This is a genomic window from Methylobacterium sp. SD274 (assembly GCF_017355285.1).
Classification (GTDB): Bacteria; Pseudomonadota; Alphaproteobacteria; order Rhizobiales; family Beijerinckiaceae; genus Methylobacterium.
The window spans coordinates 1-53,343 of sequence record NZ_JADIJP010000032.1 but is presented as its reverse complement, the minus strand read 5'-3'; the positions used below and the strand labels follow the sequence as shown (position 1 = coordinate 53,343).

General features: G+C 67.5%; 48 protein-coding genes. 18 read left to right on the top strand and 30 right to left on the bottom strand.

The features are described 5' to 3' along the window. Positions 1-344 precede the first annotated feature (344 nt). Entirely contained in the window at positions 345-1,562 is a 1,218-nt protein-coding gene (locus IPV08_RS21050) for an MFS transporter (RefSeq protein WP_056454367.1), read from the bottom strand. A gap of 105 nt (positions 1,563-1,667) precedes the next feature. Between IPV08_RS21050 and IPV08_RS21045 the strand changes: the two genes are divergently transcribed. Next, positions 1,668-2,120 (top strand): helix-turn-helix domain-containing protein, encoded by a 453-nt coding sequence (locus IPV08_RS21045; RefSeq protein WP_056434726.1) that lies wholly within the window; start codon positions 1,668-1,670, stop codon positions 2,118-2,120. Between the two features lie 471 nt (positions 2,121-2,591). Here the strand turns inward: IPV08_RS21045 and phoB are convergent, their stop codons facing one another. From phoB to pstS, 6 genes are all read right to left on the bottom strand, one after another. After that, positions 2,592-3,293, bottom strand: coding sequence for a phosphate regulon transcriptional regulator PhoB (gene phoB / locus IPV08_RS21040; RefSeq protein ID WP_056434508.1), 702 nt, complete (start codon positions 3,291-3,293; stop codon positions 2,592-2,594). 88 nt (positions 3,294-3,381) lie between these two features. Further along, positions 3,382-4,107 carry a phosphate signaling complex protein PhoU gene (gene phoU / locus IPV08_RS21035; protein WP_056434510.1) on the bottom strand — a complete coding sequence of 242 codons (726 nt, stop codon included), beginning with the start codon at positions 4,105-4,107 and terminating at the stop codon, positions 3,382-3,384. An 86-nt stretch (positions 4,108-4,193) separates the two neighbouring features. After that, positions 4,194-5,012, bottom strand: coding sequence for a phosphate ABC transporter ATP-binding protein PstB (gene pstB / locus IPV08_RS21030; protein WP_056434512.1), 819 nt, complete (start codon positions 5,010-5,012; stop codon positions 4,194-4,196). A gap of 46 nt (positions 5,013-5,058) precedes the next feature. Next, positions 5,059-5,952 carry a phosphate ABC transporter permease PstA gene (gene pstA / locus IPV08_RS21025; RefSeq protein ID WP_056434514.1) on the bottom strand — a complete coding sequence of 298 codons (894 nt, stop codon included), beginning with the start codon at positions 5,950-5,952 and terminating at the stop codon, positions 5,059-5,061. A gap of 17 nt (positions 5,953-5,969) precedes the next feature. Further along, entirely contained in the window at positions 5,970-6,944 is a 975-nt protein-coding gene (gene pstC / locus IPV08_RS21020) for a phosphate ABC transporter permease subunit PstC (RefSeq protein ID WP_056434516.1), read from the bottom strand. A gap of 139 nt (positions 6,945-7,083) precedes the next feature. Further along, the gene (gene pstS / locus IPV08_RS21015; RefSeq protein ID WP_056434518.1) at positions 7,084-8,118 is read right to left on the bottom strand and encodes a phosphate ABC transporter substrate-binding protein PstS; all 1,035 of its coding nucleotides are present in this window, start codon (positions 8,116-8,118) and stop codon (positions 7,084-7,086) included. Between the two features lie 308 nt (positions 8,119-8,426). On the opposite strand from pstS, the gene IPV08_RS21010 reads away from it, so the two are divergent. Next, the gene (locus IPV08_RS21010; RefSeq protein WP_056434520.1) at positions 8,427-8,660 is read left to right on the top strand and encodes a hypothetical protein; all 234 of its coding nucleotides are present in this window, start codon (positions 8,427-8,429) and stop codon (positions 8,658-8,660) included. Between the two features lie 22 nt (positions 8,661-8,682). Here the strand turns inward: IPV08_RS21010 and IPV08_RS21005 are convergent, their stop codons facing one another. From IPV08_RS21005 to IPV08_RS20925, 17 genes are all read right to left on the bottom strand, one after another. Beyond that, complete coding sequence (locus IPV08_RS21005; RefSeq protein ID WP_056434523.1) at positions 8,683-8,892, bottom strand: hypothetical protein; 210 nt, start codon at positions 8,890-8,892, stop codon at positions 8,683-8,685. 98 nt (positions 8,893-8,990) lie between these two features. Then, positions 8,991-10,664, bottom strand: coding sequence for a DNA repair protein RecN (gene recN, locus IPV08_RS21000; protein WP_056434525.1), 1,674 nt, complete (start codon positions 10,662-10,664; stop codon positions 8,991-8,993). Positions 10,665-10,828: 164 nt separating this feature from the next. Further along, a complete protein-coding gene (locus IPV08_RS20995; protein ID WP_056434527.1) occupies positions 10,829-11,707 on the bottom strand; it encodes an outer membrane protein assembly factor BamD in 879 nt (292 codons plus the stop codon). Between the two features lie 221 nt (positions 11,708-11,928). After that, a complete protein-coding gene (gene lpxC / locus IPV08_RS20990) occupies positions 11,929-12,876 on the bottom strand; it encodes a UDP-3-O-acyl-N-acetylglucosamine deacetylase (protein ID WP_056434528.1) in 948 nt (315 codons plus the stop codon). 316 nt (positions 12,877-13,192) lie between these two features. Then, positions 13,193-14,947 carry a cell division protein FtsZ gene (gene ftsZ, locus IPV08_RS20985; RefSeq protein WP_056434530.1) on the bottom strand — a complete coding sequence of 585 codons (1,755 nt, stop codon included), beginning with the start codon at positions 14,945-14,947 and terminating at the stop codon, positions 13,193-13,195. 124 nt (positions 14,948-15,071) lie between these two features. Continuing rightward, complete coding sequence (gene ftsA, locus IPV08_RS20980; RefSeq protein WP_056434532.1) at positions 15,072-16,394, bottom strand: cell division protein FtsA; 1,323 nt, start codon at positions 16,392-16,394, stop codon at positions 15,072-15,074. A 72-nt stretch (positions 16,395-16,466) separates the two neighbouring features. Beyond that, positions 16,467-17,441: a cell division protein FtsQ/DivIB gene (locus tag IPV08_RS20975; protein WP_056434534.1), complete on the bottom strand. Its 975-nt coding sequence runs from the start codon at positions 17,439-17,441 to the stop codon at positions 16,467-16,469. Beyond that, positions 17,408-18,331, bottom strand: a complete 924-nt coding sequence (locus tag IPV08_RS20970; RefSeq protein ID WP_207413437.1) for a D-alanine--D-alanine ligase — start codon at positions 18,329-18,331, stop codon at positions 17,408-17,410. Before IPV08_RS20970 ends, IPV08_RS20975 begins: the two co-directional genes overlap by 34 nt. Before the next feature lie 144 nt (positions 18,332-18,475). Then, on the bottom strand, positions 18,476-19,411 hold the full coding sequence (murB, locus tag IPV08_RS20965) for a UDP-N-acetylmuramate dehydrogenase (protein ID WP_207413436.1): 936 nt from the start codon (positions 19,409-19,411) through the stop codon (positions 18,476-18,478). Next, positions 19,408-19,944, bottom strand: a complete 537-nt coding sequence (locus IPV08_RS20960; RefSeq protein WP_207413434.1) for a DUF559 domain-containing protein — start codon at positions 19,942-19,944, stop codon at positions 19,408-19,410. The genes murB and IPV08_RS20960 overlap by 4 nt, the downstream gene beginning before the upstream one ends. Before the next feature lie 7 nt (positions 19,945-19,951). Then, a complete protein-coding gene (gene murC, locus IPV08_RS20955) occupies positions 19,952-21,358 on the bottom strand; it encodes a UDP-N-acetylmuramate--L-alanine ligase (protein ID WP_056434542.1) in 1,407 nt (468 codons plus the stop codon). 55 nt (positions 21,359-21,413) lie between these two features. Then, positions 21,414-22,523 carry an undecaprenyldiphospho-muramoylpentapeptide beta-N-acetylglucosaminyltransferase gene (gene murG, locus IPV08_RS20950; RefSeq protein ID WP_056434544.1) on the bottom strand — a complete coding sequence of 370 codons (1,110 nt, stop codon included), beginning with the start codon at positions 22,521-22,523 and terminating at the stop codon, positions 21,414-21,416. After that, positions 22,520-23,686, bottom strand: coding sequence for a putative peptidoglycan glycosyltransferase FtsW (locus tag IPV08_RS20945; protein ID WP_056434546.1), 1,167 nt, complete (start codon positions 23,684-23,686; stop codon positions 22,520-22,522). The genes murG and IPV08_RS20945 overlap by 4 nt, the downstream gene beginning before the upstream one ends. Before the next feature lie 186 nt (positions 23,687-23,872). Further along, positions 23,873-24,100, bottom strand: coding sequence for a hypothetical protein (locus IPV08_RS20940; protein ID WP_207413432.1), 228 nt, complete (start codon positions 24,098-24,100; stop codon positions 23,873-23,875). A gap of 89 nt (positions 24,101-24,189) precedes the next feature. After that, positions 24,190-24,426 carry a hypothetical protein gene (locus tag IPV08_RS20935; RefSeq protein WP_207413430.1) on the bottom strand — a complete coding sequence of 79 codons (237 nt, stop codon included), beginning with the start codon at positions 24,424-24,426 and terminating at the stop codon, positions 24,190-24,192. 75 nt (positions 24,427-24,501) lie between these two features. Then, entirely contained in the window at positions 24,502-25,488 is a 987-nt protein-coding gene (locus IPV08_RS20930; protein WP_056434552.1) for a GTP-binding protein, read from the bottom strand. 90 nt (positions 25,489-25,578) lie between these two features. Next, positions 25,579-26,154, bottom strand: coding sequence for a TetR/AcrR family transcriptional regulator (locus IPV08_RS20925; protein ID WP_207413428.1), 576 nt, complete (start codon positions 26,152-26,154; stop codon positions 25,579-25,581). 189 nt (positions 26,155-26,343) lie between these two features. Here IPV08_RS20925 and IPV08_RS20920 point away from each other — a divergent pair, with 189 nt between their 5' ends. The 7 genes from IPV08_RS20920 to IPV08_RS20890 all read left to right on the top strand — a co-directional run bounded on the left by IPV08_RS20920 (position 26,344) and on the right by IPV08_RS20890 (position 33,243). Further along, complete coding sequence (locus IPV08_RS20920) at positions 26,344-27,291, top strand: quinoprotein relay system zinc metallohydrolase 2 (protein WP_246748106.1); 948 nt, start codon at positions 26,344-26,346, stop codon at positions 27,289-27,291. 35 nt (positions 27,292-27,326) lie between these two features. Further along, positions 27,327-28,172 carry a quinoprotein dehydrogenase-associated SoxYZ-like carrier gene (locus tag IPV08_RS20915; protein WP_207413427.1) on the top strand — a complete coding sequence of 282 codons (846 nt, stop codon included), beginning with the start codon at positions 27,327-27,329 and terminating at the stop codon, positions 28,170-28,172. Positions 28,173-28,180: 8 nt separating this feature from the next. Further along, positions 28,181-28,786, top strand: a complete 606-nt coding sequence (locus IPV08_RS20910) for a rhodanese-like domain-containing protein (RefSeq protein ID WP_207413425.1) — start codon at positions 28,181-28,183, stop codon at positions 28,784-28,786. A 76-nt stretch (positions 28,787-28,862) separates the two neighbouring features. Beyond that, positions 28,863-29,243 carry a thioredoxin family protein gene (locus IPV08_RS20905; protein WP_207413423.1) on the top strand — a complete coding sequence of 127 codons (381 nt, stop codon included), beginning with the start codon at positions 28,863-28,865 and terminating at the stop codon, positions 29,241-29,243. A gap of 67 nt (positions 29,244-29,310) precedes the next feature. Then, positions 29,311-30,030 (top strand): cytochrome c biogenesis protein CcdA, encoded by a 720-nt coding sequence (locus tag IPV08_RS20900; RefSeq protein ID WP_207413421.1) that lies wholly within the window; start codon positions 29,311-29,313, stop codon positions 30,028-30,030. A 342-nt stretch (positions 30,031-30,372) separates the two neighbouring features. Continuing rightward, on the top strand, positions 30,373-31,197 hold the full coding sequence (gene panB, locus IPV08_RS20895; RefSeq protein ID WP_207413419.1) for a 3-methyl-2-oxobutanoate hydroxymethyltransferase: 825 nt from the start codon (positions 30,373-30,375) through the stop codon (positions 31,195-31,197). Positions 31,198-31,569: 372 nt separating this feature from the next. Next, complete coding sequence (locus IPV08_RS20890; RefSeq protein WP_207413417.1) at positions 31,570-33,243, top strand: methyl-accepting chemotaxis protein; 1,674 nt, start codon at positions 31,570-31,572, stop codon at positions 33,241-33,243. A 78-nt stretch (positions 33,244-33,321) separates the two neighbouring features. Here the strand turns inward: IPV08_RS20890 and IPV08_RS20885 are convergent, their stop codons facing one another. Further along, positions 33,322-33,507: a hypothetical protein gene (locus tag IPV08_RS20885; RefSeq protein WP_056434567.1), complete on the bottom strand. Its 186-nt coding sequence runs from the start codon at positions 33,505-33,507 to the stop codon at positions 33,322-33,324. Positions 33,508-33,597: 90 nt separating this feature from the next. Beyond that, positions 33,598-34,905, bottom strand: coding sequence for an oxalate/formate MFS antiporter (gene oxlT / locus IPV08_RS20880; RefSeq protein ID WP_207413415.1), 1,308 nt, complete (start codon positions 34,903-34,905; stop codon positions 33,598-33,600). A 543-nt stretch (positions 34,906-35,448) separates the two neighbouring features. On the opposite strand from oxlT, the gene IPV08_RS20875 reads away from it, so the two are divergent. The 9 genes from IPV08_RS20875 (at position 35,449) to IPV08_RS20835 (ending at position 45,972) form a co-directional block, all read left to right on the top strand. Next, complete coding sequence (locus IPV08_RS20875) at positions 35,449-37,716, top strand: TonB-dependent siderophore receptor (RefSeq protein ID WP_246748109.1); 2,268 nt, start codon at positions 35,449-35,451, stop codon at positions 37,714-37,716. A 71-nt stretch (positions 37,717-37,787) separates the two neighbouring features. After that, positions 37,788-39,350: a PepSY-associated TM helix domain-containing protein gene (locus IPV08_RS20870; protein WP_056434574.1), complete on the top strand. Its 1,563-nt coding sequence runs from the start codon at positions 37,788-37,790 to the stop codon at positions 39,348-39,350. 134 nt (positions 39,351-39,484) lie between these two features. Further along, positions 39,485-40,582 carry a bifunctional DNA-binding transcriptional regulator/O6-methylguanine-DNA methyltransferase Ada gene (ada, locus tag IPV08_RS20865; RefSeq protein ID WP_207413439.1) on the top strand — a complete coding sequence of 366 codons (1,098 nt, stop codon included), beginning with the start codon at positions 39,485-39,487 and terminating at the stop codon, positions 40,580-40,582. A 101-nt stretch (positions 40,583-40,683) separates the two neighbouring features. Then, positions 40,684-40,956: a hypothetical protein gene (locus tag IPV08_RS20860; RefSeq protein WP_207413411.1), complete on the top strand. Its 273-nt coding sequence runs from the start codon at positions 40,684-40,686 to the stop codon at positions 40,954-40,956. 222 nt (positions 40,957-41,178) lie between these two features. Beyond that, on the top strand, positions 41,179-42,336 hold the full coding sequence (locus tag IPV08_RS20855) for an acyl-CoA dehydrogenase family protein (protein WP_207413409.1): 1,158 nt from the start codon (positions 41,179-41,181) through the stop codon (positions 42,334-42,336). A 33-nt stretch (positions 42,337-42,369) separates the two neighbouring features. Continuing rightward, positions 42,370-43,473 carry an LLM class flavin-dependent oxidoreductase gene (locus IPV08_RS20850; RefSeq protein WP_207413407.1) on the top strand — a complete coding sequence of 368 codons (1,104 nt, stop codon included), beginning with the start codon at positions 42,370-42,372 and terminating at the stop codon, positions 43,471-43,473. After that, positions 43,473-44,414, top strand: a complete 942-nt coding sequence (locus IPV08_RS20845; protein WP_207413405.1) for an ABC transporter substrate-binding protein — start codon at positions 43,473-43,475, stop codon at positions 44,412-44,414. Before IPV08_RS20850 ends, IPV08_RS20845 begins: the two co-directional genes overlap by 1 nt. A 26-nt stretch (positions 44,415-44,440) precedes the next feature. Further along, the gene (locus IPV08_RS20840) at positions 44,441-44,980 is read left to right on the top strand and encodes a cupin domain-containing protein (RefSeq protein WP_207413403.1); all 540 of its coding nucleotides are present in this window, start codon (positions 44,441-44,443) and stop codon (positions 44,978-44,980) included. 29 nt (positions 44,981-45,009) lie between these two features. Beyond that, positions 45,010-45,972 (top strand): aliphatic sulfonate ABC transporter substrate-binding protein, encoded by a 963-nt coding sequence (locus IPV08_RS20835; RefSeq protein ID WP_056434594.1) that lies wholly within the window; start codon positions 45,010-45,012, stop codon positions 45,970-45,972. Between the two features lie 72 nt (positions 45,973-46,044). On the opposite strand, the gene IPV08_RS20830 is transcribed toward IPV08_RS20835, so the two are convergent. From IPV08_RS20830 to IPV08_RS20815, 4 genes are all read right to left on the bottom strand, one after another. Further along, the gene (locus IPV08_RS20830) at positions 46,045-48,234 is read right to left on the bottom strand and encodes a TonB-dependent siderophore receptor (protein ID WP_207413401.1); all 2,190 of its coding nucleotides are present in this window, start codon (positions 48,232-48,234) and stop codon (positions 46,045-46,047) included. Between the two features lie 424 nt (positions 48,235-48,658). Then, entirely contained in the window at positions 48,659-49,492 is an 834-nt protein-coding gene (gene fghA, locus IPV08_RS20825) for an S-formylglutathione hydrolase (protein WP_056434600.1), read from the bottom strand. Between the two features lie 273 nt (positions 49,493-49,765). After that, the gene (locus IPV08_RS20820) at positions 49,766-50,902 is read right to left on the bottom strand and encodes an S-(hydroxymethyl)glutathione dehydrogenase/class III alcohol dehydrogenase (RefSeq protein WP_056434602.1); all 1,137 of its coding nucleotides are present in this window, start codon (positions 50,900-50,902) and stop codon (positions 49,766-49,768) included. A gap of 203 nt (positions 50,903-51,105) precedes the next feature. Continuing rightward, positions 51,106-52,971 (bottom strand): ABC transporter ATP-binding protein, encoded by a 1,866-nt coding sequence (locus tag IPV08_RS20815; protein WP_056434605.1) that lies wholly within the window; start codon positions 52,969-52,971, stop codon positions 51,106-51,108. Positions 52,972-53,343: the final 372 nt, after the last annotated feature.

Sequence of the window (53,343 nt, the reverse complement as noted above, 5' to 3'; positions counted from 1 at the left end):
GGATGCGAACCGGGTGCGTGCGATGAACGCGGTGAGCGACCTGGCGCGGGCCCACCGCGAGCAGACGGAGACGCTCCGGCGTATGGAGACGGTCCAGCGCGACCGGGCCCGAGCGGAGGACAGAACCCGGCGCAACGCCGAGCGGGACAGCCGTTCGATGCGCCGCCTCGACCGCTGAGCCGGCATCGACGGCAACTTGGCGCCTTCCTCCGTTACCCGCGCCCTGTCGTCATCAAACTTTGATGGTTGGTACCCGCCCCGAGCGTCCGAGATGGGTGATGGGCGGACCGGCAGTTCTCCGCGATGATCGAGGATGGAGCTGCCGTTTCGGTTGGATCACCGAGTTACGTTCGACATGTCCGCACCGCGCGCAAGGTGAACAGCCACACGAGCAGGGCCGCAGCGCTGAACGTCGCTCCGAGCGCCGAGACACCGGGCCAGCCAGCCCGGGCATAGATGGACGTCGCGGCAGCGGCGCCGAGGGCGCTGCCCACTGAATAGAACACCATGTAGCCGCCGATGAGCCGGCTGCTGGCTTCGGGACGCAGGGAGACGATGAGGCTCTGGTTCGTGACATGAACGGCCTGCACGGCGAGATCGAGCAGGACGACGCCAAAGATCAGGGCCGGAATCGATACCGGCAGCAGCGCAATCGGCGCCCACGATACGAGCAGGAGCATAAGAGCTAAGCCTGTCGTCCATTGACCGTGGCCCCTGTCCGCGAGCCGCCCGGCCCCCGTCGCGGCCATCGCTCCCGCCAGGCCTACGAGGCCGAACAGGCCGATCCAGGTATGGGAATAGGAGAAGGGCGGCACACTGAGCGGCAGCACCAGCGCGGTCCAGAATGTGCTGAACGACGCAAAGATCAGAAGCGCCAGAACACCGCGAACCAGCAAGACCGGCTCGCTGAGGAACAGGATGGGGACCGAGCGAAGTGCAGCGACGTAGCTGCCGGTTCCGGCCGGGATCCGATGCCGTGGCAGGACGCGCACGAGCAGGCCGACGAGGGCGAGCGACAGGATCGCGGAGACCAGATAGACCGCTCGCCAGCCACCGATATCGGCCAGTATCCCGGCCGCGAAGCGCGCCGCCAGGATGCCGATCACGATGCCGCTCGTGACCGTACCGACCACGCGACCTCGTTCGGTCGGTGTCGCGAGCGTCGCGGCGAATGCGACCAGGACCTGAACCACGACGGCGAGCAACCCAACCGCCGCCATGCCGGTGAACAGAATCGCTCCGGTCTCGGCCGTGGCCACCGCCACCAGCGCGAGCACCGACAGAAGCCCCTGGCCGAGGATGAGGCGACGGCGGTCGATGAGATCGCCGAGCGGCACGATGAAGATCAAGCCCAGCCCGTAGCCGACCTGGGTCAGGGTCACCACGAGCCCGATCGCGGCAGGCGAGATGCCGAACTCCTGCGCCATCGCATCGAGCAGGGGCTGGGCGTAGTAGATGTTCGCGACGCTCAAGCCGGCGGCGACGGCGAAAATCAGGATCGTTGTCCTGGGCAATGCCCCCTCCGGCTCGGTAGAGGTTCGCTCATCTTTTCCGTGCGGCATGGCGGTCCTGTCGATGACATCCAATCTGGTTTCATCTTGAGACCACTTGTGACCGGCCCATTCCAGTTCTAAATTGAGACTAGTTTGGAACGGGAGCGTACCTTCGTGGCAAAGCGCGTCAGCCTCTGGAACGCCGGGTGCCCGGTTGCGCGCGCGCTCGATGTCATTGGCGACTGGTGGTCGCTCCTCATCATCCGCGATGCTTTCGACGGTGTGAGGCGCTTCAGTGAGTTCCAGACTGGTCTCGGCATCGCCAAGGGTATGCTGGCGACCCGCCTTCGCGACCTGACCGAACGGGGAATTCTGGAGACGGCGCCCGCCTCGGACGGGACCGCCTACCGGGAATACGTCCTGACCGAGAAGGGGCGCGGCCTTTTCCTCGTCATCGTCGCGCTTCGACAATGGGGGGAGGCTCATCTCTATGAGCCGACCGATCGCCGGTCTCGCTTGGTCGATCGTGAAGTCGGGGCTCCGGTCGCTCAACTCGTATTGCGATCCGCCGATGACCGTCGTCTCGGTTGGTATGACACGCGGGTGTTGAAGCCCGACGTCACCTGACAAGGTGACGTAGCGACGTCGAAAGCGGATAAACCGCATGTTGGAGCGGTCGTTTCCGCCCATGATCAATGTCCGCTCTCAGCGGATGGCGGCAGCCGCAGGGCCCGTCGACGTCGGGTCGAAAGCGGACCCGGCAGCGGGCACCAAACGTCGGAGTTCCGCCAGCAGGTCTGACGGATTCAGACATCTGCCCGACGGCTGTTCCCTCTATCCAGGAAGATTCGACAGGCGCGACCGCCACCCGTCCCCTGGAAAAGGAGGGGAACTCATGCTGCCCGCCAGATGGGTGAATGCCTGAGCCCCCCGGGGCGAGCACATGCCGGAACGGACAGACGTCCGAGATCGAACGCGATATCTCGTGGCGGCCGGAATGGCATCGGTTCGCGAGTATCGCCCGGAGGCAAGGCCACCCGCCGTCGTCATGAAGGGGACGCTCGTTCCGGACGGAGCGGCGCGAAGCCGGCCGTGGCCTCACTCGTCCGTGGAGAACATCTCGTCGAAGGAATAGCCGGAGCCGCGCACGGTGCGGATCGGGTCGCTCTGGCGCGGGCGGTTGATCGCCTTGCGCAGGCGGCCCACATGGACGTCCACCGTGCGCTCGTCGATATAGACGTCGTGGCCCCAGACCCCGTCGAGCAGCTGCTCGCGCGAGAACACGCGGCCGGGGCTCTGCATCAGGAATTCGAGGAGCTTGAACTCGGTGGGCCCGAGATGGATCTCGCGGCCCTGCCGCCGGATGCGGTGGCTGACCCGGTCGAGTTCGATATTGCCGGCCACCAGCAGGTCCGACACATGGGTCGGCTTGGCCCGCCGCAGGAGCGCACGCACCCGCGCGAGGAGCTCGGGCACCGAGAACGGCTTGACGATGTAATCGTCGGCGCCGGTGCCGAGGCCGCGGATGCGGTCGCCCTCCTCGCCCCGCGCCGTCAGCATGATCACCGGCAGCCGCTCGGTCTCCCGCCGTGCGCGGATGCGGCGGCACAGCTCGATGCCGGACAGGCCGGGCATCATCCAATCGAGCAGGACGAGATCGGGAACCTGCTCCTGAAGGCGCAGATCGGCCTCGTCGCCCCGCGCGGCGGAATCGACGACGAAGCCCTCCGCTTCCAGGTTGTAGCGGAGGAGGAGAGTGAGGGCCTCCTCGTCCTCGACGATCAGGATGCGCGTGTTCATGCGGATGTTTTCAGGGTGATGGCGACCGTCCCGGATGGACGCGACGGCCGCGCCGAGCGTGTGCTGGAGCGGCCGGCAGGGGCAGCGATCAGGCGCTGGCGGGCATCGACACGGTGGCGTAGTTCGACGCGTCGTTCTTCGGGCGGTCCCGCTCGGCGAGCTCGTTCGTGCCGGTGACGAGATAATGGATCGTCTCGGCGATGTTGGTGGTGTGATCGCCGATCCGCTCGATGTTCTTGGCGCAGAACAGGAGATGCGTGCAGAACGAGATGTTGCGCGGATCTTCCATCATGTAGGTCAGCAGCTCGCGGAAGAGCGAGTTGTAGAGGGCGTCGATGGAATCGTCGCGCTCCCACACGTCGAGGGCGGCCTTCACGTCCTGGCTGCCATAGGCGTCGAGGACGTCCTTCAGCTGCTCCTGCACCAGATCGCCCATATGCTGGACGCCGATGACGATCTTCTGCGGCTGGATCTGATCGGCGATGGCGACCACACGCTTGGCGACGTTCTTGGACAGGTCGCCGATCCGCTCGAGATCGTTCGACACGCGGATCGCCGATACCGTCTCGCGCAGGTCGATGGACAGCGGCTGGCGCTTGGCGATGAGCAGGATCGCCCGCTCCTCGACCTCGTGCTGGATCGCGTCGAGACGCTTGTCGGCGGCGATGACAGCCTGCGCCAGGGGCACGTCCCGGCGCACCAGGGCATTGCCGGAATCGGTCATCATCTTCTCGGCGATCCCGCCCATCTCGGAAATCGAGCGGCGCAGGTTTTCCAGTTCCGTGTCGTAGGAACTGACGATGTGGTTGGGCATGCTCGCACTCCTCGACCGAGGCCGCCCCTGGCAGCCCGCATCGCATAGGATCGGGACCGGTGCCGCGGAACGCGGCCCCGGCGGGCTCAGCCGAAGCGGCCGGTGATGTAGTCCTGGGTCTGGCGCTTCTCGGGGTTCATGAAGATCCGTGTCGTCGGGCCGAACTCGACCAGTTCGCCAAGATACATGAACGCCGTGAACTGCGAGATGCGCGCGGCCTGCTGCATGTTGTGGGTCACGATGACGATCGTGAATTCCGAGCGCAGCTGCTCGATCAGCTCCTCGATGCGGCCCGTGGAGATCGGGTCGAGGGCCGAGGTCGGCTCGTCGAACAGGATCACCTCGGGACGCTGGGCGACGGTGCGGGCGATGCAGAGACGCTGCTGCTGACCGCCGGAGAGACCCATGCCGGATTGCTTGAGCTTGTCCTTCACCTCGTCCCAGAGGGCGGCCTTGCGCAAGGATTCCTCGACGCGCACGTCGAGATCGGCCTTGGGCAGCTTCTCGTAGAGACGCAGGCCGAAGGCGACGTTGTCGTAGATCGACATCGGGAAGGGCGTCGGCTTCTGGAACACCATGCCGATGCGCGAGCGCAGCTCGTTCAGATCGACCTTCGAATCGAGCACGTTCTGCCCGTCGAGGAGGATCTCACCCTCGGCGCGCTGCTCCGGATAGAGGCTGTAGATGCGGTTGAAGGTCCGCAGCAGGGTCGACTTCCCGCAGCCCGACGGGCCGATCAGGGCAGTGACCTGGCGGTCGTGGAAGTTGAGGTTGACCGACTTCAGGCCGTGGAACGAGCCGTAATAGAAGTTCAGGTCCTTCACGGCGATGCGGATGGGGGCCTGATCGTCGGCCTGGTGGCGACCGGTCAGCTGGGCCTGCGTGATCGCGGGAGCGGCGTTCATCGGATGCGTGTCCTTGTCGAAAACGGGGTGGGACGGGGGCGCGGGATCAGCGCGCCCGCTCGCTCTTGATGACGAAGCGGGCCACGATCGACAGGGCGAGGATCGTAGCGGTGATGAGGAGGGCGCCGGCCCAGGCGAGCTGCTGCCAGTTCGAGTAGGGCGAGAGCGCGAACTGGTAGATCATCACCGGAAGGTTCGGGATGCCGCCCATGAGGTTGGGCGAGAACCAGCTGTTGTTGTTGAGCGCGGTGAAGAGCAGCGGCGCGGTCTCGCCGGCGATGCGGGCGAGCGCCAGGATGATGCCGGTGACGATGCCGGCGCTGGCGCCGCGCCAGGTGATGCTCTTGATGACGATGGAGGGCGGGGCACCGAGGGCCGCGCCGGCCTCGCGCAGGGTCGAGGGCACGAGGCGCAGCATGTCCTCGGTGGTGCGCACGATCACCGGGGTGGCGATGATGGCGAGAGCCACGCCGCCGGCCCAGCCCGAATAGGTCCCCATCGGCCGCACCATCAGCGTGTAGACGAACAGGCCGATGAGGATCGAGGGGGCCGAGAGCAGGATGTCGTTGAGGAAGCGAATCACGTCGGCGAGCTTCGAGTTGCGGCCGTACTCGGCGAGATAGGTCCCGGCCATGACACCCACCGGCGTCGCGATGACGATGCCGATGAGAGTGAGGACCAGGCTGCCGAGGATGGCGTTGGCGATGCCGCCGCCTTCGGAGCCAGGGCCCGGCGTCGGCTCAGTGAAGAGCAGCGGCGAGAAGCCCTTCATGCCCTCGACGATGAGCATGAGCAGGATCGAGCCCAGCACGACGATACCGATCAGCGTGGCGACGGTGCTGCCGACGATGAGGAGCTTGTCGGCGACCCGGCGGCTCGACCGGACCCGGCTGACACGCGCCGGGGCCGCGGTTGTGGGGAGAGTGGTGACGGCGTCCATGATTCGGGCTCCCGGGGTCAGGCGACCTTCACGCGCCGGACGAGCAGGCGTGCGATGATCAGGACGATGAAGGTGATGATGAAGAGGATGCAGCCGAGCGCCATCAGCGAGTTGAGCTGCAGGCCGTCGGCCTCGTTGAACTCGTTGGCGATGCGCGAGGCGATGGTGGAGCCGGGATCGAAGATCGAACCGGAGAGGCGGTTGGCGTTACCGATGACGAAGGTCACCGCCATGGTCTCGCCGAGCGCGCGGCCGAGGCCGAGCATGACCGCGCCGATGATCGAGACCGAGGCCTGCGGCACCAGCACGTGGCGCACGACCTCCCAGGTGGTGCAGCCGATGCCATAGGCGCTCTCGCGCAGCACGGTGGGGATCTGGTCGAGCATGTCGCGGGTGATCGAGGCGACGAAGGGCACGATCATGATCGCCAGGATGATGCCGGCGGTGAGGATGCCGACGCCCGAGGGGACGCGGGCGTAGAACAGCGTGCCGACGATGGGCATGCCCTCCACTACGCTCGAGACCGGCATCTGCACGTAATGGGCGAAGAGCGGGGCGAAGATGAACAGGCCCCACATGCCGTAGATGATGCTCGGCACCGAGGCGAGGAGCTCGATCGTCATCGAGACGGGCTTGCGCGCCCAGCCGGGGCAGAGCTGCGTGAGGTAGACCGCGATGCCGATGGAGATCGGCACGCCGATGAGGAGGGCGAGGACGGCCGAGACCAGGGTGCCGACGATGGCGACGAGAGCGCCGTACTGCTCCTGGCCGATGTTCCAGGAGCTGGAGGTGATGAAGCCGAGGCCGAATTCCGCGAAGGCCGGCCAGCCGCCATAGGCGATCGAGGCGAGGATGCCCGCGAGGAAGAGGAGGACCAGCAGCGCCGACGCGTAGGAGGCGGCGCGGAAGAGCTGGTCGCCGAGGCCGCCCGGCTTCTTGCGAGCGGGGGAGCCCGTGCGGGCCAGCGAAATCTGTTCAGTCAAGGCGGCCATCCGACGTCTACTTCTTCACCTTGAGGGGTCGTATCGCGTGGGGAGACGGGTGGCGAGGTGTGTCGCCATGTCTTCTCGTGGAGCAGGCCCGACGCTTTCGCCGGGCCTGAGAGGGTGGTTCGGTCCGTGAGGACGTGCCTTAGAAGACGGGCTTGCCGTCCTTGCCCTTGATTTCCTTCCACTCGCTGTGGACGAGGGCGACGACGTTGTCGGGCAGCGGCACGTAGTCGAGATCGACGGCGAGCTTGTCGCCGTTCTTGTAGGCCCAATCGAAGAACTTGAGCACTTCCGCGGACTTGGCGGCGTCGGCCGGCTCTTTGTAGACGAGGATGAAGGTGGCCGCGGTGATCGGCCAGGCTTCGTCGCCGGCCTGGTTCACGAGGGAGATGCCGAAGCCGGGAGCGGCCTTCCAATCGGCGGAGGCGGCGGCGGCCTGGAACGCCTTGTCATCCGGGGCCGGGAACTTGCCGGCCTTGTTCTGGATCAGGGTGTGGCTGAGCTTGTTCTGCTTGGCGTAGGCCGATTCCACGTAGCCGATGGAGTTCGCGACCTGCTTGACGGTGGCGGTAACGCCCTCGTTGCCCTTGCCACCCTGGCCGGCGGGCCAGCTGACCGTAGTGGCCGCACCGAATTCCTTCTTCCAGCTCTCGGAGACCGCGCTGAGATAGGTGGTGAAGATGCTGGTCGTGCCGGAGGCATCCGAACGGTAGACCGGGGTGATCGGCGCGTCGGGGAGCTTCAGGCCGTTGTTGAGGGCAGCGATCTTGGGGTCGCTCCACTTGGTGATCTTGTTCGCATAGATGTCGGCGACGAGTTCGCCGGTGAGCTTGAGCTTGCCCGGCTCGACGCCGGCGATGTTCACGACGGTGACGACGCCGCCCATGACGGTGGGGAACTGGACGAAGCCGTCCTTCTCAAGGGCGGGGCCCTTCAGCGGGGCGTCGGTGGCGCCGAAATCGACGGTCTTGGCCTGGATCTGCTTGATGCCGCCGCCGGAGCCGATGGACTGGTAGTTCAGGCCCGTGCCGGTATCCTTGCGGTAGGCTTCAGCCCATTTCGAATAGACCGGGAATGGGAAGGTCGCGCCGGCACCGGTGATGTCGGCGGCCTGGGCGACGGCGCCGAACTGTGCGGTCGCGAGCCCGATGGCGAGGGCGAAATGGAAGGGTTTCACGGTGGCTCTCCGTAATCTGTCCGGGCGCTGTACGTGCCGCGCTGCAAGAGCAATCCTGCTGCAGCGCACCGTTACCCGCCCGATCATGCTGGCTCTATGACGGAGCCATGACAGATCGATGACAGGAGCCGGCCGGCGACCGCTCGAGCGCTGTAGGACAGGGGGAAAACACGGTATGGACCGGGGCTCGAACGAGCGCGGCACGGTTTGACGGGCTCGTGCGTTATACGATTCGGCGATGTCGATGACGGAGCAGCCCGTCTCGCCAGCCGTCCTGGAAGGTCAGCATCTTGGAGAACGAATCGAGCATGACACCCGCCGGGGGTGATGGCGATGCCGATTTCCTCGCCCTGCACGAGCGCAGGGAGGACCTCGAACGCGACCTCGCTTTCGCCCAGCAGCGCCGTCAATTCGGGACCGATCCGGGCGAGGTGGAGAAGGCGGGCCAGGACGAGCGCGCCCTGCTGGCGGAGCTCGACGCGGTGATGACCCTGATCCGCGGCGCCGAGTATCAGCGCATGCCGGGAGCTCGCCGCTGGTAGCGGCGATCTCCGGAGAACGGGATCAGCCCACGCGGCGGCGATCGCGTTCCTTGTGCCGGAGGCGCAGGAGAAGGTCGATCTGACCGTCGGGGATCGGCTGCGTGTCGAACGTGTCTTCGTAGATCGCCCGAAGAGTGCCACCGAGATGGTGACGGGTCGGACTCGACAGGATCGGCATCCCATCCGCTTCGTTCACAGGCCGGGGATCGGTCTCACCGTCACCCAGATCCATCACGCGATCTCCCGATGTGCCGACGCGTTTCGCTAAGATTCCCTGCGTCGTGCTCGCATCATCAGCGAAGATGGTTAACCAAAGGTTAAGATCGCGCCTCACGCATCCGTGGATTGAAGAAGTCGCGCCGCCGCCGCGCGGGCCTCGTCGGTCACGGTGGCTCCAGCCAGCATCCGGGCGATCTCCTCGCGCCGCGCCGGGGCTTCGAGGGGCGAGACGCGGGTGGCGACCCGGTCGCGGCCCTTCACCGGGTCCTTGGCGATGAGGAAATGCGTCTCGGCCCGCGCGGCGACCTGAGGGGCATGGGTCACGGCCACGACCTGCACCCCGGCGGCGAGACGGGCGAGGCGGGCGCCGATGGCATCGGCCACCGCGCCGCCGACGCCGGTATCGATCTCGTCGAAGATCAGGGTCGGGGCCGAGCCCTTGTCGGCCAGCACCACCTTGAGGGCCAGCATGAAGCGGGAGAGCTCGCCGCCGGACGCCACCTTCATCATCGGGCCGGGCCGCGTTCCGGGATTGGTCTGGGCCCAGAACTCCACGCGCTCGTAGCCCGCCGGGTCCCGCGATTCGGGATCGGTGACGATCTCGGTGATGAAGCGGGCGCGCTCCAGCTTCAGGGGCGGTAATTCGGCCTTCACCGCGAGGTCGAGGGCCTTGGCGGCCTTGCGACGCCCCTCGCTGAGCTTGGTCGCGGCCTTGGCATAGGCGGCCTCGGCCTGGGCGAGGGTCGCCTCCAGGCCAGTGAGAGCCTCCTCGCCGGCATCGATGGCGGCCACATCCGCCTCGTAGCGCTGGCGCAGGGCGGCGAGGTCGTCCACCGGCACCTGATACTTGCGGGAGGCCGCACGGAGGGCGAACAGCCGCTCCTCGACCTGCTCCAACTCGCGCGGATCGAATTCCGATTCGCGCAACGCCGTGTCGAGAACGGAATGAGCCTCGTCGAGGGCGGCGAGCGCGGCATCCAGGGCGGCGATGCAGGGCTCGACCAGGGCCGGGATCTGGCTCGCCCGCCGCTCCAGCTTACGCATCGCCGAGGAGAGGTGGGACACGGCCGAATTCGGGCCGCCCGCCGCCTCGATCGCCTCGGTCAGCTCGCGGGCCACCTTCTCGCTCTGCTGCATGACCATGCGGCGCTCGGCCAGCGAGGTTTCCTCGCCGGCCTGGGGATCGAGCGTTTCGAGCTCCGAGGCCGCGTGGCGCAGGAAATCCACTTCCTTGCGGGCGGCCTCGACCCTGGCGCGATGCTCGGCCAGGGCGGAGCGGGCGGTGCGCACGCGCTTGGCCGCCTCCCCCACCGCCGCCAGGGGGGCGTGCAGGCCGCCGAACGCGTCGAGGATGGCGCGGTGTGTGCCGGGATCGGCCAAAGCACGATCGTCGTGCTGGCCGTGGATCTCCACGAGGGTGGCGCCGATGGCCCGCAGCACCTGCACGCCGACGGCCTGATCGTTGACGAAGGCGCGGGTACGGCCGTCCGCCATCTGCACCCGGCGCAGGATCAGGTCGCCCTCGGTGTCGATATCGGCCTCGGCCGCGAGGCGGCGGGCGGGATGGTCGAGGGGCACATCGAACACGGCGGTGACGCCGCCCTGCCCTTCGCCATGGCGCACCAGGCCGCCATCGCCGCGCCCGCCCAGGGCCAGCGCGAAGGCGTCGAGCAGGATCGACTTGCCCGCGCCGGTCTCCCCGGTCAGGACGCTGAGGCCTTCGCGGAAATTCAGGGCGAGCTTATCGATGAGAACGATGTCGCGGATCGCGAGCTGACTCAGCATGCCGCGGGTTTGGCCTCGTTGGATACGGTGGCCACGTCTTACGGCGAAGCGGCGGCGGCTTCACTCGAAAAATGGCCCGTGAACGAAAGCGTGTCGTCGCGGGCCGGATCGAGCGGCTAGGGCTCGTTTTTCGCCGAACCGGTATCCGCTTCGGCGTAGAGCGCTCAGCGCGCGTCGGCGGTGCGGCCGATGACGCCGCGATAGACCTTGCTGAGCCAGGAGGACTTCTCCTCGCGCGGCTCCAGGCCACCGTTCTGGAGGAGCGCGAACGCATCCTTGTACCAGGGGCTGTCGGGGAAGTTGTGGCCGAGCACGGCGGCGGCGGTCTGTGCCTCGGCGGTGATGCCGAGCGCCATGTAGGCCTCCACCAGACGCTCCAGCGCTTCCTCGGCGTGGCGGGTCGTCTGGTACTTGCTCACCACGTCGCGGAAGCGGTTGATCGCGGCGGGGAAGTTGCGGCGCTCCAGGTAGAACCGGCCGACTTCCATCTCCTTGCCGGCGAGCTGGTCGCGGGTGATCTGGATCTTGGCCTTGGCATCGGCCGCGTATTCGGAGGTCGGGTATTTCTGAACGAGCTCCTGCAGACCGGCCAGCGCCTTCTCGGAGCGGTCCTGGTCGCGGGTCACGTCGGGGATCTGCTTATAATGCGACATCGCCATCAGGTACTGGGCGTAGGCCGCATCCTTGCTCGCCGGATGGCGCTGCAGGTAGCGCTTCGAGGCGTTGATCGCGTCGTCGTATTTCTGGCCCTCGTAATTCGAGTAGGCCGTCATCAGCAGCGCTTTGCGCGACCAGTCCGAATACGCATAGGCCTTGTCGAGTTCGCCGAACTTCTTCGACGCGCCCTCGAAATCCTTGTCTTCCATCTTGGCCAAGCCCTCGCTGTAGAGCTTGTCGGCCGGGACGTCGGGAATGACCTCGGGCTTGTACTTCTCGGCGAAGGGATTGATCGAGTCGAGGGTGTCGCAGCCGCCGAGGCCGAGGCCGCAGAGCGCCAGGAGCACGAAAGCCGTCGCCCCGCGGTTACGATCGTTGAGACGCATTCCGGTTCCCCCAACAGATGCGCCCGGCAAGGGGGCCGCATCGTCAAGCCATACAAATGTCGGTCGAGCGGCTGACGGCACGGTGCCACGGCCCATGTGCCTCTATGGGGCACACGCGACCTCGCCTCTTGTCACGGACGCTTTACCAGTGGCGTCCGATTTGGGCGTGAAAGCGGCGGCCGAGAGGCTGACGCAATCGAAGCGAGGGTGTTGCTGAGAGGTTACAGGTCGCTGGCGAAGGCGGCGAGGCCGAGACCGACGCCGAATTCCGGGCGGGAGGTCTCGCGGCGGGCGCCGGCGGCTTCGAGGATCGTGTAGTTGGCGCGGTCGGCGAAGAGCGCGTCGAGGACGCCGACATTCATCCGGTGGCCGCCGCAATAGGAGCGGTAGGCGCCCTGGATCGGCAGGCCGGCGAGGGCCAAGTCGCCGACGGCATCGAGATACTTATGCCGCACGAACTCGTCGGCGTAGCGCAGGCCCTCGGGGTTGACGACGGCGTTGTCGCCGACCGCCACGGTGTTCTCGAGGGAGGCGCCGAGCGCGAAGCCGGCTTTCCAGTAGCGCTCCACGTCCTTCATCATGCCGAAGGTGCGGGCATTGGCGATTTCGCGGCGGTAGGAGGCGGGGTTCAGGTCCATCGCCTTGCGGCTGCGGCCGATCACCGGGTTCTCGAAGTCGATCTCCACGTCGAGGCGGAAGCCGCGGTCGATGGGGCGGAGTTCGGCGAAGGCGCGTCCTACCTCGATGCGGACGGTGCGGAGCACCTTGATCCAGCGGCGGGGCGCCCCACAGGTGGTGATGCCGATGGCGTCGATGGCTTCGACGTAGAGGCGGGCGCTGCCGTCCAGGATCGGCATTTCCGGCCCGTCGATCTCGACGAGGACGTTGTCGATGCCGAGCCCGTAGAGGGCGGACATCAGATGCTCGATGGTGGCGACCGCGCCGCTCTCCACGTCACCGATGACGGTGCACAACTCGGTGGCGGAGACGCAGGCGTGGTGGGCCTTGATGAGCCGGTCGTGACCGGTGGGCATTCCGGTACGGAGGAAGCAGATTCCGTGATTGGCCGCAGCGGGATGGAGAGTGATCTCCACCGGCTTGCCGGAATGGACGCCGATGCCACGAAGCGTGGCCGGGCCCTTGAGAGTTGTTTGTTGGTTCGTCCGCATTCCCTAGCCCTCGGCCGTGATCAGGCTCGCTCTCCCTGGATTACGGGATTGCGCCGCCTCTGCGATCCGTCCGCTGCTTGAAGCCCCTGCGAGCGCTGACGGCGAAACCGCCGCGCCTTTTTCGTTCCAAAAATCGTATACGCGGGGCCCGAAGCGTTAGCCAAATCACGCTTTCTTACGCTCTGTTACAGACACGCTTTCCGGAGACGTTCTGGATAACCGTTTTCGGTCAAGGACTTAAAACGAGGTTAAGCCCGGGGTCCTGAGACCCCGGGCTTGTTGCATAAACACCGCTACGGACGCTTAGCGTGGCGTTTCAGTTCGCCTGACGACGGAGGAAGGCCGGGATTTCGAGCTGGTCGTCATCTATCAGACGGGGCTGGGGAGCCACACGTCCCTGTGGATCGAGGTTGCCCTGAGCCGGACGGTAGGCCGGAGGAGCCGCAACGGGTGCCCGCTTGGCGTATTCCGGCTGGGGCGCCGGCTGCGGGGCAGGCGCGCGCATCTGCGGCAGCGGAGCGGTCTCGGCCTCCTCGCGGCGTCCGCCGAAGCCGACGGTGGCAAGGCGGCGCAGCAGCGTCATCCGCTTTGAATCCCCTGCCGGCTCGGCCGGCTCCACGGCGTTCCTGGCGCGAAGCTGAGCCTGGCCGGGCATCGGCAGATCCTGGATCTGCGGCATGCGCGGGGCGCGGGCCACCGCCACCGCCGGACGCGGCGGCACGAACGGGCCGGCGGCCTGCTGCACCGGGGCCGGAGCCTGGACCGGAGCCGGAGCCGGCTCGTAGGCCACGGCCGTCCGCGACGGCATCTGGGTCAGGACGACCTCGTCGTGAACGATCGGGGCGGCGGGAGCTTCCATGCGCACGGATTCGGGGGCCATGGCCGCCGGCTCGGACGCCACCGGGCGCGGGGCCTGCGGCTGGACCGGCGCCTGGGGCGCGGGGGCGTTGCCGGTCAGCGGCTGCTCTTGTCCGGGGGCACGAAAGGTGGGGGCGGGCTGTGCCGCCCTGGCCCTCGCTTCCGCACGCAGGCGCTCGGCCACTTCAGCGATCCGCTGCTCGGTCTGGACGATCTCGGGGTTGTTCTGCGAATGCGCGGTGATCAGCGCCGGCTCGATGCCGGTGGCGACCACGGAGACGCGGATGATGCCGTCGAGGCTCTCGTCGAACGTGGCGCCGAGGATGATGTTGGCGTCCGAATCCACCTCTTCGCGAATCCGCGTCGCGGCTTCGTCGAGCTCGTAGAGGGTGAGGTCGTTGCCGCCCGTGATCGAGATCAGCAGGCCGCGCGCGCCCTTCATCGACACGTCGTCGAGGAGCGGGTTGGCGATGGCGGCTTCGGCGGCGCGGTTGGCGCGCTTCTCGCCGGAGGCCTCGCCGGTGCCCATCATGGCCTTGCCCATGCCGCGCATGATCGCGCGGACGTCGGCGAAGTCGAGGTTGATGAGGCCTTCCTTGACCATCAGGTCGGTGATGCAGGCGACGCCCGAATAGAGCACCTGGTCGGCCATGGCGAAGGCGTCGGCGAAGGTGGTTTTCTCGTTGGCGACCCGGAACAGGTTCTGGTTCGGGATCACGATGAGGGTGTCGACGGCGGCCTGGAGCTCCTGGATGCCGGCTTCGGCGGTGCGCATGCGGCGCACGCCCTCGAACTGGAACGGCTTCGTGACGACGCCGACGGTGAGGATGCCCATGTCGCGGGCGGCGCGGGCGATGACCGGAGCCGCACCGGTGCCGGTGCCGCCGCCCATACCGGCGGTGATGAAGCACATGTGGGCGCCGGAGAGCTGGTCACGGATCTCGTCGATGACCTCGTCGGCGGCGGCCGAACCGACTTCGGGATGCGAGCCGGCGCCGAGGCCCTGCGTCACGCCGAGACCCATCTGGATCACGCGCTCGGCCTTGGAGGAGGTGAGCGCCTGGGCGTCGGTGTTGGCGACGACGAACTCGCAGCCGAGGAGGCCCGATTCGATCATGTTGTTGACGGCGTTGCCGCCGGCTCCGCCGACACCGAAGACGGTGATGCGGGGCTTGAGTTCGCGGATATCCGGCGCTTGCAGACTGATGGCCATGGTGTCGAGCCTCTCGTGCCTTTCACGTTTCATTTGACGGCCTCTCGGTGAGACCGCCGATGTGCTTGTGTCGGGTCCGGCGCCGATCCCCTTCTGGGGCGTCGGGCAACCGGTCCCGGCGTTCCTAGAAACTCTCGCGCAACCAGCGGTACACGCGGGGGATGTAGCCGTCGGTTCCGGTGCCCGCGAAGGCGCTGTGCCCGCGCGGCTCGAAATGTTCCGCATGCGCCACCTGCGGGTAGACCAGCAGGCCGACCGCGGCGGAGAAGGCGGGGCCCTTGGCGGCCTCGGGAAGGCCGCGGATGCCCAGCGGCCGGCCGATCCGGACCTGACCCTGCATCACCCGGCGGGCGACCTCGGGCAGTCCGACGAGCTGGCTCGCGCCCCCCGTCAGCACCACCCGGCGGCCGGCCTGGGCGGCGAAGCCGGCGTTGCGGAGACGATCGCGAACGAGTTCGACGATCTCCTCCACCCGGGGCTTGATGATCCGCACGAGGTGCGAGCGCGGCACGTGGGTCGGTGCGTCGCCCTCGTCCTCGCCGACGCCGTGGACCGCGATCATGTCGCGCTCGTCGGAGGCGGTGGAGATCGCCGAACCGTAGAGGGTCTTGAGACGCTCGGCCGCCACCACGCGGGTGGAGAGGCCGCGGGCGATGTCCATGGTGACGTGGTGGCCGCCCACCGCCAGGGCGTCCACATGGACGAGGTGCCCGCCTTCGAACACGCCGAAGCTGGTGGTGCCGCCGCCCATGTCGACGACGCAGACGCCCATCTCGGCCTCGTCGTCGACGAGGGCGGAGAGGCCGGCGGCGTAGGGGGTGGCGATCACCGCCTCGACGCCGAGATGGCAATGCTCCACCGCGAGCATCAGGTTGCGGGCGGCGGCCGCCTCCGCCGTGACCACGTGGAGGTCGACGCCGAGCGACTCGCCGATCATCCCGGTGGGGTCGATGACCGCGCCCTGGCCGTCGATGGCGTAGCCGGTGGGAAGGGCATGGAGCACGGTCCGGCCGTGGCTGACGCCATGGGCGCTCGCCGTCTCCAGGGCGCGCTCGACATCCGAGCTCATGACGGTGCCAGTGCGGACACCGACATGCGCCTCGAAATGCTGCGAGCCGAGGCGGCCGCCGGACATGTTGACGATGACCGACTGGACCTCGACCTTCGCCATCCGCTCGGCGGCGTGGACCGCTTGGCGGATCGCCCCTTCGGCGGCTTCGAGATCGACGATGGCACCGCCCTTGAGGCCGTGCGAGCGCTGATGTCCGATGCCGATGATGCGGGCGAAATGGGTCCGTCCGCGCAGGGTGGTGAGAGCCTCGGCCGGCTGGAGCTCGGCGATGAGGCAGACGACCTTGCTCGTGCCGATGTCGAGCACCGAGAGGATGGTGCTCCGGCGCGCGGAGAGCGGTTTCATACGCGGCGTCAGGCCGTGTTGCGCGTGCATCGGATTACCGGGCGAAGGAGGCGGGAAGGGCGGGCTGGCGGGACGCGAGAGGCGCCGGACGAATCGTACGGCTCATGTCTCTGTCCCCTTGCCCTTCGGCTTCTTCTTCTGGGATTCGGCGCGGGTGGCGGCCGCCTCCTCCGTGAGCCGCACCACCACCCGGTCGGGCAGTCGCAGGTCCACGGCGATGATGTCCTTCTCGAGGATGCGGCTGTCGCGCTCGAGCTTGGCGAGGCGGGCGAGAGCCTCAGCGGCCCCGGTCTCGGGCAGGCGGATGTCGACGCCGTCGAGCTTCAGGGTCCAGCGCCGGCCGGAGACGTAGGTGCCGGCCTTGACCCGCTCGCCGAGATCGCCCGCCGCCTCGATGAGGGCGAGGTAATCCTTGAGGCGCTCGTTGGCCTCTTCACCCACCACAAGGGGGAGAGTGGCGTAACGGTCGTCGCGCATCTCGTCGATGACGGTGCCGTCGGCGGCGATGACCGAGATCTCGCCGTTGCGCTGCCACAGGGCGGCGGGCTCGCGCTCGACCTGGTTGATGACGATCTCGTTCGGATAGACCTTGCGCACCGAGACGCTGGCGATCAGCGGCACGTCGAGGAGGCGCTGGCGCGCTTCGGCGACGTCGAGGAAGACCACGGAAGAATGACCGTCGATGCCGGCGGCCTGCAGCACTTCCCGCTCATAGAGCCGGGAGATGCCCGAAATGGTAACGCGCTCGACGCCGAAACCGGCGAGGCGGGCGAGGACGTCGGAGGGACGGCCGTTCTCGAGCACGAAGCGGTCGTAGCGGCCGCTGGCGACGAAACCGGTGATCGATAGGGCGGCGAAGGCCACCGTGACGGTCAGCGTGCCCGCATGACGCGGGATGCGCCGCTCGATCGGCTGGGCGAGCCGCGCACGGCGCGACCGCATGAAGGGGCGTACCAGCCGGGGCAAGCGCGCCGCCAGACCGGCGACGAGCGAGCCCGGACCGGGCGCGGGGGTTCCGTCGACGCCAGCCTGACCGGCTGCGTTCAACGACCCAGAGTAGCGTCCTCCACCATCCATCGGACGAGCTCACCGAAACTCAAGCCAGCGTAGGCTGCGATCTCCGGCACAAGGCTCGTCTTGGTCATCCCGGGCTGCGTGTTGACCTCCAGGACGACGAGGGCACCGGTTCCACCCGGTGTGTCGTCGTATCGAAGGTCCGCACGGCTGATGCCCCGGCATCCAAGTGCTTGATGCGCCGTTAACGACAACTCTTGGACACGCTGGTAAATTTTTGGTTTAATTTCTGCCGGGAGAACGTGGATCGACCCCCCCTCGGCGTACTTCGCATCGAAGTCGTACCACTCCCCCGAGGCAGGCTTGATCTCGATGACACCGAGGGCCTTGTCCCCCATCACCGCGCAGGTCAGCTCGCGGCCCGCAATGTAAGTCTCTGCAAGGACTTGCTCCCCATAGACCCACTCGTCCGAGGCGAGAATCTGGGGCGGATGGGAGCGACCGTCCCGGACGATGATGACGCCCATGGAGGAGCCCTCGGCGATGGGTTTGATCACGTAGGGAGGAGTTAACGGGTGTGCCTTCGCGGCATCATGACGGTTAACGATCAGCCCCTCCGGTACGCTCACCCCGGCGGCCTTCATGATCGTTTTGGCACGTTCCTTATGCATCGCCAGGGCCGAGGCCAGGACGCCCGAATGGGTGTAGGGGATGCGCAGGATCTCCAGCAGCCCCTGGATCGTGCCGTCCTCGCCGGCCGGGCCGTGCAGGGCGTTGAGGGCTACGTCGGGCCGCAGCTCCGTGAGCACGGTGGCGATGTCCGGTCCGACATCGACCTGCGTGACGCGGAACCCCTCCCCTTCGAGGGCTTCCGCGCAGGCGCTGCCCGAGTTCAGGGAGACCTGACGCTCGGAGGACCATCCGCCCATCAGGACGGCGACGTGCTTGGACATTTCCAATTCCTTCCGATGCCGCGTCGTTGGCCATGGCCGTGACGCGCTCGCCCTTGGTTCTGCTCGGCAGACGGTCTCGTGGTTCCGAGAATCGTTGTGCCGAGAATCGTTGTGCAGAGAATCGTCGTGCGATTCGGGCCGCCTCTAGCCGGGTGTCGAGGCCGGGACACCGATTCGCTTGATCTCCCAATGCAGCTCGACGCCCGAATGCTCGCGCACCCGGCGGCGGACCTCCTCGCCGAGCCCCTCGATATCGGCGGCGGTGGCGCCGTCGCGGTTGATCAGGAAGTTGCAGTGCATCTCCGAGACCTGGGCGCCGCCCATGGTGAGCCCCCGGCAGCCGGCCGCATCGACGAGCTGCCACGCCTTGCCGCCCGGCGGGTTCTTGAAGGTCGAGCCGCCGGTGCGCTCGCGGATCGGCTGGGCCGCCTCGCGCGCGGCGGTGACGCGGTCCATTTCCGCTTCGATGGCGTGGCGGTCGCCGGGACGGCCCCGGAACAGCGCACTCGTGAAGATCACGTCCTCGGGCGAGGCGCTGTGACGGTAGGTGAAGCCCATTTCCGCATGGGTGAAGCACCGCAGCTTGCCCGTGCGGTCGATGCCGCGCGCCTCCACCAGCACGTCGGTCGTCTCCCCGCCATGCGCGCCGGCATTCATGCGCAGCGCGCCGCCGATGGAGCCGGGAATGCCCCGGAAGAAGGCCAATCCGTCGAGGGACGCCTCCGCCGCCGCCTTGGCGAGGCGCATGTCCGGCACCGCGGTCCCGGCCCGCAGGGTCTCGCCGTCGATCTCCACGGACCCGAAGGCCTTGCCGCCGAGCCGGATCGTGACGCCGGGAATGCCACCGTCGCGGACGATCAGGTTCGAGCCGAGGCCGATCACGGTGACCGGAGTTTCCGGGTCGAGGGCGCCCAGGAGGTGCGCGAGGTCCTCCTCATCGGCCGGCGTGAACAGAACCTGTGCCGGGCCGCCGACGCGGAACCAGGTGAGGTCGGCGAGCGACGGATTCGCCAAGAGCCGACCACGCAGGGCGGGCGCGGCGGCGCGGATAGTGGGAGTGATGTCGGGAAAGGCGGTCATGGGAGCACCTCCCCTCTCCCCGCTTGCGGGGAGAGGGCCTCGTCCCCCTTGTCGAGGACGAGGCGAGCGGAGCGAAGGTGAGGGGGCGCCACCGGAAGTGACTCTCCGGGAATCGCCCCCTCACCCTCGCCCTGCGGGCTCGTCGCGCCGACGACGAGGTCGTCGCGACCCTCTCCCCGCAAGCGGGGAGAGGGGGGCAAAGCGGCTCGGATCGTGTCCATGACGCCAGCGATGTTGTTCATGATCTCAGCATTCCAAAAGCGCAGGACGCAATAGCCCCTCGCAGACAACCACGCATCCCTGACGCGATCCGGCAGACTATCCGCATGCTGGCCGCCATCGGCCTCGACGATGAGCCTCGCTTCGCGACAGGCGAGATCGGCGATGTAAGGGCCGATGCTCTCCTGGCGCGTGAACTTGAAGCCTGCGAGGCGTCGATCGCGAAGGTGATGCCAGAGACGGCGCTCCGCATCGGTCTGCTCCCGTCTCAGATGCCGGCGAAATCCAGTTCGTCTCGGATCGCCGGCACGCATCCCATCCTCACCCCTGCAACGCCGCCAATTCGCCCGGCAGGGCGTAGGCCCATTGCGTGATGTTGCCGGCGCCGAGACACACGACGTAATCGCCGGGCTTGGCGCGGGTGGCCACGAGGCCGGCGAGGTCTTCGGTGCGCTCCAAGGCGAGGGCATCGCGGTGGCCGCGCGACTTCAGGCCCGAGACGAGGCCGTCGCGGTCCATGCCCTCGATCGGGGCTTCGCCGGCCGCGTAGACGGGGGCGACGATGACCGTGTCGGCATCGTTGAAGCAGGTGCAGAAATCGTCGAACAGCGAGGCGAGCCGGGTGTAGCGGTGCGGCTGGACGATGGCGACGACGTTGCCCTCGGTGGAGGCACGGGCGGCCTTCAGCACCGCCTTGATTTCCACCGGATGGTGTCCGTAATCGTCGAAGATCAGCGCGCCGTTCCACTCGCCGGTCTTGGTGAAGCGGCGCTTGACGCCGCCGAACCCGGCCAGCGCCTTGCGGATCGCCTCCGGCTCGACGCCGAGCTCGTGCGCGACGGCGAGGGCCGCGGTGGCGTTCAGCGCGTTGTGCTTGCCCGGCATGGGGAGGACCAGATCCTCCATCTCCATGCGGAAACCGGGGCGCCGGTCGCGGATCATGACGCGGAAGCGGCTCTGGCCGCCGCGCAGGTCCACGTCGATGAGGCGGACATCGGCCTGGGGGTTCTCGCCGTAGGTGATGATGCGGCGATCCTCGATATGCCCGACGAGATCCTGCACCACCGGATGGTCGATGCACATGACGGCGAAGCCGTAGAACGGGATGTTGTCGATGAAGCGCCGGAACGCGTCCTTGACCGCCTCGAACGATCCGAAATGGTCGAGATGCTCGGGGTCGATATTGGTGACGATGGCGACGTCGGCGGGAAGCTTCAGGAAGGTGCCGTCGGATTCGTCGGCCTCCACCACCATCCACTCGCCCTCGCCCATGCGGGCATTGGTGCCGTAGGCGTTGATGATGCCGCCATTGATGACGGTGGGGTCGAGGTTGCCGGCATCGAGCAGGGTGGCGACAAGGGAGGTCGTGGTGGTCTTGCCATGCGTGCCCGCGATGGCGACGCAGGATTTGAAGCGCATCAGCTCCGCCAGCATCTCGGCGCGGCGCACCACCGGCAGGCGGCGCTCGCGGGCGGCGATGAGCTCGGGATTGTCGCGCCGGATCGCCGTGGAGACCACCACGAGGGCGGCCTCCTCCACGTTCTGCGCGGCATGGCCGATGAAGGTCTTCATGCCCTTCTCGGCCAGCCGCCGCACATTGGCGTTGTCGTTGGCGTCCGACCCCTGCACCGTGTAGCCGAGATTCGACATGACCTCGGCGATGCCGGACATGCCGATGCCGCCGATGCCGATGAAATGGATGGGGCCGAGCTTGTCGGGCAGCTTCATGGTGTGACTCAGTCTCGTCGTGTCGCGGAGCGCGTGAGGGCGCCCCGGCTCGGAATCAGGTGCGGGCCGCCGTCTCGAGGACGACATCGGCCAGCCGCTCGGCGGCGTCGTGGATGCCCGCGCTTTTGGCGGCTGCGGCCGCCGCGGTCAATTTTGCCGGATCGGTGAACAGGTCGAGGAGCTCGGCCGTGAGGCGATCCGGCGTGAAGGCGCTCTGCTGGATGGCGAGCGCCGCGCCGATCCGGCTGAGCGTCGCGGCATTGGCGGCCTGGTCCTGGTCGAGGGCGCCGGGCAACGGCACCAGGATCGACGGCCGCCCCATCGCGGCGAGTTCCGACACGGTGGACGCGCCGGAGCGTCCGACGACCAGATGGCTGCGGGCCATGCGGGCCGGCAGGTCCTTGAAGAACGGCGCCGTCTCGAGACCGGCGAGGCCGAGGGAGAGGTAGAGGTTCTGGACCTCGGTGAGGTCTTCGGCCCGCACCTGCTGCACCAGCATCAGCCGCGCGCGAAGGTCGGCGGGCAGCTGGGCGATGGCTTTCGGCACCACCTGCCCCATCACCGCCGCGCCCTGGCTGCCGCCGAAGACGAGGAGATGGCGCTCATCCGCCTCGCCCACGGGCGGGTAGGGCGTCCGCGCGGCGGCGAGCACGGCGGGACGGAGCGGGTTGCCGGTATGGGTGCGCGGGGCAGTGGCCTTCAGGGGGATGCCACGCACCTCCGCGAAGCCGGTGGCGATGGCGCGCGCACCCCGCGCGAGGAAGGCGTTGGCGCGCCCCATCACCGCGTTCTGCTCGTGCAGGATGGTCGGAACACGCAGGATCTGCCCGGCGAGAACCGGCGGCACGGTCGGATAGCCGCCAAAGCCCACGATGGCGGCCGGGTTGATCCGCCGGATCTCGCGCGCGGCCACGCCGAAGCCGCGCCCGAGGGTGAGGAGCGCCCCCGCCCGCTTCACGATGGAGCGGCCGGACGGCGTCGCCGAGGCGATGGTGACGATCTCAGAGGCCGGAAACTCACCCGCGATGGAATCGACGCGGGCGTCGGTGGCCAGCACCACGCGGACGCCCCGCGCGCGCAGGGCATGGGCCAAACTCTCGGCCGGGAAGAGATGGCCACCCGTGCCGCCGGCACAGAGCAGGATCGTCGGCGTCATCACGGTCACCGCATCACTCCGGCGACGGTGGCGGGCGCGGTGCCCGGGGGCTTCTGGCTCAGGGTCGACATGCGCGGCCGCTTGCGGGTGAGCGCCACGAGGAAGCCCATGCCCAATGCCAGCGAGATCAGCGACGAGCCGCCATACGAGACGAAGGGCAGGGTCATGCCCTTGGCCGGCATCAGCCGCACGTTCACCGCCATGTTGATGCAGGCCTGCAGGCCGAACAGGGTGGTGAGACCGGTGATGGCCAGGCGCGAGAAGGTATCGTCGGTGCGTCGCGCCAGCTTCAGCCCCCGCATGACGATATAGGCGAAGAGGCAGACGAGGCCGAGGCAGACGATGACGCCGAACTCCTCACCGGTGACGGAGAAGATGAAGTCGGTATGGGCGTCGGGCAGGTGGCGCTTGGCCACGCCCTCCCCCGGGCCGGTGCCGAACCAGCCGCCGGAATTGAACGATTCCCTCGCCCAGTATTCCTGGAAGCTGTCGCCGGAATCCTTGTCGAGGAAGCGGGTGATGCGCTCGCGCACGTGATGCAGGAACTGGTAGGCGAAGCCGACGCCGACGAGGCCGGCGACACCGAGGCCCGCGACCCAGAACCAATGCAGGCCGGCAACGAAGAACAGCGAGCACCAGACGATGGTGATCAGCATGGTCTGGCCGAAATCCGGCTGCAGGATCAGCGGCACGATGGTGACGGGCAGGAGCAGGATCGCCAGCAGGCCGCCGGGCATGTCACGGCGCTGCGCACCTTCCGAGAAGGCCCAGGCTGCGACGACCACGAAGGCCGGCTTCACGAATTCGGAGGGCTGCAGGCCGAACGGGCCGAACTGGATCCAGCGATGCGCGCCCTTGATCTCCGGCCCGAACTTGCCGGCGAGGATGCAGAGGGTGACGCCGACGATCCAGGTGGCCAGGGCCACGCGGCGGATATGGCGCAGGGACAGGAACGACACCGCGACGATGATGAGGATCGTTGGGGCGAGGTACATCGCCTGGCGGTTGAGGAAGTGGAAGGTCGGCAGGCCGATCTTCTCCGCCACCGGCGGTCCGCCGCCCATGAGGAAGACGAGGCCGGCCACCATCAGGGCGGTGAGGCCGGCAAGCAGGCCGCGATCGACGGTCCACCACCAGTCGGTCAGGGGCGTGCGTTCCGCGCGGGACATCATGGGGCGTCGCTCTCCGTGAGCCTTACGGCGCCCGGAACGAGCAGCCGACAGCCGCCGGCAGCATCAAGCCGGCTCGGATTCGATCCTGTGCCGGAATGGTAAACCAAGTCTTTCACGACGCTCGACTGAACGACAGCCATGCGTCGCCGAACGTGGGTCGTGGCGGGACGCGGGGGTGCGCCGCGCTTACCGCCTCATCGACTTGAACCCGCAGGTGGGGCCGTTGTCGCGGTAGCCGGCGGGGCAGCGTCGGACGCAGGCGCCGGCCGCGAATTTCAGCGGCGGGCGGCAGGCGTTGCGGACGCTCCGCGGCCGGAACTCGTAATCCTGCGCCGGACCGGCCATCGCCTCTCCACCGAGAGTGAGGGAAGCGGCGAGCAACAGGGCGGCGCGAAGGGCGAGACGCGAGATCATGGCGGTTTCCGATGGACGAGACGTGAGCGTATCCCGCCGCGACCTCGCCGATTCGGTCAAGGCCGCTTCATCGATATGACGGCGGGATCTCAGCGGTTCATGTTCTTGAAGCGGCAATAGCCCCGGCCGGTATCGCGATAGCCGGCGGGGCACCGCTTGACGCAGGCCCCGGCCGCGAATTTCAGCGGCGGCTTGCAGAAGCCGCCAAAACGTTTCTCGCGATCCATCGTGTATTTCGCCGCGACCGGCGTGGAGAACGCGACGCTCCCGAGGGGGGCCGCCGCCGTCAGCACGAGGAGGGACGCGAAGGCGAGCCGCAGAATCATCGGGACATCCGGACGAAAGGAAGACAGGCGGACAATGCGCCTGCCTCCGAGCGGTTCGATTCCGGACAAAGCCCGTCAGGCCGCCTTGCAGTCGTAGAATCCTTCGCGGATCGCCTCAGGGTCGAGCTTGCGGCCGATGAAGACGACGCGGGAAACGCGGGCCTCGTCCTCTTTCCATGGCCCCTGGAGATCGCCGTCGAGGATCTGGTGAACGCCCTGGAAGACGAAGCGCTGGGGCTCGTTCGGGAAGGCCACGATGCCCTTGCAGCGCAGGATGTCCGGCCCCTGGACCTGGGTCAGGGTCGAGATCCAGGGCATGAACTTCTCCGGGTCCACCGGGCCGTCGATCCTGGCCGAGACCGACTGCATCTCGTCGTCATGGTGATGGTGGTGGCCCTCTTCCAGGAAATCGGGCTCGATATCGAGGATGCGCGAGAGGTCGAAGGCGTTGCGGTCGAGCACCTGATCGAGCGCGACGTCGCAGCGGCTGGTGCGGTGGACCTTGGCATAGGGGTTGATGGAGCGGATCAGGCCCTCGACCCGGTCGAGATCGGCGGGCTCCACAAGGTCCGCCTTGTTGAGCAGGATCACATCCGCGAAGGCGATCTGGTTCTTGGCCTCCGGCGCGTCCTTGAGGCGGTCGGCGAGCCATTTGGCATCCGCCACCGTCACCACCGCGTCGAGGCGGGCGGCGGCGCCGACATCCTCGTCGATGAAGAAGGTCTGGGCCACGGGCGCCGGGTCGGCGAGGCCGGTGGTCTCCACGATGATCGCGTCGAACTTGCCGCGCCGCTTCACCAGCCCGTCCATGATGCGGATGAGGTCGCCGCGCACGGTGCAGCAGACGCAGCCGTTGTTCATCTCGAACACTTCCTCATCGGCGCCGATGACGAGGTCGTTGTCGATGCCGATCTCGCCGAACTCGTTGACGATGACGGCGTAGCGCTTGCCGTGGTTCTCGGTGAGGATGCGGTTGAGGAGCGTGGTCTTGCCGGCTCCGAGATAGCCGGTGAGCACGGTCACGGGGATCTTCGAGGAGGCGGGTGTCGGGCTGTCGGACATGCAAGGCTCTTCAGGTTCGCGTAATCGGCCGCGTCGGCTGTGTGGCGCCTGTTATATTGTATCATCGCCCTGCGATGAAAGGGCGTTTCCTCACCCTGTCCGTGCTGGCCTGAGACTGTCGCACAACGCCGCCAGGGTGAGGCGGAAGCCGGCCGATCCGGCGAGCAGCCGCTCCAGCATGAGCGCGCCCTCCAGGGTCGCGACCACCATCCGGGCCGTGGCGGCCGGATCGAGACCGGGGCGCAGGCTCCCGTCGGCACACCCCTCGGCCAGAACCTGCTCCAGCCAGGCGATGTGCTTGTCGAAGAACCGGGCGAGCTCGGCGCGCAGCGCGTCCGGCAGCGTGTCCCTCTCGATGGCGAGCACGGCGCAGAGACAGCCGAGCCCATCCTCGACCCCGGTGAGATAGTGCCGGCCATAGGCCTCGATCCGCGCGATCGCGTCCGGCTGGGCCGCGACGATGGCGGCGAGCGCCGCGTCGTAGCGGGCGTCGTAGGCCTCCACCAATGCGAGGGCGAGGTCGGTCTTCGTGCGGAAATGGTGATGGATGCTCGCCTTGCGGATGCTCACCGCCTCGGCGAGGTCGCCGTAGCTGAAACCGGAATAGCCCCGGCCCCGTACCAGGATCTCGGCCTGGGCCAGCAGGTCCGCTCTGGTGTCTCTCATGGTCGGTCGATCATGGTCGGGGGCTTCGCGAAACCGGGGAAGGAGGCACGAAGGCGTGATGGGCAACTCCGCGCGTCAGCACTTATGCCGTTGACGGCAGCAAAAATCTACCTACTAGATGGTAGCCATAAAAACGGGAGGATAATTCATGAAAGGTCGCTTCGCCGGGCGATCCTCGCAGGATATGCCATGAACCCGCAGCCTCTGCGGAGCTTGGCCACGCGCCGCGCCACTCTGTTCGGCGGGCTGTGCCTGTGCTGCCTGCCGAGCCTCGGCCGGGCGGCGGAATCCTTCACGACGGACGAAGTCGGGCCGGGCATCTTCATGCGGCGCGGCCTCGATGCCGAGGCGACATCCGAGAACGGCGACGCCATCGCCAATATCGGCTTCATCGTAGGCGAAAAATCCGTGCTCGTGACAGAGTCGGGCGGCAGCCTCGCCGATGGGGAATGGTTGCGCGCCGAGATCGGGAAACGCACGTCGAAGCCAGTCAGCCATGTGGTGCTGACCCATGTCCACCCCGACCATTGCTTCGGCGCGCAGGCCTTCGCGCAGGACAAGCCGGTCTTCATCGGCCACCACGCCCTGCGGTCCGCCCTCGATTCGCGGGGCGACTTCTACAGGACGCGCCTCGTGGAAATCCTCGGGGCCGACAAGGCCGGATCGGTGGTGTACCCGACGATGGAGGTGGCCGACACGGCCGAGATCGACCTCGGCGGACGGAGCTTGCGCTTCACCGCCCACGGCACCGCCCATACCAATTGCGACCTCTCCATGGTCGATACCCGGACGGGCATCCTGTTCCCGGCCGATCTCCTGTTCGTCACGAGGGTCCCGTCCCTCGACGGCAGCCTGCTCGGCTGGCTGAAGGAGGTCGAGACACTGACCGGACTGGGTGCGACAAAGGCCGTGCCCGGCCATGGCCCGACCCTGGTCGATGCCGCGCCCGCCTTCGCCGACCTGACGCGCTACCTCACGGCGCTCCGCGACGAGACCCGCAAGGCCATCGCCGCCGATCAGCCCATCGACAAGGCGATCGACAGTATCGGCCGGTCGGAGCGCGAGAAATGGGTCCTGTTCGACACGTATAACGGCCGCAACGTCACTCAGGCCTACAAGGAGCTTGAGTGGGAATGAGCCAGCGCCCCATCATCACGACGAGGAGAGACGCCATGACCACCCACGCGCCGACACCGATCTCCGCGACCAAGCGGTCCTTCACCGCCGCCCTGTGCCTGTCCGCCGCCATGCTGATGGGCGGCTCCGCCCTCGCCGCCGGCTCGAGCGACACCGATGCGGAGCGGCTGGAGCGCTGGCGGGACATCGCCAAATCCATCTTCGGCGACCGCGCGATCGAGCCGACCGATGCGCTCATCAAGGTCGATGCGCCGCCGCGCGCCCTCGACGCCTCCCTGGTTCCGATCACCCTGATGATGCCGGAGAAGGACAGGATCGCCGCCGTCCACCTCATCATCGACGACAATCCCTCACCCTATGCCGCCCACATCACCTTCGGCCCCGCCGCCGACCCGAGCGAGGTGAAGCTCCGGGTGCGGATCAACAACTACACCAACGTCCATGCCGTGGCCGAAACCAAGGACGGCAAGCTCTACGAGGCCGTGAAGTTCGTCAAAGCCTCGGGCGGCTGTTCCGCCCCCATGGGGATGAGCGACGAGGAGGCCCTGAAGGGGGCCGGCGACATGAAGATGAAGTTCGCCGAGGGCGGCCAGGGCAAGCCCACGGAGGCGACGCTGATGGTCCGTCACCCAAATTTCAGCGGGATGCAGATGAACCAGATCACCCGCGATTACACGCCGGCCCGCTACATCAACAAGCTCGACGTCTCCTCCAACGGCAAGCTCGTCTTCTCCATGAACGGCGACATCTCCATCGCGTCGAACCCGGTGATCAATTTCGCCCTCGCGCCCGACGCCAAGGGTCCGATCAAGGTGGTGGCCACGGACAACCAGCAGAGCCGCTGGGAACACAGCTTCAACACGCCGACCCCGAGCAACTGACGATGAGGATGCCGCGCATGATTCGATCGATCGGAGTCGCAGCCATCGCCCTCGCCGTCCTGTCAAGCGCCCCGGCCTGGGCGGCGAGCCCCGCCGATTCACCCGTGAACGTGCCGGAGCCCGAAGGCTTCTGGACCGGGCCGCCGAAGGCCTACACCCCCAAGACCCTCACGGGGGCGACGGTGGTCGATATCGACGCCCTCGACAGGCTGGTCGCCGCCGAGAAACCGGTGATGATCGACGTGGCCATGGCCGACCAGAAGCCGGTGGGCTTTCCCACCGACCGGCCCTGGCTGCCCGCCCACCGCTCGATTCCCGGCAGCGTCTGGATGCCCGGCGCGGGCGCGGCGCCGATGGCCCCGGCGCGGGAGGCGCAGTTCCTCGCCCGCGTCGCCGACCTCACCGGCGGCGACAAGACGAAGCCGGTGGTCACCTTCTGTCATCCCGAATGCTGGGGCAGCTGGAATGCCGGCAAGCGCCTGCTCCAGAACGGCTATACCCGCGTCTACTGGTTCGCCGACGGGGTCGAGGGCTGGCAGGACAGGCACGACACCACGATCCTGAAGGTCGATGCCGCCTGGGCCGCCAAGCCCGCCGGCGAGGCGCAGAGATAAAGACGGGCGTGGGGAGCCGGCCTCGGTAACGCGGCCGGCTTCAAGCCGCCTACACCTCACTGTCGAGACATTCCCGATGATCAGCCGTCGCGCCCTCCTCCTCACGACGGCCCTTCTCGCCATCGCCGGCGAGGCCCTCGCCGCCGAACCGTTCGACGAGGCGGCCTTCGCCGCTGCCCAAGCAGCCGGCCGGCCGATCATCGTGGAGGTGACCGCCCCGTGGTGCCCGATCTGCAAGGCGCAGCGGCCTCTCCTGAAGGCTCTCTCCGAACAGCCGCGTTTCAAGGATCTGGCGATCTACGAGATCGACTTCGACACGCAGAAGGCACTGATGCGCCGGTTCGATGCGCGCATGCAGAGCACGCTCATCGTCTTCAAGGGACGCGAGGAGGTCGGCCGCTCCGTGGGCGAGACGCAGGGCGAATGGATCGAATCCCTGGTGGAGAAGGCCCTTTAGAGCGGCGCCGGGAATCCAGCGGGCATCCCTGTCATGCATACGTCCCTTCCATGAATACGTCCCTTCCATGAATACGTCCCTGGGCCTCGCCTTCCTCGCCGGCCTGCTCACGATTCTCTCTCCCTGCGTGCTGCCGCTACTTCCCGTCGTTTTGGGGGCTGCGGCCTCTGAGCATCGTTTGGGGCCGGCGGCCCTGGCGGGCGGGCTCGCCCTGTCCTTCGTGGCGCTAGGCCTGTTCGTGGCGACCGTTGGGTTCAGCCTCGGCATCGACGGCGACGTGCTCCGCCCGGTGGCGGCGCTCCTGCTCGTTCTCGTCGGAATCGTCCTCATCGTGCCCGCCTTGCAGGTCCGTCTCGCCGCCGCGGGCGGCCCCCTGAGCGACCGGCTGGAGCGACGCTTCGGCGGGATCGCGACCACCGGCCTCGCGGGCCAGTTCACCGTCGGTCTTCTGCTCGGCGCGGTGTGGAGCCCCTGCGTGGGGCCGACCCTGGGCGCCGCGTCCCTCCTCGCCGCGCAGGGGAAGGATCTGGCGCAGGTCGCCCTCACCATGCTGGTCTTCGGCCTCGGCGCGGCCCTGCCCCTGCTCGGCCTCGGCCTGCTGTCGCGCCGGGTGCTGATGGCGTGGCGGTCGCGGATGATGCGGGCCGGCGCGGGCCTCAAAGCGGCGCTCGGAATCGTTCTCGTCCTCACCGGATCAGCGATTCTGACCGGGCTCGACAAGCGTCTCGAGACGGCTCTCGTCTCGGCCTCGCCGGACTGGCTGACAGCTCTGACCACCCGTTTTTAAGGTATACCAAGCGACACTGGGCTGAGCGGCGAAGAAAGCCGACGAAATCAGCAACGTCAGGGGCTTATGAAACGAAGTAGCCCGTTGACAAGGCTCCGGTTGTGGCAGAATAAAGGCACCGGAGACGGCCCGACGTCTAGGGAGGAAACGCCCGGCAAGGGTTGCGACGACAGGCGACGCCATCGCCAGATCGTCAGCAGGATATCGGTCAGCCGCTCCAGTTCTTTACCCTACAAGCGTCGAAGACCGTCATCACGACGGGTGATTTCAGCATGCCGAGCGTATAGACATCCCCGACATGCCTCCGGCCTTCGCGCCGCCGGCGAAACCGGGTTGAGATCGATGTCGCAAGTCGTTCAGTCACGCCGCATCCGTGCCGTGGACCTCGCCAAGCGCAAGGCCGAAGGCGCCAAGATCATCGCGCTGACGGCCTACCACGCCCATACCGCCAGCATCCTCGATCCTCATTGCGACTTCATCCTGGTGGGCGATTCCCTCGGCATGGTCATGCACGGGATGGAGACGACCCTGCCGGTGACCCTGGAGATGATGATCGTCCAGGCGCAGGCCGTGATCCGCGGCACCTCCAGGGCCCTCATCGTCGTGGACATGCCGTTCGGCTCCTACGAGGCGAGCCCTCAGCAGGCCTTCATGAGCGCCGCTCGCGTGCTGAAGGAGACCGGCGCCGGCGCGATCAAGATGGAGGGCGGCGCGCGCTTCGCCGAGACCGTCGCTTTTCTCGTGGAGCGGGGCATTCCGGTGATGGGCCATATCGGCCTCACCCCGCAATCCGTGAACACGATGGGCGGGTTCCGCGTGCAGGGACGCGGCGCGGAGGGCGAGCGCAAGCTGATGCAGGACGCCCAGGCGATCAGCGATGCGGGAGCCTTCGCCATCGTGCTCGAAGGCATCGTCGAGCCGGTGGCCCGCGCCATCGCCACGAACCCCTCCATCACCACGGTGACCATCGGCATCGGCGCCTCCACCGCCTGCGACGGCCAGATCCTCGTCCTCGAAGACATGCTCGGCTTGAGCGACCGGGTGCCGAAATTCGTGAAGCGCTTCGGCTCGTTGCGCGGGCAGATCGAGGGCGCGGTGGAAGCCTATGCGGAAGAAGTCCGCGCCGGCCGTTTCCCGGCGGACGAGCATACCTACCAGCCCATCTGAGCGAGACCGGTGCGCCGCCTGGGGCTCGCCCGTTGCCGAGCGCCCGCGAGCGGGGCCGATGTCGCGCCGAACCCGTCGACCACCGCGGCTTGAGCGGCGCCCGAAAGGCGTCGTTCAGGTCCTCGATCGGTATCGTGACGGTCCTCTTCGATCCCCGCTGTCGCATGCTCGAAAGGAGACGGCGTCAGGCTGTGCCGACGCTGTTTTTCCGTGACGCCAAATTGACGCAGAAGTCTAATTGTTCGTCGCCTGAACGGTAGTTCTTAGAAGATTATAAGCACTTTGCATAAAGATTAAGCGTCTTGAATGATGGGACGTGGACCGATTTATGGATCCGCGACACCTCATCTGCATAGTTTGAAAGCATTACTGATGAAGACGACGATCAAGCTGAGGCTTGTAGCACTTCTGGCTTGTATCGGCCTGCTTCTCCTCGCAACCTCAGGCATTGCTAACCTTGCACTGCATTGGAGTAGCCAAAGCCTCAAAACCACCTTCGATGATCGTGTCATCCCCCTCCGGCAATTCATCGTCATCCGGGATTCCTATGACGACCTGACCAACGTCTCGCGCGCGTTGCGCGGCCGGCAGATCGAGCCGGCCCAGGCCAGGGAGAAGATCGAGCGCGACCTTTCGAACATCACCACGCAATGGTCGGCCTATTTGGCGACCTACCTGACACCGGAAGAGGACACCCTCGCCAAGGACCTGCAGGGGCGGATCGACGGGAACGGCGTCGTCATGGCCGAGATCCTCAAGCGCATCGCTGCCGGGGACGGTTCGGAATTCGAGACGACGCATGCGGACTTGCTGAAAAGCTTGCAGGCCACCAGCCCGATGCTGACGAAACTGGCCACGCTGCAGGTGCGTGAAGCGGAGGCGGAATACCGGCGCTCCGAGGCGACGTCCGGTTGGACGCGGCTCACCCTGCTGGCCGCGCTCGGTCTCGCCGCGCTCACCGTTGCCTACGGCGTCTACACGATCATCGCGCAGGTCACCCGCCCGCTCGGCAACCTCGTCGGCGTTCTCCAGCGCATGGCCCGGGGTGAGATCGATGCGGAGATCAAGGAAGCCGCCCGCGGTGACGAGATCGGCGCCGTCGGCAAGGCCGTCGAGGGCATCAAGGCCATGGTCGCCCGCAAGGCCGCCGAGGAATTCGAGATCAAGCGTCGGGCCGACGAGGCTGCGGCAGCCGAGCGCAAGCGCACGATGATCGAGCTGGCGGACGGGTTCGAGCGTGCCGTCGGCGGTATCGTCGGGACCGTGTCCTCATCGGCCACCGAACTCCAGGCCACTGCCCAGCAGATGACCGCCAGCGCCCACGAGACGGCGGCTCAGTCCTCCACCGTCGCGGCCGCCGCCGAGGAGGCTGCCACCAACGTCAACACGGTCGCGGCAGCCGCCGAGGAATTGGGCTCGTCGGTGCAGGAGATCGGTCGCCAGGTGTCCGGCTCGGCCATGCTCGCTCAATCGGCCGTGGGCGAGGCCGACCAGACCGTGCATCTGGTCCAGGCCCTGCAAACCACGTCAGCCCGGATCGGCGACATGGTGGGCATGATCTCGACCATCGCCAGCCAAACCAACCTGCTGGCGCTCAATGCCACGATCGAGGCGGCGCGCGCCGGCGTGGCGGGGCGGGGCTTCGCGGTGGTGGCGAGCGAGGTGAAGGCCCTCGCCGCCCAGACCGCCAAGGCGACCGAAGAGATCGGCCGCCAGATCGGCGAGGTGCAGGCCGTCACCGCTCAGGCCGTGATGGCGATCGGCGGCATCACCGGGCGGATCCGCGAGATCGACGACATGGCGGCCTCGATCGCCGCTGCGGTGGAGCAGCAGGGCGCGGCGACGCAGGAGATCGTCCGCAACGTCGCCCAGGCATCGGCAGGCACCAACGAGGTGACCGGCAATATCGCCGGTGTGGCGCAGGCCTCGGAGGAGACCGGGATGGCGGCCGGGCAGGTCCTGTCCGCCGCCTCCGAACTGTCGCGCCAGTCCGAGCATCTCGGCGCGGAGGTCTCTCGCTTCCTCTCGACCATCCGCGCCGCCTGACCCGACGGGAATGGGACGCGGACCGTCGCCCATCTACCCAGGAGCGGCGTTCCCGAGAGAGGCCGGGCGCGGGTGTCCCTAGCGGACCCCGCCTCCGAAGGCCGTGGCGATCTCGAACGTGCCGCCGAGCAGGAAGTCGAGGGCCAGGATGAGCCCGAGGGCCGCGATGTAGACGACCGTGAACAGGTCCTTGTCCTCTTTGCCGGCCAGTATCAGGCCAGCGAAGGGAACGGTCTGGAGCGCCAGGATGGCGGGAAGGTGCATGACGATCCTCGAGGGGGCGGGGGTATTCCCGGCCCCTCCCCGAGGAGGCCGGGTCTTTTGATGTCGGACCGGTGACGCGATCCGGACGGATCAGACCGGTGTCCGTGCGAGGCGGGCGGGACCGGATTCTTCGATCGTGTCCGAAGCCAGCGCCGGGCCTTGCGCGAGGTAGCGAGCCCGCATCGGCCGGAGCACGAACATCGCCATCGCCGCCGCCGCCACGTTGAGCCCGATGATGATCGAGAACACCGCCGACCAGCCGTAGGTTGCCGAGATGACGCTCGCCACCGGCACGAGGAACGAGGCCGTCCCCTTGGCGGTGTAGAGCAGGCCGGCATTGGTGGTGGCGAAGGTGGAGCCGAACGTGTCGCCGCAGGTGGCCGGGAAGAGCGAGTAGATCTCACCGAAGACACCGAAATAGATCGCCGTCGAGAAGACGAAGACCAGCGGGTTGGTGCCGTAGCTCAGAAGCAGGACGATCGCCGCCGCCGCCGTCGCGAAGGCGATGAACATCGTGTTCTCGCGCCCGATCGTATCCGAGACGAAACCGAAGAACGGACGCCCGAACCCGTCGAAGATCCGGTCCAGCGAGATCGCGAAGGTCAGCGCCGCCATCTGCAGGCCGAACAGGCTGACGGGCACGTCGGCGACCCTGAAGTCATGGGCGATGGGCGCGATCTGCGCCGCCGCCATCAGGCCGCCCGAGGCCACCATCACGAAGATGGCGTACATGACCCAGAAGACGGGAGTGCGCACCACCTCGCGCGGCGTGCGGTCGACCCTGGTCTGCGGCAGGCGCAGGCTCTTGCGCTGGATCGGCACGGCGACGGACGGCTTGCGCAGCAGGAAGGAGAGCAGGACGACGATGGCGCCCTGGCCGAGGCCGAAATACAGGAAGGCGTCCTGGTAGCCGCTGCTGGCGATCATCTTGGCGATCGGCACCACCGTCACCGCGGCGCCTGCGCCGAAACCGGCCGCCGTGGCGCCGGCCGCGAGGCCGCGCCGATGTGGAAACCATTTCAGGGCGTTGCCGACGCAGGTGCCGTAGACCGACCCAGCCCCGATGCCGCCGATCACCGCCGCGCCGTACAGCATCCACAGCGACGAGGCCTGGGAGTTGATGAGCCAGGCGAGCGCGATCATCACGCCGCCGAAACAGACGACGATGCGCGGGCCGTAGCGATCGACGAACCAGGCTTCCACCGGCACCAGCCAGGTCTCCGTGGCGACGAAGATCGTGAAGGCGAACTGGATCGCCGCGCGGCCCCAGTGGAACTTGGCGTCGATGGGATCGACGAAGAGCGTCCAGCCATATTGCAGGTTGGCGATCATCGCCATGCAGAGAACGCCGAAGGCGAGTTGCCGCCATTTGGCGGATGGTGCGTCCTGTCGTTCCATCCCTGAATCCATTCTTGTTTGGGTGTGTCGTGGAATCCCCACCCCATCATGCATCAAAATTCAAGGCATAGAATATACCACGGATTAAAAGTCCTGCTCGTTCGTACGCATGGCCCGATGGCTGGTCTGTGTGCGGGTGGGGCCACCACGGGGCGGGTCGATCGCCTCGCCACGCTCGCGATCCACACCAGAATGGAGGGCAGAACGGCCATGCTTCCATTGCGGGACTGCGCCGCGCGGGCAGGCGAGATTCACGCCAAGCGCCATCGCGAAGGGTAAAATCGTCTGCCGACGCCGTTCGCGAAGGAGTAACCTATTATAAAATCAGAGTTTTTATCTAAAACAGTTCTAGAAGATAGCACTTGCATGCAGAATAGCTTCTTTGCCAGATGATTTCACAACACGAATTAGAGAGCAGTCGTTCTTTACAACGCTTCTGATTCATCAAATCCTGGCAAATCGGGTTCCGCTGTGCATCAGCTCTCGCTCAATCATCGCAGCCCTGCTGCGATGTCGTCCGTTCGCGGCCGTGTCATCCTTGCCATGCTGTCGAGCGTGGCCGTGCTGGCTGTACTGTCGAAACCAGTCATGGCGCAGGGCGCGGACCACGCGGTGACCCTCGATACCTTGTCGGTCGATGGTGTCGCGGGACGTCCGAGCGCATCGGGAGCGGATGCCGGCGGTCCGGTCGGTCCAGTGCGTGGCTATACTGCCACGCGTAGCGTCGTCGGCACCAAGACGGATACGCCTATTCTTGAAACGGCCCAGTCGATTTCTGTCATCTCTCGAAAGCAGATCGAGGATCAGAACGCACTCACCGTCAACCAGGCTCTGCGCTACACGCCGAGCGTCACCACCGAGCAGCGCGGCGGCTCCGGCTCGACCCGCCTCGAACAGTTCCTGATCCGCGGCTTCACGGCTCCCCTCTTCCTCGACGGCATGCGCCTGCCAAGCAGCCGTGACGCTGGCCCGTCCGTTGATCCGTTCCGGCTGGAGCGCGTCGACATCATCAAGGGACCGGCCTCGGTCCTCTACGGGCAATCGGGCCCGGGCGGCATCGTCAACCTCGTCAGCAAGGTTCCGTCCTTCGTTCGCCACGGCGAAATCTTCATCCAGGGCGGGGATTACAACACCGTGCGCGGCGGCGTGGATGTCGGCGGCCCGATCGAGGGCCACGGCGTGCTGGCAGACCAGTTCGCCTACCGCATCATCGCGGCGGGCTGGAACGCCGACGGCCCGGCCAAGACCACCTCGATCGAGCGCAGCTTCATCAACCCCAGCGTGACGTGGCGCCCGTCCGCCGACACCTCGCTGACGGTCATCGGCCTGTACCAGCGCGACCCTTATTCCGGCTATTACGGCGCCCTGCCCGCCAAGGGCACGCTGTTCCCCTCGAATTTCGGCGTCGCCAACGGACCGCTCGGCCGCCTGCCGCGCAACTTCTATGACGGCGACCCGAATATCGAGCGCTCCGACCGGACACAGGCTTCCGCGACCTACATCTTCGATCACCGTTTCGACGAGGGAATCCGCGTCCACTCGTCGGGGCGCTTCCTGCGCACCCTCGGCGATTACCGCAGCCTCTACGACGCCACCTCGAACAACCTCGCCTGGGGTGGCCGATTCCTCAATCGGGCCATCGGCGGCACCAACGTGGCCATCGACGCCTTTACCAACGACAACAACATCGTGGCCGATTTCCAGACCGGCCCGCTCGCCCATACTGTCCTCGTCGGGCTCGACCACCAGACGCTTTATACGAAGACGTTCAGCACACCGTTCCCGACAGTCCCCCAGAGCCTCGACGTGCTCAACCCGGTCTACGGACTGACCAATATCTCTTTCCCGGCCTTCTCGGGTTATTCCGACATCACCTCCCACCAGACCGGGATCTACTTCCAGGATCAGGTCAAGGTCGACCGCCTGACCCTGACCCTCGGCGGACGCTACGATTGGGTGAGACAGAGCGGCCCGACCCGGGACATGGCGGGCCAGCTCGTCAGCGATCAGGACGCGCCGAGCGAAGCCTTCACGGGCCGGGCGAGCCTGCTCTATCTCTTCGACAGCGGCATCGCTCCCTATGTCAGCTATTCGGAAGCGTTCGAGCCGCAATTTTCCGGGCAGATCTTCACCGGCGACCCGAGCTTCGGCCGCCTGCCCGATCCCATCACCAGCCGGCAGTTCGAGGCCGGCGTGAAGTACCAGCCTCCCGGCACGGACATCCTGCTGACGGCGGCGGCCTTCGACATCAAGCGCCAGAACTCGCTGTCTCCCGATATCGCCAACGGTCCGCGCTTCTCCATCCAGAACGGCGAAGTCAGCGTTCAGGGCGTCGAGTTCGAAGCGCGGGCCAACGTCACCGAGAACCTCACCGTCGTCGGCGGCTTCTCCCTCATCGACGCCATCAACTCCGCCGGCACCGGCACGACGCTGAACGAGACGACCCGCCAGACCGTGGGCCTCGTCGGCCTGCGTCCGATCCAGGTGCCGGACACCACGATCTCGCTGTTCGGCAACTATCAGGTCCGCACGGGCATGTTCGCCGGCCTCGGCTTCGGCGGCGGGTTCCGCTATCTCGGCGGCTCGCAGGGCGACGCGGCCAACAGCTTCAAGGTGCCGGCGAACCTCGTCGTGGATGCCGTCGCGTCCTACGACTTCAGCTACCTGTCGCCGAGCCTGAAAGGCATGCAGTTGCAGGTCAACGCGCAGAACCTGCTCGACGAGACCTACGTGCAGTCCTGCGCCTTCCAAGCCTGGTGCTGGTATGGCGCGCCGCGCACCGTGCTCGCGACGCTCCGGTATCGCTGGTAGAGAATGGCCGCGCGCCCGTCGGTGCCTCGACCGAGACCGCTTGAGAACGACATGCCAGAAGGATGTGCGGCATGAAGAACGGCCTTCGCCAATCCATGGCCTGGTTGCACACCTGGTCCGGCCTCGTGGTCGGCTGGGTGCTGTTCGCCGTCTTCGTCACCGGAACAGCGAGCTATTATCGCACCGACATCACGGCCTGGATGCAGCCGGAGCTGAGGCAGGCGGCGCGGGCCGAGCCGGTCCCCGACCTCGCCCGCGCGGCGGAGATCGGGCTCGCCCATCTCCAGGCCCATGCCGTGGGCGCGCGGTCCTGGTCCATCGGCCTGCCGCAGCCGGACCGGCCGATCATCGACCTGTTCTGGCGGACGAAGCCGGGCACGCCCCCGAACATCGTCCAGCTCGACGGGCAGACGGGAGAGCCGGCGACCTTCAGGAAGACCAGGGGCGGCGACTTCCTCTACCGTTTCCATTTCGAGCTGCACATGCCGCCGCTCTGGGGGCGCTGGATCGTTGGCATCTGCGCGATGGTGATGCTGGTGGCGCTCATCAGCGGCATCATCACCCATCGCCGGATCTTCGCCGATTTCTTCACCCTGCGCCGGGACAAGTCGGCCCAGCGCGGCTGGCTCGACGCGCACAACGTCACCGGCGTGCTGGCGCTGCCCTACCACCTGATGATCACCTATACGGGCATCGTCACCCTGGCGATGATCTACATGCCCTGGGGCGTCACCGCCGCGTATAACGGCGATGCGACGCGCTTCTACGCCGAGACCGCCCAGATCACGGCCCAGCGCCCGCCCCTCGGCCAGCCCGGAACCCTGGCCCCGATCGGGCCGATGGTCGCCCGCGCCGTGGCGACGATCCACGAGCCGCTGGAGCGCCTGTCCATCGTCAATCCGGGCGATGCCCGATCCACGGTGATCGCGATCTTCGAGGAGCCGCACGGACTCGCCCACCAGCATCCGCAGATCGCCTTCGACGGCACCACCGGCGAGATCGTCGAGATCCTGCAGGGCGGGCTGAAGCCGGCGGCCAAGACCTTCACCACCATGGTCGGCCTGCACGAGGCTCATTTCGCCGGGCCGGCCCTGCGCATCCTGTTCTTCCTCTGCGGCCTGATGGGATGCGTCATGGTGGCGAGCGGGCTGATCCTGTGGTCCGTCGCCCGGCTGCCGAAACCCGGCGAGGCCCCGTCCCTCGGCCTTCGCGTGGTGCAGGCCCTCAATATCGGCACCGTCATCGGCCTGCCGGCGGGGATCGCGGTGTATTTCCTCGCCAACCGCGTGCTCCCTCCCGGCCTCGAGGGCCGCCTCGACTGGGAGGTCCGGGCCTTTTTCGGCGCCTGGATCGTGATGAGCGTGGTTCCGCTGTTCCGGCCTCATCGCGCCGCTTGGCGGGAGATGGCCGTCGTCACCGCGATCCTGTTCCTCGCCGTGGCGCTGGCGGACCTCCTGGCAGCCGCCGCGCCGTCGCCGAGCGCCCTGCTGCGGCACGATCCGGGCCTCCTCTGGTTCGATGCCGCCATGGTGGCTCTCGCGGGGCTGTTCGCGCTGGTCGCCCACAAGGTCGCGCATTTCCAGACGCGCAAGCGTGCGAAAGCCGCCCCCGTCGGCGCGCCGAGGACGGCCTGAACCAAGGAGACGAAAGCGGGAGCAAGAACCGGGATGCGGCCGGCGAGCCTCGGGGTCAGTATGATGGCCTGAAGCGGCGGCCCGCGCCGTCGTCGCCCGATCAGGAGATCGACGCCGTGCCCGCCCCCGAACCGATGTCTAGCCCGGACGTCCCATCCATTGCCGATCCTGCAGGATGCCGCCTCGAAGGCGGCGACGCTGCGCGATGGGCCGCCCTCGCCTCCCGCGACGCGGCCGCCGATGGCAGCTTCGTCTATGCGGTGCGCACCACCGGGATCTACTGCCGGCCGAGCTGCGCGGCGCGCGCCCCGCGACCCGAGAATGTGAGCTTTCACGCCTCCTGCGCCGAGGCGGAAGAAGCCGGCTTTCGCGCCTGCAAGCGCTGCCTCCCCAACGCGCCCAGCCTCGCCGCGCGCCGGGCGGAGGCGGTCGCCCGCGCCTGCCGCCTCATCGACGAAGCCGAAACCCTGCCCGACCTCGCGTCATTGGCGGAGGCGGCCGGTCTCAGCGCATTCCATTTTCACAGGGTGTTCAAGACGGTCACCGGCGTGACGCCGAAATCCTACGCGGCGGCGCGACGCGCGGAAACTCTCGCCTCGGGCTTGAGCCGGGCAGAAACGGTCACGCAGGCGATCTATGAGGCCGGATACGCCTCGCCGAGCCGCTTCTACGCGGAGGCGACGGACCGCCTCGGCATGGCGCCCGAGACCTACCGCCGGGGCGGCGAAGGCGTCGCGATCCGGTTCGGGATCGGCCAATGCGCCCTCGGCGCCATCCTGGTGGCGGCGACAGTCAAGGGAATCTGCGCCATCCTGCTCGGAGACGATCCCGACCAACTGTCCCGCGACCTCCAGGACCGGTTTCCGAAGGCCGACCTGCTGGGGGGCGACGCGGCTTTCGAGGCCTGGATGGCCCAGGTGGTGGGGTTCGTCGCCACGCCCGCGCGCGGTCTCGGCCTGCCGCTCGATATCGGCGGCACCGCTTTCCAGCAGCGGGTCTGGGACGCCTTGCGCAAGATCCCCATCGGCACCACCGCGACCTATGCGGACATCGCCCGCGCCATCGGCGCTCCGGCGGCGAGCCGTGCGGTGGCTCTGGCCTGCGGTGCGAATTCCATCGCCGTGGCGATTCCCTGTCATCGGGTGGTCCGTTCGGACGGGTCGCTGTCCGGCTACCGCTGGGGCGTGGTGCGCAAGCGCGCCCTGTTGACCCGCGAGGGCGTCGTCGTCTGAATCTCAAGACGCCCGACCGATACCAATCACCGCGCTACCCCATCCGGAGGATGTGGCGCGGCCCGTCCCATGGCATGACCGTCCCGGAGAGGGAGAATGCCGTGACGACCGCCGAGACGCCGGATTTCTACTGGATGGGTTTCGAAGCCTACGGGCAGGGCCGGACCATCGATCACGCCCCATGCGGCGAGGATTCCACCGACCGACTGGATTGGATCGACGGCTGGGAATTCGCCAAGTTCGCCTCCGCCGCCAGCCCCGACCTCGACGATCGCGATGAGATCGAGCCGCCGCGACGAGCCGTAGAAACGTTTGTTTTGTCGAACGACCCGGCTCGAACGAGCGCCGGACGGATGAAGGCCGACTGGGGGTGAGATTCGCATTCCCCCTCTGCTTTGAGTCGAGGGGAAAGGACTTTCGCTATCGGGACGGATGAACGGCAAGGGCCTTCTCCGATCCTTTGTTCTTAAAAAAGAACGTTCCCGTTGACAGGACGGGGTTTCGGCAGGACCATTGCGGCACTTGGTGAGGGGCTTTCGCGGCGTGTTCCGTGAGCCCGGCGATCCGACGCGTCCGAAGAATCCTGTCTTTTCCAAATGATCCTCTCCCCGCCTCTGCGCGACACCGCCGATGGGCTCGCCCGGCTTTTCGCCGAACGGGCCGACGGTCACGACCGCGCCGGTCGATTCGCGCATGACAACATCGCCGATTGCCGGAATGCCGGCCTGCCGGGGCTGACCGTGCCGCGCAGGCTGGGCGGCGCCGGCGCCGGTCTCGGGCAGGCAGCGATGGTGATCGGCACCCTGGCGCGAGGCGAGCCCTCCACCGCCTTGGTGCTCACCATGCACTTTCTCCAGCATGGGCTGATCCATGCGCGCGCGGCCTCGCCGGACGGGAGCTGGCCCCTGGCGATCGCCGATGGGCTCGGCCGCGCGGCGGTGGAGGACGGCGCGCTCATCAACGCTCTGCGGGTCGAGCCCGAACTCGGAACCCCCTCGAGGGGCGGCATGCCGGAGACGCTGGCTCGGGCGACCTCCACCGGATGGCGGATCAGCGGCCGGAAGATCTATTCCACCGGCAGCCCGGCCCTCACCCATGGCCTCGTCTTCGTCCGCACCGATGAGGCGGAGCCGCGCATCGGCAACATCCTGGTGCCGATGGCCTCCGATGGCGTGCGGATCGAGGAGACCTGGGACCATCTCGGCCTGCGCGCCAGCGGCAGCCACGACGTGATCTTCGAGGATGTGGCGGTACCCGCCGACCATGCGGTGGACCTTCGCCCGCCCGAGGGCTGGCGCAAGCCGGATCTCCAGCAGCAGGCCTGGAGCACGGCGATGCTCTCCGCCCTCTATGACGGCGTCGCGCGCTCGGCCCAGGCCTGGTTCATTGCCTTCGCGAAAAATCGCAAACCCGGAAGCCTCGGCCAGAGCCTCGCGACCTTGCCGCGTTTCCAGGAGGCCATCGGCGAGAACGAGCGACTGCTCGCCGTGAATGCCCGCCTGATCCGGAGCTTCGCCGCGGATGTCGACGGAGGCGCCTGCCCCTCGGTCGCCGAATCCGGCTTCCTCAAGACCACCGTCACCGAGAACGCGATCCAGCTGGTGCAGCGCGCCGTCGAACTCGCCGGCAATCCCGGCCTGTCGCGGGCGAACCCGCTGGAACGACACCTGCGCGACGTCCTGTGCGGGCGCATCCACTGGCCGCAGACCGATGCGGTCCGCATCGCCGCCGGGCGCGCCGCCCTCGGCCTCTGACCCCTTCCCAGTTACGGACTCAAGGAGATCGCGATGAGCTTTCCGTCGCCGGATGCCGTCGAATTCATCGGCTTCGCCGCCCCGCGCTACACCTCCGAGACCCATGCGGCCTCGGGCCCCGCCATCGACCGGGACTATCTCCGGCTGCTCGCCCAGGCGCATGAATGGGGCGGGTTCGACCGCATCCTGGTGGCCTTCTACGCGACCCAGCCCGACGCGCTGCTGCTCTCCGCCCAGATTGCGGCGGTGACCGACCGGATCGGCCTGATGATCGCCCATCGCACCGGATTCACCGCGCCGACGGTGGCCGCGCGCCAATTCGCGACCCTCGACCAGCTGACCGGCGGGCGCGTCGCCATTCACGCCATCAGCGGCGGCGACGACAGGGAGCTGGCGCAGGACGGCGACCACCTGACCAAGGACGAGCGCTACGCCCGCACCGACGAATTCCTCACCATCGCCCGGCAGGTCTGGACCGCCGAAGCGCCGTTCGATTTCGCCGGCGCGCATTACCGGATCGAGCGGGGCTTCTCCGAGGTGAAGCCGGTGGACCCGCGCGGCATCCCGGTCTTCTTCGGCGGGGCCTCCCCGGCCGCCATCACTGTCGCCGGGCGTCACGCCGACACCTACGCCCTGTGGGGCGAGAGCCTCGATCAGGTCCGGGAGGCTATCTCCAGGGTGCGAGCGGCGGCTGCCCCCCATGGCCGCGATCCCCGGTTCAGCCTGTCGTTCCGGCCGATCCTGGCTGCGACGGAGGAGGAAGCCTGGGCCAGGGCCGAGGACATCCTGGCCCGCACCCGCGCCACCCGCGCCGCCAGGGGTCTCGGGCCGGCGCCGGTGCCGGAGAACGAGGGCTCGCGCCGCCTGCTCGCGGCGGCGTCCCAGGGCTCGCGCCTCGACAAGCGGCTCTACACCGCCATCGCCAGGGAGACGGGCGCCTCGGGCAATTCCACCGCCCTCGTCGGCACGCCGGAGCAGGTGGCCGACGCCCTTCTCGATTACCACGACCTCGGGGTGCGGACCTTCCTGATCCGCGGGTTCGACCCGCTGGAAGACGCCATCGCGTATGGCCGTGACCTGATCCCCACCTTCAAGCGGCTCCTCGCCCGGCGGGGCGAGCGGGCGGAGGCAGCCTGATGCGCGCTCTTATCACTCTCCTCGCCGTGCTGGCGTTCGCCGGCATCGCCCGCGCCGACGAGACGGTGCTTCGCGTCGGCGACCAGCGCGGCAATGCCCGCGCCCTGATGGAGGCGGCCGGCGTCCTCGCCGACCTGCCCTACCGGCTCGAATGGAGCGAGTTTCCCGCTGCCGCCCCTCTCCTCGAAGCCCTCAATGCCGGGGCGATCGATGCCGGCGGCGTCGGCGACGCGCCCTTCACCTTCGCGGCCGCCGCCGGGGTTCCGGTGAAGGCCTTCGTCGCCTTCCGCAACAAGCAGGACGGCCTGGCGATCCTCGTCGCCAAGGATTCACCGTTCAAGACGGTGGCCGACCTGAAGGGCAAAAGCATCGCCACCAATCGCGGCTCCATCGGCCATCAGGTGGTGCTGGCCGCGCTGGAAGAGGCGGGCCTGCCGGCCAATGCCGTGACCCTGCGCTTCCTGCCCCCGGCGGATGCCAAGATCGCGCTCGCCGGAGGCAGCGTCGATGCCTGGGCGACCTGGGAGCCCTACACCTCCACGGCCGAACTCGCCGGCCTCGCCCGTGTCGTCCGCGACGGCAACGGCATCACGCCGGGCCTGAGCTTCGCGGTGGCGAGCGACGCCGCCCTGAAGACCAAGCGCGCGCAGCTCGCCGATTTCGGTCGGCGCCTCGTGAGCGCGCGCGAATGGGCGCTCAAGGATCCCGCACCCTACGCGGCGGTCTGGTCGAAGCTCATCGGCCTGCCGGAGGCCGTGCCCCTGCGCTGGTTCTCGCGGGCGGAATATCGGGCGGTGCCCATCGACGACGCGGTGATCGCCGACGAGCAGCTCAACATCGACCTCTATGTCCGTTCAGGGCTGATCCCCGCCGCGCGGGCGCCGCGCGCCGACATCATCCTCGATCGGAGCTTCGAACCGGCCGCGATCGCGGTACGTTGAACAGACCGCCGCCGAGGACCGGACCCATGCACGACCCTTCCGACCACGACCACGACCACGCCCATTCCGACCACGATCACGCGCATGACCACGAGCCGGCCCTGGGCGCGGAACGCTGGAAGCATGACGGCGTGCGGGTGATCCCCGGCGACAAGCTCGATTCCAACACCGCCCAGACGCCGGGCATGTTCCGGCAGGCGGCGATCAACCATGCCCGCGTCGGCGCGCAGAAGATCTGGGCCGGCACGGTGGCGATCGCCCCCGACGCCAAGACCGGCGTGCACCATCACGGGGCGCTGGAGAGCGTGATCTACGTGGTGTCCGGCCGCGCCCGCATGCGCTGGGGCGACAAGCTCGAATTCGTGGCCGAGGCCGGCCCCGGCGACTTCATCTTCGTGCCGCCCTACGTGCCGCACCAGGAGATCAACGCCGATCCGGACCAGCCGCTGAACTGCGTCCTGGTGCGCTCCGACAACGAGGCGGTGGTGGTCAACATCACCGATGTGGAACCCGTGGAACGTCCCGAGACGGTCCACTGGGTCGACCCGATCCACAAGCATCCCTGATTCCGCGCCATACCGAGAGACGCCGCTCCATGATCCATCGTCGCCACGCGCTGCGGGCCGCCGCTGCGCTGAGTCTTCTCGCCCTCGCCCCTGGACGCGTGCTCGCCGCCGAGCCGAGGACGCTGCGCATCGGCTACCAGAAATCCTCGACCCTGATCGCCCTGCTGAAGCAGGACGGCAGCCTCGAGAAGGCGCTGGAGCCCCTCAAGGTCGGGCTCACCTGGCATGAATTCACCAGCGGCCTGCCGGTGATGGAAGCGCTCAATGCAGGCCAGATCGACCTGTCGGCCGATGTGGCCGACACGGTGCCGATCTTCGCCCAGGCCGCCAATGCGCGGATCACCTATGTGGCGCAGGAGGCCGCCTCCCCCGCCGCGCAGGCCATCCTGGTGGGGGCCGATTCCCCCATCAAGACGGTGGCGGACCTCAAGGGCCGCAAGGTCGCGGTGACGAAGGGCGCCGGCGCGCATTACCTCCTGCTCGCCGCCCTGAAGGCCGAAGGCCTTCCGTTCAAGGCGATCACGCCCGCCTACCTCACCCCGGCCGACGGGCGCACGGCGCTGGCCAGCGGCGGGGTCGAGGCCTGGGTCGCCTGGGACCCGTTCCTCTCGGCGGCGGAGCTGCAGACGGGCGCCCGCGTCCTGAAGGACGGAACCGGCCTGTCGCTCTACAAGCGCTACTACCTCGCCTCGGACGAGTACGCGGCCAAGCACGGAGACATCCTCGACATCGTCTTCGCCAAGTTGCGCGACACCGGAACCTGGGTGAAGGCCAACCCGGACGAATCCGCGAACCGCCTCGGCGCACTGTGGAAGCTCGATCCCGCCATCGTCGCGAAGGCCAATGCCCGCCGCACCTACGCGGTGGAGCCGGTGACCCGGGACGGTCTCGCCGAGCAACAGACCATCGCGGATGCGTTCCGCGCCGAGGGCCTGCTGCCGCGCGCCGTCGATGCCTCGGCGCTCGGCATCTGGGCGCCGACCAAGTCCTGACCGGCGAACGAAAAATCCCGATGAGCCAGGCTCATCGGGATCGAAACGTCCCTCATCGCAGGAGGGGCGGGCTCACCACTTGTACGAGACGCTCGCGACGATCTTGCGCTGCGTGCCGTAGAAACAGGCTGTCGCGGACGAGCAGGACGAGACGAAGCGCTTGTCGCCGACATTGATCATGTTCACGGCGGCGCGCCATCCGGCGTAATCGTAATGCACCGCCGCGTCGAAGGTCACGTATTCGGGCACGACGAGGGTGTTGGCGACGTCCGCGTAGGATTGGCCGACATAGTTCACGCCGCCACCGAAGCCGAAGCCTTTGAAGGTGCCGACCGGGATGGTGTAATCGGCCCAGAGCGAGGCGAGGGTCTGCGGGATGCCCACCGGGACCTTGCCGAGATCGAGGTCCGTCCCCTCGATGGTGCGCAGACCGTAGAGCGTATAGGCGGCCGTGAGGTTCAGGCCTTCGGCGAGTGTCGCCGTGGCCGAGAGTTCGAAGCCGCGTGAGCGCACCGAACCGATCTGAAGATTGGTGAAGAGGCTGACCGGGTTCGGCGTCAGCGTGTTGTTGCGGACGAGATCGAAGGCCGCGAAGGTGAAGAGCGTGTTCCAGCCGACGGGCTGGAACTTGGCGCCGATCTCGACCTGTTCGCCCGTCTCCGACTTGAACGGCCGGTTTTGCGCGTCGGCGCCCGGCGTCGGATTGAAGGATGTCCCATAGGTCACGTAGGGCGCCAGCCCGTTATCGAGATTGTAGATGAGGCCGAGCCGGCCGGTGAAGGCACTTTCGCTGATCTGGGTCGATGTGCCCGACGGGATCTTGCTGTCGATGTTGTTGTCGACGAAGTCCTGGCGACCGCCGATGAGGAAGGTCAGGCGTTCGGTGAGCGCGACTTGGTCCTGCGCATAGAGGCCGACCTGCTGGAGCTGCTGGTTCAGCACGCGATAGGGGGCGGGCGCCGCGGCGGCCTGGAAGTATCGCGGAGCGAGGATGTTCAGGGACGGGGCCGGGAAGGTCGAAGCCTGGTTGTCCGAGAAGCTGTAGCGCTTGTAGTCGACGCCCATCAGCACGGTATGCCCGAACGTTCCATCGTTGAACCGGGCCTCGGCCTGATTGTCGACGGTAAAGATGCCGGCGCGGGGCGTCGTCAGGAAGCCGTAGCGGGCCAACTCCGTCTGGGCGGCATTGTTGTAGCCGTTGGCGACGTAGCGGGAATCCGAGACTTCCGTGAACGAGAACCGGAAGTTCTGGCGCACGGTCCAGACGTCGTCGACATGGTGCTCGAACTCATAGCCGAGATTGGCCTGGTTACGGGTGTAGCGGTCCACCAGCGGATCGCTGGCGTTGAGCTTGCGGTCGATCCTGAGACCGGAAGCGTTGGTGCGCACGGTCCCGAAATACGGCAGGAACTGGCCGGCACCGCCGGTCTCGTCGCGCTGGAAGCTCGTCAGCACCGTGAAGGTGGTGGCGCCGTCGGGCTTATAGGTGAAGCTCGGCGCGATGTAGTAGCGGTCCTCCGGCGCGAAATTCACCTGGGCGTCGCCGTTCTGGAAACGGCCGGTCAGGCGGTAGAACCAGTGGCCGGACTCGTCCACCGGCCCCCCGAGATCGAAGGCGGCGTAGCGCTGGCTGAACGAGCCGCCGCCGAGCTCGAGATAGCGCAGGGGCGTGAAGGTCGGCCGCTTCGAGACGATGTTGATGAGGCCGCCCACGGGGCTGCCGCCGAAAAGGGTGGCGGCGGGGCCGCGCAGCAGCTCGATGCGTTCGGCGCCGAACGGGTCGATGCGGAAATTGGCGAAGCCGGTCTGGAACAGCTGGAGCCCATCCCGGAACAGGCCGGATTCCGTGGCCGAGAAGCCGCGGATCAGGAACCAGTCGAGGCGCGTGTCCGGGCCGAACTGGTTGGCGTAGATGCCCGGCGTGTAGCGCACGGCCTCGGACAGGGTCTGCGAGCCCTGTGCCTTGATCTGATCGGCGCTGACGACGCTGATCGATTGCGGCGTGCGGATGATCGGCGTGTCGGTCTTGGTGGCAGTGGCGCTGCGGGTGGCGACGTAGCCATCCACCGGGCCACGGGCGGTCTCGGGCGCGCTGCGGCCATTCCCCACTCCCGTGCCGCTCCCCGCGCCCGACCCTTCGACGCTCAGCGTATCAAGGGTCACGGCCCGTTCCTGCGCCGAACCGGCTCCCGTCAGGGCGAGCACCGTGATCGACACCCCGGCCGCGAGGACGGCGGAACGGGCGAATGGGGACGACGGCATGGACGGCCTGGCTCCGGATGACGGGCAGCAGAACGGGCTCGCGCAAGTGGCGAGACGTGGCCTGCGGTGCTCTTTAGAATTATGATAAACTACTGTAATACAACATGTATTCGCCCTTCCGCCGTAGCTTTCGGCTCGGTCGGTGGCAAGATACCGAACACTCTTCGTCACTCGCCGTTGCTGCTTCGACACAGGCCGCGCAGGTTGTAATGCTTGTGCGCACTCAGCCTGCTGGAGATGTCGGTGGCGGCAACGATGCGGGATCGAGGGGTGAGGCAGCGGATCGAAGGGGTGGAACCGGATGAGGGCCGGGGCCCGTTCTCGACGCGACGCTCTGCGTGGCGGAGTGCGGCCCGTCTCGGACGACGGCCGATGAACCCACCCCCGGCGCGACAGGCCGGGGATGGAGTGCGTGGTGGATGCCTTACTTCAGACGCGCGGCGGCCCAGGCGATGTGGTCGGCCATGAAGGTCGAGATGAAGTAGTACGAGTGGTCGTAGCCCTCACGCATGTTGAGGGTCAGCGGGATGCCGGCTGTCTTGCAAGCCTCTTCGAGCAGCCAGGGCCGCAGGCCGTCATCGAGGAAGCTGTCGGCCGTGCCCTGATCCACGAGGAACTCCGAAAAGCGCTTGCCGTCCTCGATCAGCGCGGTGGCGTCATGCGCGCGCCAGGCCGCCTCGTTGGTCCCGAGATACTTCTCGAAGGCGGGCTTCGACCATCCGGCCGTGGAGGGCTGGGCGATGGGCGCGAAGGCCGAGCAGGACCTGAAACGGTCGGGATAGGTGAGCGCGATGGTCAGCGCGCCGTGGCCGCCCATGGAGTGGCCGAAGATGCCCTGGCGGGACATGTCCGCCGGGAAGTTCTCGGCGATGAGGGCGGGGAGCTCCTCGGTGACGTAGCTCCACATCCGGTAATTGGTGGCGTAGGGCGCCTCGGTCGCGTCGACATAGAAGCCGGCGCCCGAGCCGAACTGCCAGTTGCCGGCCTCGTCGGGAATATCCGCGCCGCGCGGGCTGGTATCCGGCGCCACGATGATCACGCCATGCTCGGCGGCGGCGCGGCGGTACTCGCCCTTGTCCATGACGTTGGCATGGGTGCAGGTGAGGCCGGACAGGTACCAGAGCACCGGCACCGGGCCGTTCTCGGCCTGCGGCGGCACGAACACCGCGAAGGTCATGGGGCAGCCGGTGGTCTTGGCATCGTGCTTGTAGACGCCCTGCGTGCCGCCATGGGCGCGGGCCTTCGAGATGGTTTCCATGCGGTGATCTCCTGATGGGGGTGAGTGGATCGTATTTAGCGAAGCTCATCGGAAGGTGCGCATGCCCCCTCTCCCCGCACGCGGGGAGAGGATCGCGGACACCTTGCCGTGTCCGCGACGAGCGGAGGCGAAGCCGAAGCGATGGTGAGGGGGCGGTGTCGGAGGAGACTCATACGGCGACGCCCCCTCACCGTCGGCTGCCGCCTCGACGCGCCGACGACAGGGTCGTCGCGTCCCTCTCCCCGCAAGCGGGGAGAGGGGATGCTCACGTCTTCAGTAAACCACCACCGAGCGGATCGACTTGCCCTCGTGCATCAGGTCGAAACCGTGGTTGATGTCTTCGAGCGGCATGGTGTGCGTGATCAGGTCGTCGATGTTGATCTTGCCCTCCATGTACCAGTCGACGATCTTCGGCACGTCGGTGCGGCCGCGGGCGCCGCCGAAGGCCGAGCCCTTCCAGACGCGGCCGGTGACGAGCTGGAACGGACGGGTGGAGATCTCCTTGCCGGCCTCGGCCACGCCGATGACGATCGATTCGCCCCAGCCGCGATGGCAGCATTCGAGGGCCTGACGCATGACGTGGACGTTGCCGGTGCAGTCGAACGAGAAGTCCGCGCCGCCGCCGGTGACGTCGAGGATCGCCGAGACGACGTGATCGTTGCCGACCTCCTTCGGGTTGATGAAGTGGGTCATGCCGAACTTGCGGGCCATCTCCTGCTTGTCCGGGTTGATGTCGACGCCGATGATCTTGTCGGCACCGACCATCCGGGCGGCCTGGAGAACGTTGAGGCCGATGCCGCCGAGGCCGAACACCACGACGTTCGCGCCGGGCCAGACCTTGGCGGTGTAGATCACCGCACCGATGCCGGTGGTGACGCCGCAGCCGATGTAGCAGATCTTGTCGAAGGGAGCGTCTTCGCGGATCTTGGCGAGCGCGATGGCCGGCAGGACCGTGAAGTTCGAGAAGGTCGAGCAGCCCATGTAGTGGAACAGGCTGTTCGAGCCGCCCGGGCTGCCGCCGGTGGAGACGCAGGAGAAGCGCGAGGTGCCGTCCGGCATCACGCCCTGGCCCTGCGTGGAGCGGATCGCGGTGCAGAGGTTGGTGCGCTGCGACAGGCAGGACTTACAGCTGCGGCATTCCGGGGTGTAGAGCGGGATGACGTGGTCGCCGACCTTCAGGTCCGTGACCCCGGCGCCGAGCTCGCGGACGATGCCCGCGCCCTCGTGGCCGAGGATCGCCGGGAACTTGCCCTCGGAATCGAGGCCCGACAGCGTATAGGCATCGGTGTGGCAGATGCCGGTGGCCATCAGCTCGATGAGGACTTCGCCGGCCTTGGGGCCTTCGATGTCGATGGTCTCGATGGTGAGGGGCTTCTTGGCCTCCCACGCGACCGCAGCGCGCGTCTTCATATCTCTATTCTCATGTCTGGACGATCACGGACGGTGTCGAACTGCCGACTCTTCGGCTTCGCCTCATCCAGGGGAGGGCAAGCCGAACGGTCCGAAAATCTGTTTCGTGCAATGATGGTTCTGGAGACGAGATGCAACGCCCTCGGGCCGCGCGGGAGGTCGCGTCGCCCCTGTGTTGTCGCGGAAGCATACCCGCCGGCGCCTCAGCGATAGCCGGCGGCCTGCAGCTCGAACAATTCGGCGTAGCGCCCGCCCCTCGCCTGGAGTTCCTCGTGCGTTCCGGCCTCGATGACCTTGCCCCCGTCGAGGACGAGGATGCGGTCGGCCATGCGCACGGTGGAAAAGCGGTGCGAGATCAGCACGCAGCTGCGGCCCCGGCTGAGATCGCGAAAGCGCTGGAACACCTCGAACTCGGCGCGCGCGTCGAGGGCGGCCGTGGGCTCGTCGAGGATCAGGATCTCGGCCTCGCGCATATAGGCCCGGCTGAGCGCGATCTTCTGCCATTGGCCGCCGGAGAGGTCGACACCGTCGGCGAAGCGCTTGCCGAGCGGCTGGTCGTAGCCCAGCGGCAGGCGTTCGATCACGCCGTCGGCGAGGCTGCGCCCGGCGGCACGGGCGATGCGGGCGGCGTCCTCACGCTCCTCGATGCGCCCGACGGCGACGTTCTCCGCGGCGGTGAAATCGAAGCGCACGAAATCCTGGAAGATCACGCCGATTCGGGCGCGCAGGTCGTCGAGGTCGTAATCGGCGAGCGGCCGGCCATCGAGCAGCACGCGGCCCTCGGTGGGATCGTAGAGCCGGGTCAGGAGCTTGACGATCGTGGTCTTGCCGGCCCCGTTCTCGCCCACCAGGGCCAGCACTTCCCCGGCGGCGAGGCGGAAGCTCAAGGACCGGACCGCCCAGGTCTCGGTGCCGGGATAGCGGAACCCGACCTCCTCGAAGACGATGCCCTCGGTGATCGGCTGCGGGAACGGCACGGGCCGCTCCGGCGAGCGGATCAGCGGCACCACCTCGAAGAACGAGAACAGGTCTTCGAGATACTGCGCCTGCGAGGAGATCTGCGAGAAGCCGAGCAGCAGGCCCTCGATCAGGCCGCGCAGGCGCTGGAACGAACCGGCGAGGAAGGCGAGGTCGCCGATGGAGAAAGCGCCTGCCACCGTGCGCCAGACGATGGTGGCATAGGCCGCGTAATAGGCGAGCGTGCCCAAGGCCGCGAAGAGGCCGCCCCAGCCGGCCCGGCGGATGGCGAGGGAGCGGTTGTCGTCGAGGAGCTTGGCGGCCACGATCCGGTAGCGTTCGGCGATATAGGCGTTGAGGCCGAAGAGCTTGACCTCCTTGGCCGATTCCACGCTGGCCCCGAGATAGCGCAGATAGTCGATCTGCCGCCGCTCGGGGGTGCGGGTCCAGGCGAGGCGATAGCCCTGCCGGTTGAAGTAGAGCTCGTTCAGGAAGGCCGGCACGAGGGAGCCGGCGAGTAGCAGGATCAGCCAGGGCGCGTAGGCGGCCAGACCGATCCCGAAGGCGACGAGCGTGATGAGGTCCTGCCCCTGCCCGAAGAGCTGGAACAGCAGGTTGGAGCGCCCGGTCACCTGCCGGCGGGCGCGTTCGAGCCGATCCTGCTGGGCGCTGTCCTCGAATTGCTCGAGGTCGAGGGCGGCGGCGTGGCGCATCAGCCGCAGGGTGGCGGCATTGGCGTAGCGGTCCGCGACCAGCCCATCGGTGAGGGTGCTCAGCCGCCCGAGCAGATCGGACAGGATGGCGAGGCCGAGCTCCACCGCCACGAGACCGGCCAATCGGGCGAGGGCCGGGTCCGCCATCCAGCCGGCGAGGCCGGTTCCGGCGGGATGGGGACGGGCATGTTCGGCGACGATGGCGTCGAGGATGAGCTTGCCGAGATAGAGCATCAGCACCGGCAGGCTCGCCCGCGCGAGACGCAGAGCGATGCTCGCCATCAGCAGGCGCGGGCTCGCGGCATAGACGAGGCGAAACAGCGCCGGCAGGTAGCGCAGGGCGCCCACGCGCTCGACGACGAACCGGTTCAGCAAGGGGGCGAGGGAGGCGGTGGACATCGCGGCGGACCATGACGGGAGCGACCGCGCCCGTCGATGCGTCGTAGGGTGCACGATAAGATTCCCACGCGGTGTCGGCGCGACAGCCTGAGGCGACCGGCGGGCTCAGTCGATCCGCTTCATTGTGCACGCGCCTGAGGAGATCGGGCATGACGGCAAGACTTTGCTTTGTGTCCCATGTTAGAATCTCAGCCGCATTGTGCGCGTGAGGCGGGTTGGATGCTCAGCGGTTCGACTCTTCTACGGGTGGTGGTGCTCTTCGTCGCGGCGGCGGCGCTGGCGGGTCTGGTCCAGGCCTTCTGGCCGCAGGGTGCCGACGCTCCGCCCCCCGCGCCGACGGTGCAGCGCACCGAGCCGACCAAGGCCAACCCA

Excerpts from the sequence above, each read along its gene's own strand:
- lpxC (WP_056434528.1), bottom strand. The coding sequence starts at position 12,876 with ATGCGGACGAACCAACAAACAACTCTCAAGGGCCCGGCCACGCTTCGT.
- IPV08_RS20925 (WP_207413428.1), bottom strand. The coding sequence starts at position 26,154 with ATGAGAGACACCAGAGCGGACCTGCTGGCCCAGGCCGAGATCCTGGTA.
- IPV08_RS20840 (WP_207413403.1), top strand. The coding sequence starts at position 44,441 with ATGCACGACCCTTCCGACCACGACCACGACCACGCCCATTCCGACCAC.
- IPV08_RS20930 (WP_056434552.1), bottom strand. The coding sequence starts at position 25,488 with ATGTCCGACAGCCCGACACCCGCCTCCTCGAAGATCCCCGTGACCGTG.
- IPV08_RS20820 (WP_056434602.1), bottom strand. The coding sequence starts at position 50,902 with ATGAAGACGCGCGCTGCGGTCGCGTGGGAGGCCAAGAAGCCCCTCACC.
- IPV08_RS20870 (WP_056434574.1), top strand. The coding sequence starts at position 37,788 with ATGAAGAACGGCCTTCGCCAATCCATGGCCTGGTTGCACACCTGGTCC.
- IPV08_RS20845 (WP_207413405.1), top strand. The coding sequence starts at position 43,473 with ATGCGCGCTCTTATCACTCTCCTCGCCGTGCTGGCGTTCGCCGGCATC.
- pstC (WP_056434516.1), bottom strand. The coding sequence starts at position 6,944 with ATGGCCGCCTTGACTGAACAGATTTCGCTGGCCCGCACGGGCTCCCCC.
- oxlT (WP_207413415.1), bottom strand. The coding sequence starts at position 34,905 with ATGGAACGACAGGACGCACCATCCGCCAAATGGCGGCAACTCGCCTTC.
- IPV08_RS21005 (WP_056434523.1), bottom strand. The coding sequence starts at position 8,892 with ATGGATCTGGGTGACGGTGAGACCGATCCCCGGCCTGTGAACGAAGCG.
- IPV08_RS20850 (WP_207413407.1), top strand. The coding sequence starts at position 42,370 with ATGAGCTTTCCGTCGCCGGATGCCGTCGAATTCATCGGCTTCGCCGCC.
- IPV08_RS20940 (WP_207413432.1), bottom strand. The coding sequence starts at position 24,100 with ATGATCTCGCGTCTCGCCCTTCGCGCCGCCCTGTTGCTCGCCGCTTCC.
- fghA (WP_056434600.1), bottom strand. The coding sequence starts at position 49,492 with ATGGAAACCATCTCGAAGGCCCGCGCCCATGGCGGCACGCAGGGCGTC.
- IPV08_RS20835 (WP_056434594.1), top strand. The coding sequence starts at position 45,010 with ATGATCCATCGTCGCCACGCGCTGCGGGCCGCCGCTGCGCTGAGTCTT.
- IPV08_RS20945 (WP_056434546.1), bottom strand. The coding sequence starts at position 23,686 with ATGATGTCCCGCGCGGAACGCACGCCCCTGACCGACTGGTGGTGGACC.
- ftsA (WP_056434532.1), bottom strand. The coding sequence starts at position 16,394 with ATGCACGCGCAACACGGCCTGACGCCGCGTATGAAACCGCTCTCCGCG.
- phoU (WP_056434510.1), bottom strand. The coding sequence starts at position 4,107 with ATGCCCAACCACATCGTCAGTTCCTACGACACGGAACTGGAAAACCTG.
- IPV08_RS20975 (WP_056434534.1), bottom strand. The coding sequence starts at position 17,441 with ATGGATGGTGGAGGACGCTACTCTGGGTCGTTGAACGCAGCCGGTCAG.
- IPV08_RS20890 (WP_207413417.1), top strand. The coding sequence starts at position 31,570 with ATGAAGACGACGATCAAGCTGAGGCTTGTAGCACTTCTGGCTTGTATC.
- IPV08_RS20830 (WP_207413401.1), bottom strand. The coding sequence starts at position 48,234 with ATGCCGTCGTCCCCATTCGCCCGTTCCGCCGTCCTCGCGGCCGGGGTG.
- IPV08_RS20920 (WP_246748106.1), top strand. The coding sequence starts at position 26,344 with ATGAACCCGCAGCCTCTGCGGAGCTTGGCCACGCGCCGCGCCACTCTG.
- IPV08_RS20900 (WP_207413421.1), top strand. The coding sequence starts at position 29,311 with ATGAATACGTCCCTGGGCCTCGCCTTCCTCGCCGGCCTGCTCACGATT.
- pstB (WP_056434512.1), bottom strand. The coding sequence starts at position 5,012 with ATGAACGCCGCTCCCGCGATCACGCAGGCCCAGCTGACCGGTCGCCAC.
- IPV08_RS20875 (WP_246748109.1), top strand. The coding sequence starts at position 35,449 with ATGCTGTCGAGCGTGGCCGTGCTGGCTGTACTGTCGAAACCAGTCATG.
- IPV08_RS20885 (WP_056434567.1), bottom strand. The coding sequence starts at position 33,507 with ATGCACCTTCCCGCCATCCTGGCGCTCCAGACCGTTCCCTTCGCTGGC.
- murB (WP_207413436.1), bottom strand. The coding sequence starts at position 19,411 with ATGACCGCCTTTCCCGACATCACTCCCACTATCCGCGCCGCCGCGCCC.
- IPV08_RS20905 (WP_207413423.1), top strand. The coding sequence starts at position 28,863 with ATGATCAGCCGTCGCGCCCTCCTCCTCACGACGGCCCTTCTCGCCATC.
- IPV08_RS20855 (WP_207413409.1), top strand. The coding sequence starts at position 41,179 with ATGATCCTCTCCCCGCCTCTGCGCGACACCGCCGATGGGCTCGCCCGG.
- panB (WP_207413419.1), top strand. The coding sequence starts at position 30,373 with ATGTCGCAAGTCGTTCAGTCACGCCGCATCCGTGCCGTGGACCTCGCC.
- phoB (WP_056434508.1), bottom strand. The coding sequence starts at position 3,293 with ATGAACACGCGCATCCTGATCGTCGAGGACGAGGAGGCCCTCACTCTC.
- IPV08_RS20970 (WP_207413437.1), bottom strand. The coding sequence starts at position 18,331 with ATGTCCAAGCACGTCGCCGTCCTGATGGGCGGATGGTCCTCCGAGCGT.
- IPV08_RS20915 (WP_207413427.1), top strand. The coding sequence starts at position 27,327 with ATGACCACCCACGCGCCGACACCGATCTCCGCGACCAAGCGGTCCTTC.
- murC (WP_056434542.1), bottom strand. The coding sequence starts at position 21,358 with ATGAAGCTGCCCGACAAGCTCGGCCCCATCCATTTCATCGGCATCGGC.
- IPV08_RS20910 (WP_207413425.1), top strand. The coding sequence starts at position 28,181 with ATGCCGCGCATGATTCGATCGATCGGAGTCGCAGCCATCGCCCTCGCC.
- IPV08_RS20960 (WP_207413434.1), bottom strand. The coding sequence starts at position 19,944 with ATGCGTGCCGGCGATCCGAGACGAACTGGATTTCGCCGGCATCTGAGA.
- recN (WP_056434525.1), bottom strand. The coding sequence starts at position 10,664 with ATGCTGAGTCAGCTCGCGATCCGCGACATCGTTCTCATCGATAAGCTC.
- IPV08_RS21050 (WP_056454367.1), bottom strand. The coding sequence starts at position 1,562 with ATGCCGCACGGAAAAGATGAGCGAACCTCTACCGAGCCGGAGGGGGCA.
- ada (WP_207413439.1), top strand. The coding sequence starts at position 39,485 with ATGTCTAGCCCGGACGTCCCATCCATTGCCGATCCTGCAGGATGCCGC.
- ftsZ (WP_056434530.1), bottom strand. The coding sequence starts at position 14,947 with ATGGCCATCAGTCTGCAAGCGCCGGATATCCGCGAACTCAAGCCCCGC.
- pstA (WP_056434514.1), bottom strand. The coding sequence starts at position 5,952 with ATGGACGCCGTCACCACTCTCCCCACAACCGCGGCCCCGGCGCGTGTC.
- IPV08_RS20995 (WP_056434527.1), bottom strand. The coding sequence starts at position 11,707 with ATGCGTCTCAACGATCGTAACCGCGGGGCGACGGCTTTCGTGCTCCTG.
- IPV08_RS20815 (WP_056434605.1), bottom strand. The coding sequence starts at position 52,971 with ATGTCCACCGCCTCCCTCGCCCCCTTGCTGAACCGGTTCGTCGTCGAG.
- IPV08_RS21010 (WP_056434520.1), top strand. The coding sequence starts at position 8,427 with ATGACACCCGCCGGGGGTGATGGCGATGCCGATTTCCTCGCCCTGCAC.
- IPV08_RS20935 (WP_207413430.1), bottom strand. The coding sequence starts at position 24,426 with ATGATTCTGCGGCTCGCCTTCGCGTCCCTCCTCGTGCTGACGGCGGCG.